The 53473-nt window shown below is 40.5% G+C and carries 40 protein-coding genes and 2 tRNA genes; 20 read left to right on the top strand and 22 right to left on the bottom strand.

Annotated elements, in window-relative coordinates; genetic code table 11:
* Window positions 1-125: 125 nt before the first annotated feature.
* From Q4591_RS16455 to Q4591_RS16410, 10 genes are all read right to left on the bottom strand, one after another.
* A tRNA-Lys gene (locus Q4591_RS16455) sits at window positions 126-201 on the bottom strand.
* Between the two features lie 301 nt (window positions 202-502).
* Window positions 503-1228: a tol-pal system protein YbgF gene (gene ybgF, locus Q4591_RS16450; RefSeq protein WP_102436491.1), complete on the bottom strand. Its 726-nt coding sequence runs from the start codon at window positions 1226-1228 to the stop codon at window positions 503-505.
* A gap of 64 nt (window positions 1229-1292) precedes the next feature.
* Entirely contained in the window at window positions 1293-1841 is a 549-nt protein-coding gene (gene pal / locus Q4591_RS16445) for a peptidoglycan-associated lipoprotein Pal (protein WP_102436493.1), read from the bottom strand.
* A gap of 18 nt (window positions 1842-1859) precedes the next feature.
* Complete coding sequence (gene tolB / locus Q4591_RS16440; RefSeq protein WP_102476132.1) at window positions 1860-3188, bottom strand: Tol-Pal system beta propeller repeat protein TolB; 1329 nt, start codon at window positions 3186-3188, stop codon at window positions 1860-1862.
* Between the two features lie 9 nt (window positions 3189-3197).
* Complete coding sequence (gene tolA / locus Q4591_RS16435; RefSeq protein WP_102436501.1) at window positions 3198-4130, bottom strand: cell envelope integrity protein TolA; 933 nt, start codon at window positions 4128-4130, stop codon at window positions 3198-3200.
* 4 nt (window positions 4131-4134) lie between these two features.
* Window positions 4135-4569, bottom strand: coding sequence for a protein TolR (tolR, locus tag Q4591_RS16430; RefSeq protein WP_102436497.1), 435 nt, complete (start codon window positions 4567-4569; stop codon window positions 4135-4137).
* Window positions 4560-5249 (bottom strand): protein TolQ, encoded by a 690-nt coding sequence (gene tolQ / locus Q4591_RS16425; protein ID WP_076536823.1) that lies wholly within the window; start codon window positions 5247-5249, stop codon window positions 4560-4562. The genes tolR and tolQ overlap by 10 nt, the downstream gene beginning before the upstream one ends.
* The gene (gene ybgC, locus Q4591_RS16420; RefSeq protein WP_102440503.1) at window positions 5239-5640 is read right to left on the bottom strand and encodes a tol-pal system-associated acyl-CoA thioesterase; all 402 of its coding nucleotides are present in this window, start codon (window positions 5638-5640) and stop codon (window positions 5239-5241) included. Before ybgC ends, tolQ begins: the two co-directional genes overlap by 11 nt.
* A 279-nt stretch (window positions 5641-5919) precedes the next feature.
* Window positions 5920-8094 carry a prolyl oligopeptidase family protein gene (locus tag Q4591_RS16415; RefSeq protein ID WP_303461949.1) on the bottom strand — a complete coding sequence of 725 codons (2175 nt, stop codon included), beginning with the start codon at window positions 8092-8094 and terminating at the stop codon, window positions 5920-5922.
* 637 nt (window positions 8095-8731) lie between these two features.
* Entirely contained in the window at window positions 8732-9601 is an 870-nt protein-coding gene (locus Q4591_RS16410; RefSeq protein ID WP_102440501.1) for an OmpA family protein, read from the bottom strand.
* 139 nt (window positions 9602-9740) lie between these two features.
* On the opposite strand from Q4591_RS16410, the gene rnt reads away from it, so the two are divergent.
* The gene (rnt, locus tag Q4591_RS16405; protein ID WP_102440500.1) at window positions 9741-10448 is read left to right on the top strand and encodes a ribonuclease T; all 708 of its coding nucleotides are present in this window, start codon (window positions 9741-9743) and stop codon (window positions 10446-10448) included.
* 124 nt (window positions 10449-10572) lie between these two features.
* Here rnt and Q4591_RS16400 read toward each other — a convergent pair whose 3' ends face one another.
* Window positions 10573-11178 (bottom strand): peroxiredoxin, encoded by a 606-nt coding sequence (locus tag Q4591_RS16400; protein WP_102440499.1) that lies wholly within the window; start codon window positions 11176-11178, stop codon window positions 10573-10575.
* A 409-nt stretch (window positions 11179-11587) separates the two neighbouring features.
* Between Q4591_RS16400 and Q4591_RS16395 the strand changes: the two genes are divergently transcribed.
* Window positions 11588-12907 carry a Na+/H+ antiporter family protein gene (locus tag Q4591_RS16395; protein ID WP_102476130.1) on the top strand — a complete coding sequence of 440 codons (1320 nt, stop codon included), beginning with the start codon at window positions 11588-11590 and terminating at the stop codon, window positions 12905-12907.
* Window positions 12908-12983: 76 nt separating this feature from the next.
* Here Q4591_RS16395 and upp read toward each other — a convergent pair whose 3' ends face one another.
* A complete protein-coding gene (gene upp / locus Q4591_RS16390) occupies window positions 12984-13610 on the bottom strand; it encodes a uracil phosphoribosyltransferase (RefSeq protein WP_076536836.1) in 627 nt (208 codons plus the stop codon).
* Window positions 13611-13851: 241 nt separating this feature from the next.
* Between upp and purM the strand changes: the two genes are divergently transcribed.
* Window positions 13852-14889 carry a phosphoribosylformylglycinamidine cyclo-ligase gene (purM, locus tag Q4591_RS16385; protein WP_102440497.1) on the top strand — a complete coding sequence of 346 codons (1038 nt, stop codon included), beginning with the start codon at window positions 13852-13854 and terminating at the stop codon, window positions 14887-14889.
* Window positions 14890-15534 carry a phosphoribosylglycinamide formyltransferase gene (purN, locus tag Q4591_RS16380; RefSeq protein ID WP_102440496.1) on the top strand — a complete coding sequence of 215 codons (645 nt, stop codon included), beginning with the start codon at window positions 14890-14892 and terminating at the stop codon, window positions 15532-15534.
* A 94-nt stretch (window positions 15535-15628) separates the two neighbouring features.
* Here purN and cysB read toward each other — a convergent pair whose 3' ends face one another.
* On the bottom strand, window positions 15629-16603 hold the full coding sequence (gene cysB, locus Q4591_RS16375) for an HTH-type transcriptional regulator CysB (protein ID WP_102440502.1): 975 nt from the start codon (window positions 16601-16603) through the stop codon (window positions 15629-15631).
* Window positions 16604-16889: 286 nt separating this feature from the next.
* On the opposite strand from cysB, the gene Q4591_RS16370 reads away from it, so the two are divergent.
* Window positions 16890-17675 carry a hypothetical protein gene (locus Q4591_RS16370; protein ID WP_102476128.1) on the top strand — a complete coding sequence of 262 codons (786 nt, stop codon included), beginning with the start codon at window positions 16890-16892 and terminating at the stop codon, window positions 17673-17675.
* A 209-nt stretch (window positions 17676-17884) separates the two neighbouring features.
* Here the strand turns inward: Q4591_RS16370 and topA are convergent, their stop codons facing one another.
* The gene (topA, locus tag Q4591_RS16365) at window positions 17885-20578 is read right to left on the bottom strand and encodes a type I DNA topoisomerase (protein WP_102519959.1); all 2694 of its coding nucleotides are present in this window, start codon (window positions 20576-20578) and stop codon (window positions 17885-17887) included.
* A gap of 346 nt (window positions 20579-20924) precedes the next feature.
* On the opposite strand from topA, the gene astB reads away from it, so the two are divergent.
* A complete protein-coding gene (gene astB, locus Q4591_RS16360) occupies window positions 20925-22259 on the top strand; it encodes an N-succinylarginine dihydrolase (RefSeq protein ID WP_303461946.1) in 1335 nt (444 codons plus the stop codon).
* A 66-nt stretch (window positions 22260-22325) separates the two neighbouring features.
* On the opposite strand, the gene Q4591_RS16355 is transcribed toward astB, so the two are convergent.
* The gene (locus tag Q4591_RS16355) at window positions 22326-25223 is read right to left on the bottom strand and encodes a hypothetical protein (RefSeq protein ID WP_303461944.1); all 2898 of its coding nucleotides are present in this window, start codon (window positions 25221-25223) and stop codon (window positions 22326-22328) included.
* A 222-nt stretch (window positions 25224-25445) separates the two neighbouring features.
* On the opposite strand from Q4591_RS16355, the gene Q4591_RS16350 reads away from it, so the two are divergent.
* The 4 genes from Q4591_RS16350 (at window position 25446) to Q4591_RS16335 (ending at window position 29639) form a co-directional block, all read left to right on the top strand.
* Window positions 25446-26756 (top strand): dicarboxylate/amino acid:cation symporter, encoded by a 1311-nt coding sequence (locus Q4591_RS16350; RefSeq protein ID WP_102439770.1) that lies wholly within the window; start codon window positions 25446-25448, stop codon window positions 26754-26756.
* 96 nt (window positions 26757-26852) lie between these two features.
* Window positions 26853-27527 carry a LysE family transporter gene (locus tag Q4591_RS16345; protein WP_102439769.1) on the top strand — a complete coding sequence of 225 codons (675 nt, stop codon included), beginning with the start codon at window positions 26853-26855 and terminating at the stop codon, window positions 27525-27527.
* Window positions 27528-27621: 94 nt separating this feature from the next.
* A complete protein-coding gene (locus Q4591_RS16340) occupies window positions 27622-28296 on the top strand; it encodes a response regulator (RefSeq protein WP_102439768.1) in 675 nt (224 codons plus the stop codon).
* Window positions 28287-29639, top strand: a complete 1353-nt coding sequence (locus Q4591_RS16335; protein ID WP_303461942.1) for an ATP-binding protein — start codon at window positions 28287-28289, stop codon at window positions 29637-29639. The genes Q4591_RS16340 and Q4591_RS16335 overlap by 10 nt, the downstream gene beginning before the upstream one ends.
* A 3-nt stretch (window positions 29640-29642) precedes the next feature.
* On the opposite strand, the gene Q4591_RS16330 is transcribed toward Q4591_RS16335, so the two are convergent.
* Complete coding sequence (locus Q4591_RS16330) at window positions 29643-30341, bottom strand: 2OG-Fe(II) oxygenase (protein ID WP_102519954.1); 699 nt, start codon at window positions 30339-30341, stop codon at window positions 29643-29645.
* Between the two features lie 123 nt (window positions 30342-30464).
* Between Q4591_RS16330 and Q4591_RS16325 the strand changes: the two genes are divergently transcribed.
* Window positions 30465-31727, top strand: a complete 1263-nt coding sequence (locus Q4591_RS16325; protein ID WP_102439765.1) for a DUF3391 domain-containing protein — start codon at window positions 30465-30467, stop codon at window positions 31725-31727.
* A 101-nt stretch (window positions 31728-31828) separates the two neighbouring features.
* On the opposite strand, the gene corA is transcribed toward Q4591_RS16325, so the two are convergent.
* Both corA and yejK read right to left on the bottom strand, forming a co-directional pair.
* Window positions 31829-32776 carry a magnesium/cobalt transporter CorA gene (gene corA, locus Q4591_RS16320; protein ID WP_102439764.1) on the bottom strand — a complete coding sequence of 316 codons (948 nt, stop codon included), beginning with the start codon at window positions 32774-32776 and terminating at the stop codon, window positions 31829-31831.
* A 200-nt stretch (window positions 32777-32976) separates the two neighbouring features.
* Window positions 32977-34005, bottom strand: coding sequence for a nucleoid-associated protein YejK (yejK, locus tag Q4591_RS16315; protein WP_102439763.1), 1029 nt, complete (start codon window positions 34003-34005; stop codon window positions 32977-32979).
* Between the two features lie 265 nt (window positions 34006-34270).
* Between yejK and Q4591_RS16310 the strand changes: the two genes are divergently transcribed.
* The 4 genes from Q4591_RS16310 (at window position 34271) to Q4591_RS16295 (ending at window position 37323) form a co-directional block, all read left to right on the top strand.
* On the top strand, window positions 34271-34489 hold the full coding sequence (locus tag Q4591_RS16310; RefSeq protein ID WP_076536859.1) for a YejL family protein: 219 nt from the start codon (window positions 34271-34273) through the stop codon (window positions 34487-34489).
* Between the two features lie 76 nt (window positions 34490-34565).
* Entirely contained in the window at window positions 34566-36356 is a 1791-nt protein-coding gene (locus Q4591_RS16305; RefSeq protein WP_303461940.1) for a DUF3413 domain-containing protein, read from the top strand.
* 199 nt (window positions 36357-36555) lie between these two features.
* A tRNA-Pro gene (locus Q4591_RS16300) sits at window positions 36556-36632 on the top strand.
* A gap of 343 nt (window positions 36633-36975) precedes the next feature.
* On the top strand, window positions 36976-37323 hold the full coding sequence (locus Q4591_RS16295) for a hypothetical protein (RefSeq protein ID WP_102439761.1): 348 nt from the start codon (window positions 36976-36978) through the stop codon (window positions 37321-37323).
* A gap of 133 nt (window positions 37324-37456) precedes the next feature.
* Here the strand turns inward: Q4591_RS16295 and msrQ are convergent, their stop codons facing one another.
* Together msrQ and msrP are read right to left on the bottom strand one after the other, a co-directional pair.
* The gene (msrQ, locus tag Q4591_RS16290; RefSeq protein WP_303461938.1) at window positions 37457-38104 is read right to left on the bottom strand and encodes a protein-methionine-sulfoxide reductase heme-binding subunit MsrQ; all 648 of its coding nucleotides are present in this window, start codon (window positions 38102-38104) and stop codon (window positions 37457-37459) included.
* The gene (msrP, locus tag Q4591_RS16285) at window positions 38104-39138 is read right to left on the bottom strand and encodes a protein-methionine-sulfoxide reductase catalytic subunit MsrP (RefSeq protein WP_303461936.1); all 1035 of its coding nucleotides are present in this window, start codon (window positions 39136-39138) and stop codon (window positions 38104-38106) included. Before msrP ends, msrQ begins: the two co-directional genes overlap by 1 nt.
* A gap of 195 nt (window positions 39139-39333) precedes the next feature.
* Between msrP and rmuC the strand changes: the two genes are divergently transcribed.
* The 5 genes from rmuC (at window position 39334) to Q4591_RS16260 (ending at window position 47366) form a co-directional block, all read left to right on the top strand.
* Complete coding sequence (gene rmuC / locus Q4591_RS16280; RefSeq protein WP_102439758.1) at window positions 39334-40815, top strand: DNA recombination protein RmuC; 1482 nt, start codon at window positions 39334-39336, stop codon at window positions 40813-40815.
* A gap of 206 nt (window positions 40816-41021) precedes the next feature.
* Window positions 41022-42956, top strand: a complete 1935-nt coding sequence (locus Q4591_RS16275) for a transglycosylase SLT domain-containing protein (protein WP_303461934.1) — start codon at window positions 41022-41024, stop codon at window positions 42954-42956.
* 299 nt (window positions 42957-43255) lie between these two features.
* Entirely contained in the window at window positions 43256-44167 is a 912-nt protein-coding gene (locus Q4591_RS16270) for a MoxR family ATPase (RefSeq protein WP_102439756.1), read from the top strand.
* A gap of 17 nt (window positions 44168-44184) precedes the next feature.
* Window positions 44185-45285, top strand: coding sequence for a DUF58 domain-containing protein (locus tag Q4591_RS16265; protein ID WP_303461932.1), 1101 nt, complete (start codon window positions 44185-44187; stop codon window positions 45283-45285).
* Window positions 45282-47366 (top strand): DUF3488 and transglutaminase-like domain-containing protein, encoded by a 2085-nt coding sequence (locus Q4591_RS16260; protein WP_303461930.1) that lies wholly within the window; start codon window positions 45282-45284, stop codon window positions 47364-47366. Before Q4591_RS16265 ends, Q4591_RS16260 begins: the two co-directional genes overlap by 4 nt.
* Before the next feature lie 162 nt (window positions 47367-47528).
* On the opposite strand, the gene Q4591_RS16255 is transcribed toward Q4591_RS16260, so the two are convergent.
* Both Q4591_RS16255 and Q4591_RS16250 read right to left on the bottom strand, forming a co-directional pair.
* Window positions 47529-48749: a DcaP family trimeric outer membrane transporter gene (locus Q4591_RS16255; RefSeq protein ID WP_303461928.1), complete on the bottom strand. Its 1221-nt coding sequence runs from the start codon at window positions 48747-48749 to the stop codon at window positions 47529-47531.
* A gap of 1431 nt (window positions 48750-50180) precedes the next feature.
* Complete coding sequence (locus tag Q4591_RS16250; RefSeq protein WP_303461926.1) at window positions 50181-52913, bottom strand: hypothetical protein; 2733 nt, start codon at window positions 52911-52913, stop codon at window positions 50181-50183.
* Between the last annotated feature and the right edge of the window lie 560 nt (window positions 52914-53473).

Below are 53473 nucleotides of genomic sequence, written 5' to 3'. Positions count from 1 at the left end.
AACCTTCGACCAATTGGTTAAAAGCCAACTGCTCTACCAACTGAGCTAACGGCCCATCTGGGTTTTACGTAACGATGGGTTACGTCTGAATTAAAGCCTAACAGGCAATCTCACTTTCAGAGAAGTGGTGGGTCGTGAAGGATTCGAACCTTCGACCAATTGGTTAAAAGCCAACTGCTCTACCAACTGAGCTAACGACCCATCTTGGTTTTATCAACACTAAAGTCTTGATTGGAACAAAAGCCAACTGTCTGTTTTGAACAAGCAACTGAGCTAACGACCCATCTTAAAGCTTTCAGAATAATTGAAGCCTATAAATAGTATTCAATCAATCTGCCATCAAAATAAGTTAATCTAACTCATTCAAATGACCCCAGAACGTCGCTCCGTTCTGAGGGCGCCTATAATACCTTTTTCATTTGCTCATGCAAGCGCAATTTAGCGTTTTTTTGCCGTTTGCACTAAAAACAAACTAAGAGGCTGTTTTTAGGTTAAATTAGGGTTACAACGCAGACAATTGTTGCTGTGCTAAACGTGCCGATGCACTATTTGTGTATTCTTTAAGCACTCGATTGTAAAAAGCAGTTGCGGTAGCTTTATCACCTTCTTTTTCAGCAATCATGCCTAACTTAACTAAACTATCACCACGCTTATTAGAATTAGGATATTTAGTGACCACTGCATCAAAAGCTTGCTTCGCTTCAGTAAAGGTACCTTTATTAAACAACAGTTGCCCTAACCAATAATTTGCATTTGCTGCATAAGTGGAATCAGGGTATTGCTTAATAAAATCACTAAAAGCAGGAATAGCCTCATCGTACTTACGCTCTTTAAGCACTAAATTCACCGCTTGCTCGTAACTTGCAGTTTCACCTAAGCTAGATGGGCCTGCTGAAGCGGCATTATTTTCAGCAACGGTAACCGTAGTCGCCGCGGCACTAGCTGATAAATTAGCAATTTCTTCATACAACTGACGTTGACGCTGTAACATTTGACTAATTTGATAGTCTTGCTGCTCAGTAATGCCTCGCAAATCTAACACTTCACGTTGCAAAGTATCTAAACGCTGCTGCGCTTCAAATTCCGTTTGTTGTTTTGCTTTAATGATACGCTCGAGACGAGATATACGATCGTCATTTGAACCACCAGCAAGATCTTGCACCGGCGCTGGCGCAGCAGTGGCACCAGCAGCAAAAAACATTGCAGCAAATAAAACAGCATGTTTCATCAATAAACTCCTAAACTGGCCAACAAGTGCTGGCCTTCCTATTACGTCAGTTCAACCGCGATGATTAGTAAACTAAAACACCACGACGGTTTTTAGCAAAACCACTCTCGCTTCGAGAGAAATCTAATGGCTTTTCTTCACCATAACTAACAACACTCATTTGACTTGGTTGTACACCCATACTTTGAAGGTATTTCGCAATAGCTTTAGCGCGTCTTTCACCTAAAGCAATATTGTATTCAGGTGTACCACGCTCATCAGCATGACCTTCAATTAATACACGAACATTTGGATGCTCAACTAAGTAATTGCCATGAGCTTGAATAATGGCAGCGTTTTCGCTTTGTACTTCACTGCGGTCAAAATCAAAATAAATGATATTTTGAGCGCGTAATTCTTCTTGCTCTACGCGTTGTTGCTCTTCAGGCGTTAAGATTGGTGCAACGCCTCCTGTTTCAACACCACCAGAACCGTATTCACCGCCAGTAGTTGTGGTTGAGCCACTTGTAGAACCACTTGCATCGGTTTCAGATTCTGAAGTTGTGCTACATGCACCTAATGCCATAACAGGTACAACAACTAACATAGCTTTAAACAACTTATTCAGATTCATTGGAAATCCTTATTAATATTATAAAAATGGTGACCAGGCTGGTGATTTAACTTCACCTTGACCTGCGGGTAATCTTGCTTTAAATCGTCCATCCATAGACACCGCAGCGAGCACTTGCTTGCCTTGGTGTGTAGTACCATAAATAACCATGGTGCCATTTGGTGCAATACTTGGCGACTCATCAAGGGTCGTTGATGTCAGCACTTGCATAAAACGGGTTTGCAAGTCCATTCGTGCAATATTGTATTTTCCGTTAGTACGGTTTACAAAAATCATACTGCGACCATCTGGAGTGATCGTGCCACCTAAGTTCCACTCGCCTTCAAAGGTCATACGTGAAATTTTACCTGTGCTGAGTTTCACTTGGTAAATTTGCGGTTTTCCGCCGCGCTCAGAGGTAAAAATAAGTGACTCTCCATCTGGCATCCACGATGCTTCAGTATCGATAGCATAATGATTAGTAATGCGCTTTATCGCTTTACTGGCAATATCGATTACGTAAATTTCAGGCTGACCATCCTTAGATAGTGTCACAGCAAGCTTTTTACCATCTGGTGAGAAACTCGGTGCGCCATTAATACCCTGATGAGAACTGACTTTAGTACGCTCTTGGGTATAAATATCTTGCACAAAGATTTCCGCTTTACGGTTTTCAAAGCTCACATAAGCTAAACGTCTGCCATCTGGTGACCAACTTGGTGACATTAACGGCTCTGGCGAGCGAAGTAACATTTGCTCGTTATAACCATCATAGTCGGCAATCATCAAATGGTAAGGAGATTTTTCACCTTGTTTAACGACAACATAAGCGACTCGACTTAAAAACGCCCCACGAATACCGGTTAGTTTTTCATAAACAATGTCACTAATGCGGTGACCATATTGTCTAAACTGTGCTTCACTGATAACAGTTTCACGGCTCTCAAGCAGTAGTTCACTGTTTTTCATTGGGCCTTTATCAGTTTGTAGCTGGGCTTTGACTAAATCAATCAGATCAAAACTCACCAAATATTGATTATTGCCATAAGGCTTAATTGAGCCCACTAATAACGCTTCAGATGCCGTTGAATTCCACACTTGAGAGGTAAATTCTTTCACAGTGCTGATATTTGCTTGCGGTAAACTGCGCGCATCAAGCGGACTAAATGTGCCACTGCGAGCTAAGTCACTGGTCACCACATCACTGATACGCTCAGGTGCTGGCCCTGTACCTTGCCATACAAACGGCATAACCGCGATAGGTCTTGCAGCATCAACACCTTCAGTAATAACGATATCTAATGCGGCATTCGCACTGCTACTTACAAGAACTACAAATAGTGTTAACCATTTTGCCAAAATCTTCATGTGACCCCTTTAATTAAATTCCGGTGATACGGTTAAATTAATTTCTTTCATTTTGTTATACACATCAGCTTCAGAAGAAACCGGTAACCGCCCTGCTTTATTTATCGCAGCTTTCGCTGCACGACAAACAACTTGATCGCCACTTAATGTTTGACTCGCGGTAACAAAGCCATCTGGCGCTAATCGAATTAACACGCGGCAACTTTTACCACGCATTGACTCATCAACAACCAAATTACGTTGGATAGTTGATTTAATCATCGCGGTATACTTGTTTACCTCAGATACAACCTGTTTATTACGGGTTGCAGATAAGGCAACTTGCTCAGCAGCCATTGCATCTGCCATTTCTTTTTCCTGGCGAGCACGCTCAGCCTCTTCGGCTTTACGTTTACGTTCAGCTTCTTCTTTACGTTTTCTGTCTTCTTCACGCTTTTTAGCAGCTGCAGCTTCTTCACGCTGGCGCTTTTCTTCAGCTTTTTTCTCTGCAGCTATACGCTGCGCTTCTTGCTGTTTACGAAGTTCAGCGGCCTTTTCTGCTTTGGCTTTTTCTGCAGCTTCTTTTTGCTGCGCAGCCTTAGCGGCATTATTGGCTTTTATGGTTTCTTGCTCTTTTTGCTTACGTTGAATTTCAAGCTGCTTAATACGTTCTTGTTCTTTTCGCACTTCTTCTCTAGCTTTGCGCGCTTGCCTATCGATTTCAGCTTGACGTTGTTTTTCTTTTCGCTCGGCATCGCTTCGTTGTTGTTTAAGTTTTTCAGCATGGTCATTAATACGCTGCTGATCAACCACAACGGCCTGAACGATGGGTTCAGATTGAGTTTGTGGTAAATGTTTAGGTTTATCTTCAAAACTAATGCCTAAAGCAAGCACCACGATTACCCCAATATGAATGCCGGCAGAAATAACAACGGGTAAAGTTAATTCAGATTTAACAGCCACCAAACTACTCCTCAGGCGAATCAGTCATTAAGCCCACCGCAGGCACACCCGCACCTTGTAAGCTGACCATGAGTTGAATCACGTTTTCATATGCTATGCGACGATCGGCTTTTACAACTACAGGTCTTTCTGGCTCAAGCTGGATCATTGCACCCACTTGCACTGAAATTTCATCCAATGAGAGTGGATCGTTATTTGATCCGCTGCCCACATTCAGAAAGTATTCACCAAACTCATCAATTGAGGCAACGATAGGCGGTTTGCTTTCTGCCGATAATGGTTCAGCTTTACCTTGAGGTAGTTCCACCTTTACGCCTTGTGAAACAATTGGCGCTGTCACCATAAAAATAATAAGCAGCACCAACATTACGTCGATATAGGGTACAACATTAATTTCGGCAACTGGACGGCGGCGCTTGCGTTGATACATTACACCGATTCCTTCTCGCTGTAGGCTTGGCGTTGTAATATGTTAGAAAATTCTTCCATAAAGTTAACGTGGGCCATTTCAAGTTTTTCTACTTGTGTCGAGAAACGGTTATAGGCAATAACAGCTGGAATAGCAGCAAATAACCCCATAGCTGTCGCGATCAAAGCTTCAGCAATACCCGGCGCTACCATAGTTAAAGTGGCATTTTCTACTGTGCCCAATGCAATAAATGAATTCATAATGCCCCATACTGTACCGAACAGGCCGATATAAGGGCTGGTTGAACCGATTGTGGCTAATAAAGGTAAATGAGTATCAAGTTTTTCAACTTCACGGGATAAACTGACTCGCATAGCCCTTGATGTGCCGTCCATAACAGCTTCAGGAGACTTACTGTTTGCTGAACTCAAGCGAGAGTACTCTTTAAAGCCTGCGACAAATAATGCTTCAAGGCCTGTCAATGATTCACCACGAATTGACAACTCTTTGTAAAGTTTATTCAAATCCACACCAGACCAAAAAGTATCTTCAAATTTTATTGATTTAGCGCGGGCTGAATTGAGCAATTTACGGCGCTGAATGATTACCGCCCACGAGGCAATAGATAAACATAATAAGGTTAGCATCACTAACTTAACGAGAAGACTTGCCTCTAAAAAAAGACCGATAAAAGAAATTTCAGCTTGCACGATTAAACTCCTGCACAATATTGGATGGAATAGCCCTAGGTCTCATTCGAGATAAAGCAATACAAGCGACAACAATAGTGGCTTCACAATAGCTAACACCATTATCATCTAGCAATCGCTGTTTAAATATCAGCGAAGCTTTTTTTAATTCTGTCAGCTCAGATTCAACAATTAAGTTCTGCTCGAATCTTGCTGCAACTTTAAAGTCTAGCTCAGCATGTTTCACCACAAAAGCAATGTCATTAGCTAACAATTCAGTTTGCTTTATTCCCATAGCTTTTAACCACTCTGTGCGAGCACGTTCGAAAAAGTTTAAATAATTCGAATGATAAACAACACCACCAGCATCGGTGTCTTCATAATAAATAGAAATAGGCCATGTAAACATAATTAGCGATTGTGAATTTTGCGTAATAAAAGATGGCTTACTATACCGAGTACCACCACGCTTGTGAACAAAGCGACCTAGCAAAACGGGGATTATTTTAGGGTTTAAGACTTAATTTGGCATTAAAATATGGCTTTTGCAGAGATATTAGCGGCAAATGAATAAAGTTTAATGTTAGCGCCTTTTGCAGTTACATTTAGGTAACATAAAAATTGAGATTAACATCACGAATAGGCTGTAAATCTAGGCCTTTCAAGATAGTAATCTCAACATAAATTATCACTAATGAATTTTAGCGGGAATGGCTAAACCAAAACTGTGCCACAAGAAACTGTATATATCTGCAGCTTCATCAATTTTCATGGCAGTAGGTTTACCAGAGCCATGACCAGCATTGGACTCAATACGCATAATCACCGGCTTGTTTGCTTGTTGATGTTTTTGCATCATAGCTGCAAATTTAAAGCTATGCAGTGGCACAACGCGGTCATCATGATCTGCTGTCATCACCATAGTGGCAGGATAATTCCCAGGTTTGACATTATGATACGGAGAGTAAGCTAATAATGCAGGGAATTGCTCAGCCACATCCGCGCTGCCATATTCACTGACCCAGGCCCAACCTATGGTGAACTTCTGAAACCGTAGCATATCTAGCACACCGACCGCTGGCAGTACTGCGGCAAATAAATCAGGTCGCTGTGTTAATACCGCGCCCATCAATAAACCACCATTACTGCGACCATAAGCGCCTAACTTTGATTTGTTGGTGTAACCATTATCAATCAGGTATTCCGCAGCAGCATAATAGTCATCAAACACATTCTGCTTTTTATCGAACATGCCTGCTTGATGCCAACTTTCGCCATATTCTGCCCCGCCGCGGATATTAGGAACGGCATATATTCCGCCCATATCAAGCCAAGCAATATTTGCAGGGCTAAAACGTGGTGTCATCGAAATCGAAAAGCCACCATAGGCATAGAGCAGTGTAGGGTTGTCGCCATTAAGGGTTACCCCTTTTTTATAAGACACCATCATTGGAATACGGGTGCCATCTTTACTGGTATAAAACACTTGCTCAGAAACGTAGTCATCGGGATTAAACGAAACTTTAGGCTGATTATATAAACTGGTTTCACCGCTTCTAAAATCAAATTTATAAATCGTTTGCGGTTGCACATAGCTATTGAAGGCAAAATAGAAATAATCTTTACTGCGTTTTCCGTATGGTCCTAAAACACGGCCTTTACCTGGAAGCGCAACATCTTGCCTTTTGGTGCCATTTAAACCGTATATCGATACTTTACCTAATACATCATGTAGATAACTCACTACAAAATGATCATGGACAATCGCAATATCGTTAATGGGATCGCTAGACTCAGGGATAATTGTTTGCCAATGTTTTTTTTCTGGACGATTAATATTTATCTCAATGACTTTTCCATTTGGCGCATCTAAATCTGTCTTAAAATAGAAATGCTCTTCATCATTACCAAGGAAAACATATTGAGCTTCTAAATCGGTGATTAACTCAACCACTTCAGCATCAGCAGATTGCAGTGACTTATAGAAGAACCGATTGCGGCTATCAGTGCCTTGAGAGACAGTTATTAATAAGTAGTCGCCCTTTTCGGTTATTTCAGCCCCAAAGCCCCAATCTTTGTTTTGTGGGCGCTCATAAATAAGTATATCTTCAGCTTGCTGGGTACCAATTTTGTGGTAATACACTTTTTGATTAAAATTGACATCAGCAAGTGCATCGCCACCGGCTGGTGCATCATAGCGAGAATAATAAACACCTTGGTTATTGGCGTCCCACGTGGCGGTTGAAAACTTAATCCACTGCAGTTTATCGGCCAGCGCTGCGCCTGAGGCAATATCAATGAACTGCCACTGCTGCCAGTCAGATCCAGATTTTGAAACGCCGTAGGCCAGTGTTTTACCGTCATTACTGACCGAAACACCAGATAGCGCAACGGTACCGTTTTCAGAAAGTGTATTGGGGTTAAGTAATTCTTTGGTATTGCCAGCTTTATCAGTTACATACAACACAGACTGTGACTGCAACCCGTCATTTTGATAGAAAAAAGTATTTGAGCCATTTTCAAATGGCGCTGACACTTTCTCAAAATTCCATAATGCTGTAATGCGATCAACCACAGCTTGCTTGTTGTTAATGTTATTTAAATACTGGCTACCAAAATCTTGTTGTTGTTTAACCCACTGTTCAGTTTCTGGTGTATTTTGCTCTAAATGTCTGAAAGGATCGGCAACACTCACACCGTGTAGTGTTTCAACCAAATCTTGTTCGACTGTATTTGGATAAGAATATTTAGTGGTACTTGTGACTTGTTCTACCGTAGAGTCTGGTGCGTGTTGACAAGCAGTAAGTGCAGTTCCAAGGACAATGGAGAGTAGTGAACCCTGTAATAAGGGCATTTTTATTATCATTTTAAGCAACCTTCTTTTGCATTGTGGCTTCATGCCTGAAAGTAATATACCTCAAAATATAATTATTGCGAAAATCTGTATTTATTTAGGGATTACAAGACTATTTCATAGGCTTATCACAAGATAATTTCGAATAAAAATAATTAGCCAGGTACTTTAATTGAATAACTTAACAATTGATTATCATCCAATACCGCACACTTTCGACTAAATATGCACGCCAGATGATTATTCATTTACTTATAGCGCTATTACTTCATAAATGGGTGCTTAAACGCTAAAGCTCAACCTAAAGTCACATTAGTTTTTTTAATGCGAAGTCGAAATTTTTCTAGTTTGTCAGCTTAGAGCAAAGTCTCTAATATACGCCTTGTTTTCAGGACATAGCTTATTAAGTTGACATAGCTTACTGAGTTATAGAAAACCAAGAACTTCTAGTTGATGTATCCCAATACCTCAACTTATCCCTGGTTCTTATGCTTGACTTCCTTCCTTGAATTTGTGAATACAAATTGTTTGCCCGCTTACTTTAAGCGGGTATTTTTTTGCCTATTTTTCGAGAATAATACAGAAATAGTAGAGACAAAAAAGGCCTAATCACCCGACTAAGCCAATTAGAAAATTTATCATCTGTAGGTTAAATCGTTTTAGAAATTTTAATCACTACTCGACGGTTACGATCTCTTTCTTCAGAGAGTTGATTCGATGCAACATGGCGTCTTTCACCGTGACCGGTTTTATGGATTCTGCTTTGCTCAATGCCACTGGCAACTAATAAATCAGCCACAGAATCGGCCCGTCTATCCGATACCCTTTGGTTAACCGAACGCCCACCATAACTATCGGTATAAGCGTCAACAAACACTAGCTCAACATCAGAGTCATAAGATAAGTATTCCTGCACTCGGTTTAATTGAAGCTTAGAGAAACGGGTTAATGCGGTGCCGCCTGCTTCATAGTTAAGTACAGTAAATGCGATATCGTCAAAACTATAAGGTAATAGCGTAGCCAAACAAGAACGGAATTGACGATATTCACCACCAAAATTAGCTGCTGATAACCCTACCGCGACTTTATCAGTGCGGTTATACCAATCAGCATAATAAAAAGTCGGCTGCATGCCTTTACTTAATTCAGTCAGCATCGACCAAGCTGCTTTACGTGGCACTTCACCGTTAAACTGCTTATGGTAAGTTAAGGTGGTGATCTCTTTTGCATTAACGCCTGGGCGCCATTGGGGCGCTTTACTTATCAGTTGCGCCTCGGTGATTTGATCGGGTTTATTCCACATATCAAGACTAAAGTTCAAATTTAAGTCTTTACCAGCACGACTAGTGAAAATAGCTTTGCCGTATGCAGGGATGTCATGTTCAAGCCGACACTCTATCGGGCTATTTTCGCTTAGGCGCCACATAGAGTCATCAAGAGACGCAACATATTGTTGTAAATCAGCTTGTGCTGAAGATACAAAACAAAAACTGCTTACTAAAAGTAATTTACGCCACATAAAAACATCCCGATTGCTGATCACATATTTTTTATCGGCAGTATTTAATTTTCCTTTAGCAGAATTATTCGCCGATCAAACATGACACCGAGGCGCAGTTTTAGCATAATAGCCGCCAGAATGAAGAATGAGGTTTTTAATGAGCGATATCTGCGACGCAAACAAATTCAAACACCGCTTTAGAGGTTACTTCCCTGTAGTTATCGATGTCGAGACTGCGGGATTTAATGCTGCAACTGATGCGTTGCTAGAAATAGCTGTCACCACCCTTAAAATGAATGATGATGGCGTAATCGAATTGGATAAAACCATTCACTTTCATATCGAGCCTTTTGAAGGTGCCAATCTTGAACCAGAAGCCTTAGCATTTAATGGGATTGATCCAACCAATCCATTACGTGGTGCTATTGACGAAAAACAAGCATTTCTAGAAATATTCAAGATGGTTAAAAAAGCGCAAAAAGCTGCTGACTGTCATCGCTGTATTATCGTTGCCCATAATGCAGCATTTGATATTGGCTTTGTAAATAAAGCCATTGAGCGAAATGATTTAAAACGGTCGCCATTCCACCCTTTTGCGACCTTTGACACCGCAACTCTTGCAGGTCTTGCTATTGGTCATACGGTATTAGCCAAAGCCTGTAAAATGGCCGGCATTGATTTTGATAATAAAGAAGCGCATTCCGCCTTATATGATACTGAACGTACTGCTGAACTTTTTTGCTATATCGTCAATCGATGGAAAGCGTTAGGTGGCTGGCCTATGCCAGTTGCAGAAGACACTGAAGATTCTTCTGCAGAGCTTGATACCAGTGCTGTGACTGCGATAACACCTACAGCTCAGTAGTCATGCATGTTAGCTGTTTGCAAAAATATAACAGCTTTAAAAAAGAGAAACTGTGGACTAATTAAGTCCCAATAACAAAAAAGCTGCCATTGGGCAGCTTTTTTAGATCTAACTAGCTAATTACTTAAAGCTGGTCAGAATTATCTTTTAAGTAAGAAGCAACACCTTCAGTGGTTGCAGTCATACCCTTGTCGCCTTTTTCCCAACCAGCAGGACAAACTTCACCGTGCTCTTCGTGGAATTGTAATGCATCGATCATACGTAGCATTTCATCAACGTTACGGCCTAGTGGTAGATCGTTAACAACTTGATGGCGGACTTGACCTTCTTTGTCGATTAAGAAAGACGCACGGAAAGCAACACCAGCTTCTGGATGCTCAACATCGTAAGCTTTACAGATTTCATGCTTAACGTCAGCAACTAACGTGTAGTTAACTTCACCAATACCGCCTTTATCTACTGAAGTATTTCTCCAAGCGTTGTGTGAGAACTGAGAGTCAATTGAAACACCAATAACTTCAACACCGCGTTTAGTGAATTCTTCAATACGGTGATCAAATGCGATCAACTCAGAAGGACACACGAAAGTGAAATCAAGTGGGTAAAAGAAAACAACAGCTTGCTTACCTTTAATAGCAGTCGCTAGGTTGAAGCTATCAACGATTTCACCAGTACCAAGAACCGCAGCGGCAGTAAAATCTGGGGCCGGACGGCCTACTAATACGCTCATTTTATATCTCCATCTATGGATTGAAAAAATTTAAAACAATGCCTGTTAATCTGGATGGCATTATACCCGAACTGCAGCAATATGCGAGATAGCTCGCATTAATGCATACCTAAATAGATATATTGTTCTCATATTTGAGCTATACCTTACCCGTTATTGATAAAAGAGATAAGCCCTTTATGCTGAAAAATATTTCAGCTGCTGATAAATGCTCCATATTAAAAAGATTCTGTGACATGAAGAATAAAAATAACATCCTCACAAGCCTTGTTACAAGAATCATAAACCCCAATCACAAGCAGGCAAAACATTTAAACTCGTTAGAGATAAACTGGACATGTATACCTATACAGATAAGAATAAGCTCAGAATAATTATCTAAAACACAACTCAATAAGAATTAATTAATATGAATGCCGTCGTAATTGCTGTCACCTTAATGCTCGCATTAAGTCTTATGCGTGTGAATGTTGTCATCGCGCTCACCATTAGTGCCCTCGCGGCTGGCCTATTTGGTGGATTAGATATACATCAAACCATCACAGCTTTTAATAATGGTCTCGGTGGCGGAGCGCAAATTGCGTTAAGTTATGCACTTTTAGGTGCCTTTGCTGCTGCGCTATCACACTCAGGTTTAACCACGCTCATTTCCCACAACATCATTAAAAAAGTGGGAAAAGAACCAAACAGCACCAATACCTTAGTGGTTCGTTGGTTGATCTTAGCGTCAATATTAATCATGGCCATTAGCTCGCAAAATATTTTGCCTATTCATATCGCCTTTATTCCCATTTTAATTCCGCCACTATTACATGTATTAAGTAAGCTCAACATTGATCGCCGCTTAGTGGCTTGTATCATCACTTTTGGCTTAGTAACCACCTACATGATTTTACCCATTGGTTTTGGTGGTATTTTCTTAAATGACATCTTGTTAGCTAATTTAAACAATAACGGCCTTGGCGCTGTTAAAGAGCAAATTCCAATGGCAATGATGCTACCCGCTCTTGGAATGATCACTGGCTTATTAATAGCGGTATTTATCACTTACCGTAAACCACGTCAGTATGAAATTAAAGATGTCGAGTCCACTGAAAAAACAGTGAGTATCAACAAAAAAACTATCGTTATTTCTTTGTTCGCCATTTTTGCAACCTTAGTGGTGCAGCTACAAACTGATTCAATGATTTTTGGCGCCTTGACGGGCTTTCTCATTTTCCGCTTCTCAGGCATTATCAAAGCGGATGTGAGGCAAGATATGTTTAACCAAGGCGTGCTAATGATGGCCAATATCGGCTTCATCATGATTGCAGCTGCAGGTTTTGCTGCTGTGGTAAAATCAACAGGTGAAGTCAGCACCCTAGTTACTTCATTAGGCGACATCATTGGCGATAATAAAGCGCTTGCCGCACTATTGATGCTTGTTGTCGGCTTATTAATTACCATGGGGATTGGCTCTTCTTTCTCTACCATCCCAATTATTGCTACGATTTATGTTCCATTAGCAATGACATTTGGCTTTTCAGTGGCGGCTACAATCGCCTTGGTGGGCACAGCCGCTGCATTAGGTGATGCGGGCTCTCCTGCATCGGACTCAACCTTAGGCCCAACAGCAGGCTTGAATGCTGATGGCCAGCACGATCATATTCGTGACAGTGTTATCCCAACCTTTATTCATTACAACATTCCGTTAATCGCATTTGGTTGGATTGCTGCGATGGTTTTGTAGTTAATAAAATAAGCAATAAAAAGGGAGCCAATTGGCTCCCTTTTTATTGCTTAACAATGTTAGTAACAGAGGTTAGTTACTTAGTACCAAATATCTTATCACCAGCATCACCTAAACCAGGTAAAATATAACCTTGCTCATTTAGGCAGTCATCAATAGCGGCAGTGTATAATTCAATATCAGGATGGGCAGCTTCTAGTGCTTTAATACCTTCAGGGGCCGCCACAAGCACTAATGCTTTAATAGACACACAGCCACGGCTTTTTAGTAAATCGATAGTCGCAATCATTGAGCCACCAGTAGCAAGCATTGGGTCAACCACAATGGCAACACGCTCATCAACATTACTGACTAACTTGTCAAAATATGGCACTGGCTCAAGTGTTTCTTCATCACGGTAAATACCCACAACTGAAATTTTAGCGCTAGGCATATGCTCTAAGACACCATCCATCATGCCAAGACCAGCACGCAGAATAGGTACCACTGTCACCTTTTTACCTTTTATTTGCTCAATTTCAACAGGGCCGTTCCAGCCAGGGATGGTTACTTTTTCAGTTTCAAAATCAGAAGTGGCTTCATAAGTTAATAAACTACCGACTTCAGTAGCAAGCTCACGAAATCTTTTAGTACTAATATCAGCTTCACGCATTAAACCCACTTTATGGCGGATTAGCGGGTGTTTAACTTCAACGACTTTCATTTTTGCACTCCTATTGATGAGATATTTTTCGCAAATTCTTCAAATCTTAGTTTATTTATCCTCATTAGAAAACATAAAGTTTCATATTTGCAAACAATCTCACGCTAAAACAATAAAACTATTACAGAAAACTGTTTTCATGGGCGCATAAATCCAAATGATGGCTTTCGACGACGATCACAAGCTGTTAGAATATCGCCGCATAAAATCCCATAAAACGATGTACCCTAGAGGATCCTCCGTGACTACTCCTACACCACTTAGTTACAAAGACGCTGGCGTTGATATCGATGCTGGTAATGCATTAGTAGATAACATTAAAACTGCAGTAAAACGCACTCATCGTCCTGAAGTTATGGGCAATTTAGGTGGTTTTGGCGCGCTATGCGAGCTACCAACTAAATATAAACACCCTGTATTAGTTTCTGGTACTGACGGTGTTGGTACAAAACTGCGTTTAGCCATTGATTACAAAAAGCATGACACTGTCGGTGTTGATTTAGTTGCTATGTGTGTTAATGACCTAATCGTATCTGGTGCAGAGCCTTTATTCTTCCTTGATTACTACGCAACAGGCAAGCTTGATGTCGAAACAGCAACTTCAGTTGTTAATGGCATTGCAGAAGGCTGTTTTCAGTCTGGTTGTGCCTTAATTGGCGGCGAAACCGCTGAGATGCCAGGCATGTACGAAGGTGAAGATTACGACTTAGCAGGCTTTTGTGTAGGTGTTGCTGAAAAAGAAAACCTTATCGATGGTACTAAAGTAAAATCTGGCGATGCGTTAATTGCACTAGGTTCTACTGGTCCTCATTCAAATGGTTATTCTTTAATTCGTAAAGTACTTGAAGTAAGCAAAGCGGATCCTAAGCAAGATTTAGCCGGTAAGCCGCTAATCGATCATCTGTTAGAACCAACAAGAATTTATGTTAAGCCGCTTTTAAAGCTGCTTGAACAAACAGAAGTGCATGCCATGGCTCATATCACTGGCGGTGGCTTCTGGGAAAATATTCCTCGTGTACTGCCAAACGATTGCAAAGCAGTTGTCAAAGGTGATTCTTGGCAGTGGCCTGTGGTTTTCGATTGGTTAATGGAAAACGGCAACATTGAACAATTTGAAATGTACCGCACCTTTAACTGCGGTGTAGGCATGATAATCGCCTTACCAGCAGAGCAAGTTGATGCCGCATTAACCTTGCTACAAGCTGAAGGTGAAAACGCTTGGTTAATCGGTGAAATTGCTACTCGCCAAGGTGACGAAGAGCAAGTGGAGATTAACTAGATGACTGATTGCTGTCGTGTTCTAGTACTCATCTCTGGTAATGGTAGTAATTTACAAGCCATTATTGATGGTTGCGATGACAATGTCAGTGCTGAGGTAGTCGGCGTAATTAGTAACAAGCCTGATGCCTATGGATTAATCCGTGCGCATCAGAGTGAAATTGATACTAGCTGCGTTATTGCACGCAAAGATGAAACTCGAGTCCAATATGATCAACGCCTGAAGCAAGCCATCGAGAAATATCAACCTGACTTAATTGTACTTGCTGGCTTTATGCGGATTTTATCTGATGAATTTGTTAGCCAATATCTGGGAAAGATGATCAACATCCATCCCTCTTTATTGCCTAAATACACTGGATTAAATACCCATCAAAGAGCCATAGATGCCAAAGATGCTGAACATGGCGCCAGTGTGCACTTTGTTATTCCGCAGCTTGACGCTGGGCCTGTGATTTTGCAGGCTAAAGTACCGGTTTATGAAGAAGATGATGTTGATACGCTTGCAGCACGTGTACATGAACAAGAGCATGCTATTTACCCACTGGTCGTTAAGTGGTTCAGCTTACAGCGTTTAAAAATGGTGGATAACATCGCCTATTTAGATGATAAAGCGATTGGTGTGCATGGTTACGCACCAGACTAAATCACGTTAACTTGCTATCAGCTTCAAATAAAAAATCTCGCATTCGCGAGATTTTTTTGTTTGAACACAGCTTATGCCCCCTTCAAGTTCAAAACTAGCGAACAGGTAACGTCATGCCTGCAAACATTTCATCAATCAATTGCTGATCACGTAACGCAACCGCTTTTTCTACCACATCACGGGTGAGATGCGGGGCGAAGTTATACATAAAGTCATACATGTAACTTCTTAAAAAGCTGCCACGTCTAAAGCCTATTTTAGTGGTGCTGTGGGCAAATAAATGACTTGCGTCAATGGCAACCAAGTCTTTATCAATAATTGGGTCAATGGCCATAGAAGCAATAACACCCACACCTAGGCCTAATCTGACATAGGTTTTTAGCACGTCAGCGCTCGTAGCACTAAATACCACTCTGGGCTCAAGTTCGGCTTTATTAAATGATTTTTCTATTTCTGAGGCTTTATCAAAGCCAAACACATAAGTCACTAACGGAAATTCAGCTAAATCTTCAATGGTTAATGTTTTACGATTGGCCAACGGATGATCTTTGGTCACCACCACAGAACGGTTCCAATGGTAACAAGGCAACATAATTAAGTCTGAATACAGATGCATAGCTTCAGTTGCAATGGCAAAGTCGGCATCACCGCGAGCAGCTTGTTCACTAATTTGCGATGGCGTACCTTGGTGCATATGTAAGTTAACTTTCGGATAGCGCTTAATAAAAGGCTTAATCACTTGCGGTAAAGCGTAACGGGCCTGAGTATCTGTCGTTGCGATATTCAGCTCGCCTTGGTTAGGCTGGGTATATTCTTCTGATACTTTTTTAATGCTTTCAACTTTACCCAAAATGTCATTAGAAATATCAATGACCATTTGGCCTGCTGGGGTCACATGTGTAAGATGTTTACCACTGCGACCAAAGATTTGGATCCCTAACTCATCTTCTAGCATCCGTACTTGTTTGCTGATCCCCGGCTGAGAAGTATAAAGGTCTTCAGCGGTAGCCGAGACATTTAAATTATGTTTTACCACTTCGGCAATATATCTTAGTTGCTGTAATTTCATGTTACGACCTTCACCCTTGCCAATCACATATTATTTTAACCTTATAGCTAAATGTTATAGAACATCTAAAATATTAATGCAAACAGTAATAACAACATTGAGAGTTTTGCATGTTATTGCTCTGTAATGCTAATCTTGACCACTGTGTCACTATTTCCACAATTTTTCGTCACAATGTAAGACTTTTTTACGACACACACTTTTTCATAAGCTAGAATACCAGCTTAGATATTTATAAAAGTGGCAGTTAAGCCACTGTCCAATTTTATTATTGAATGGAAACCACATGACCTTTACTTTGGTACTGATCCTTATAGGTGCACTTTTTCTCCTCATCATTGGTATCAGTCTGATACAACAACAAAAAGAGCGTGCTGAAGCCGAACGCCGAATGGAATTAAAACGTCAGCGAGCCATCATAGATGAAACTGAGTCAGTACTTTCCAGCACCGGCTTAGCTTCTTTTCCTAGCAGTATTATTTTGGTGTTATATAAACGCATCAATGAAGCCCTACAGGTGTCGGTGTCCTATTTAGTAAATCAGCCTCAGCAGGCGGATTACCAACGCAGACAAATTGATATTCAAGCGCAAATAACCAATTTAAATAACAATGCAATGCAAGCCTTAGCCATAGAAAACTTTCGTTTACCTGACAATGACAAGCAAATTCTAGAATTAGTACAAATGCTTAAAAAATTAAAAGCCATTGTTCGGGCAGAAAATAATAAAGGTAAAATAGAACCGCAGGTGTTTGCTGAAGCAGAAAGTCGTATCGACAGTTACCAGTTACGCATCAATGTTGAATCCATGCTTTCAAGAGCAAGAGCGTCTAATTCGCTAAAACAATTTGGCTCTTCTAAGCAAATGGTGTCGAAGGCGCTAGCCACACTGCAAGCGATTAAAGCGAAAACCCCGGATGACCCATTTATTTCCCGCAAAGTTGACGAAGCAAAGGAGTTACTCAGTGAGATTAACTCACAGCAAAAACAAGTGATCCCAGATGCAGTAAAACCGAATAAAAATGAAGGTGATGATATTGATATGTTGTTTCAACCTAAAAAGAAGTGGTAACGGGTTAACTTATTTAATTTACAGATTTTAAAGCCTCTTCGGAGGTTTTTTTATTGAGTGAAATATAATCGCCCCCCAATAATCAAAACAGCAATGCTAATTATCCTATAGCTATTTATTTAGATGATTAAAAAATATGAAAATTGAGCAATAAAAATGGGACCCTATGGTCCCATTTTTTCAATCGCTAATTTGTTAGAGAAAGAAGATTAATCTTCCTTTTTCTTTACTGTTTTTTTCGCTGCTGGCTTTTTGGCCGCCGCTTTCTTAGCTGGCTTTTTCTTAGTTGATTCGCTCACCCATTTGCCACCAATGAATTTTGATGACCAACCAGTGGCTTTTCCGTCAACTTCAGTAGCAACATATTGCTCTTTGGTTTTACGACTAAATTTAACTGCGGCTTTATTACCATCATCATCGGTAACTGGCGCATCGGCAAGGTACTGATATTTTGGCCAAAGTTGCTCACGATAATGAACCAGTTCTTCAACCAAAGGCGCTCGTGTTTCACGAGATTTAGGGAACGTACTTGCTGCAAGGAAAATACCTGCCGCGCCGTCACGCAATACAAAATGTGCATCAGACTTAGTACATTTCAAATCAGGTAAGAAGATAGGATCTTCTTTAGGTGGCGCCGCTTCGCCGCTTTTTAGTAACTTGCGGGTATTTTTACATTCGGTGTTGGTACAACCAAAGTATTTACCAAAGCGGCCATTTTTAAGTTCCATATCATTGCCGCACTTATCGCATTCAATGATTGGTCCTTCATAACCTTTAATCTTAAATTGACCAGCTTCGATTTCGTAACCTTCACAGGTTGGGTTATTACCACAAACATGTAATTTACGTTCTTCATCGATGAGATAACTGTCCATTGCGGTGCCACATTTACCACAACGATGTTTAGCACGCAGTGCATCAGTTTCAGCATCTTCATTGTCGCTGACAGCTTCTTCACCTGGTGTTAAGTTCATGGTGGTTTTACAGCGCTCTTTTGGCGGTAAAGCATAACCAGAACAGCCTAAGAACACACCGGTGGTGCCGGTACGAATACCCATTGGGCGACCACAGGTTGGACACTTAATGTCTTCAGCCAGCACCATCTCATTAAGACGCATGCCGCCTTCTTCCGGATCTAACTCTGCATGTTTAAGTTGCTTAGTTAAATCGCCATAGAAACCATCAAGGACTTTTTTCCACTCAAGTTTACCTTGAGCGACATCATCAAGGGTTTGCTCCATGCTAGCTGTAAAGTCAAAGTTCATAATGTCACTGAAGCTTTCAACTAAACGGTCACTAACAATTTCACCCATCTTTTCAGCGAAGAATCGACGGTTTTCTACTTTTACATAACCGCGGTCTTGAATAGTTGAAATAATCGTTGCATAGGTTGATGGACGACCGATACCGCGCTTTTCAAGCTCTTTAACTAATGACGCTTCACTAAAACGTGCAGGCGGCTTAGTAAAATGTTGTTTAGGTAACAATTCATTTAGATCTAACACATCGCCTTTATTAACCACAGGCAAAGTCTTGTCTTCTTCGTTCTTCTTACCCATTGGCGGTTGCACTTTAGTCCAACCGTCAAAGCGCAGTGTACGACCACTGGCTTTAAGTTCGTAATCACCTGCAGTCACAGTCAAACGAGTCGCATCATATTTAGCTGGATTCATTTGACATGCAACGAATTGGCGCCAAATAAGCTCATAAAGGCGCTGAGCGTCTCTTTCCATGTCAGTCATTGTAGCTGATAGGATTTTAACGTTAGACGGTCTGATAGCCTCATGCGCCTCTTGAGCGCCCTCTTTACTACCATATCGAATTGGGTTTTCTGGTAAATAGTCGTTGCCGTACTCAGAAGCGATCATTTCCCGTACACCATCTACCGCTTCTTGACTTAAATTAGTCGAGTCGGTACGCATATAGGTAATATGCCCTGCTTCATAAAGACGCTGCGCCATCATCATGGTCTTTTTAACACCAAAACCAAGACGAGTACTCGCTGCTTGTTGTAATGTTGAGGTGATATAAGGCGCTGATGGTTTACTTGATGTCGCTTTATCATCACGACCGGTAACCACAAACTTTGAATCTTTTAACGCATCTAACGCTACTTGAGCTTGAGCTTCATTAATTGGACTAAAGGCCGCCGACTGATATTTTGCCACTTGCATTTTTAGCTTTTGAGCTTGCGAAGTTGCTAAATCAGCATGCACATCCCAAAATTCTTCAGGGACAAATGCCTTAATCTCACCTTCACGCTCAACTACCAGTCTAACGGCTACCGATTGAACACGGCCTGCAGATAAACCGCGAGCTACTTTTTTCCAAAGTAATGGCGACACCATGAAACCCACAACTCGGTCTAAAAAGCGACGCGCTTGTTGTGCGTTAACCATGTTGGTATCAAGTACAGATGGTTTGCTAAATGCATCTTGAATGGCTGTTTTGGTAATTTCGTTGAACACAACGCGCTGATAACGAGATTCGTCACCACCAATAATTTCCTGCAAATGCCATGCAATTGCCTCACCCTCTCTATCCAAATCGGTTGCGAGATAGATGTGGTCAGCAGTTTCAGCTAATGCTTGCAGTTCTTTAACGACTTTTTCTTTACCTGGTAGGATTTGATACTTAGCCGCCCAGCCTTTTTCTGGGTTAATCCCCATACGGGCAACTAAAGCACGTTTATCCCGCGCGAGTTTGTATTTAGCTTTTTCTTCAGGCGCCATTTTTCTAACTTCAGCCGGCGTTTTAGTCGCTACCGTGCTGTCTGGCGATGATGATGTAGGCAAATCACGGATGTGACCTACACTCGATTTAACGATGAATTCTTTACCAAGGTACTTATTAATAGTCTTGGCTTTGGCCGGCGATTCGACAATAACTAGTGATTTACCCATAGTTTAATTTGCGCCAAAAAGTCTCTAACAGATATAAATTGGTTCCATATATAGAGTGTTGAGACGAATGTTTCAAGTAAATACCTCTAATATGTGTCCAGCGAGCCATTTTTTAATCAATTATAAAAAAGGAGAAAAAATAATATTGCGTTAATAAAAAGTAATATTTCATTATTTAGGGTCTAGCAAGTAAAACTTGTGCATGTTTAGTCACTTTTTCAATATTTGCGACCCGAGTCACCGCTTGTTAACCCTTATATCATCAGTATACTGACGGTAATTTCACAAAATTAAATCGTAAAAAACCTATTTAAATAACAATAAGAATGACTATTAAGGAAAATAAATGAAGCACTTTGAAGCGAACTTCGATGGTCTAGTCGGGCCAACGCACAACTATGCAGGGCTATCTTTTGGTAACGTTGCTTCATACAGTAACGCGGCCCAAGCATCAAACCCTAAGGCTGCCGCTAAGCAAGGGCTTCAAAAAGCAAAGTCACTCGCAGATCTTGGCATGATTCAAGGTGTATTAGCCCCTCAAGAGCGTCCAGACCTTTATTCGCTACGCCGTATGGGTTTTGCTGGCTCTGACGCTGAAGTGTTAACACAAGCCGCCAAGCAAGCTCCTGCATTACTCAATGCCTGCTGTAGTGCTTCATCTATGTGGACCGCTAATGCTGCAACTGTGTCACCCAGTGCTGACAGTCGAGATGGCAAGGTTCATTTTACGCCAGCAAATTTGGTAGATAAGTTACACCGTAGTATAGAACCGATAACTACGGCGAATATTTTAAAGGCCACATTTAAAGACGAACGTTTTTTTAAACATCATCAACATTTACCAGAACATGCAAGCTTTGGCGATGAAGGCGCAGCTAATCACACCCGTTTGTGTGGTGATTATGGTCATGCAGGCGTTGAGCTTTTTGCCTATGGTCAAGAAGCCACTAATCCTAATACAGTTAGACCCAAGAAATTTCCTGCCAGACAAACATTAGAGGCATCGCAAGCGGTAGCGCGGTTACATCAAATCGATGACGAAAGCTGCGTTTTCATACAGCAAAACCCTGATGTGATTGACCAGGGGGTTTTCCATAATGATGTTATTTCTGTCGGTAACCAAAATGTGCTGTTCTATCATGAACAAGCATTTTTAAATACTGATGCAAAATTCGAAGAAATTCGCCATAAGATGAATACAGAAGTGCACTTTATCAAAGTTGCCACCTCGCAAGTGTCCATCAATGACGCCGTTAAAAGCTATTTGTTTAACACGCAAATTATCACCTTGCCAAACGGTGAAATGGCGATAATCGCCCCAACAAATTGCCAAGAAAACCCGGCAGTCCATGCTTATTTAAATGAGCTTGTGACTTTAGGAACGCCGATAAAACACGTTAAATATTTTGATGTAAAACAAAGTATGCAAAATGGCGGCGGCCCTGCTTGTTTGCGTTTACGTGTTGCCATGAGTGAATTAGAAATCTCCGCAGTCAATCAAAACACCTTGATGAATGACGCTTTATTTAGCCGCTTAAATCTATGGGTAGACAAGCATTACCGTGACAGCTTAGTTGTGGCTGATTTAGCGGATCCGCAGTTAATTATAGAATCGCGCACTGCATTGGATGAGTTAACTCAGATATTAAAGCTTGGCAGTGTTTATCAATTTCAGAAGTAGCTTTGAAATAATATTAAAAACAAAAGGGCGCCTGAGCGCCCTTTTTCAATTATTAACTCTATTTATTTATAGAATACTAATTGGGATAGTAATAACTTCTGTAACTGTTCCACCTGGAGTTTCTACTTTAACAGAGAACACTCCATTATTCGGCTCATCTTCACCTTTCAATAACACTGCAAATGAACGGCCACCATTATGATTAGAACTTGGCCAAATATATTGAGAGGTACTAGTTACTGAACCTGCAGATGCCGCAAATGTCACAATACTACCAGCGGGTAACTGCTGATTATGTAAATCAGAAAGTGTGAAATAGACTGCTGCAGAGCCTTTGCCAATAATTTGAATTGGGAAACTAACTAAATCCCCAGTTAAATCATAATAAGCAGCAAAGTGTCTTCTGCCTAATACTGCAGGATCACCCGCATCATCAACACCAATCACTTCATCCTCAACAACAATCTCAGTCGGTAGTGTTGCCACTGCAGTGCTACCCGACATCACCATTACAATACTGCGGCGAACAAATAATGATTTTTCTTCATTGATACCGTCAGCACAACCATCATGAGCCGGTTCAGAACAAAGTACGCCATTGTATAAGCCATCAGCTTTGTCAAAAACAGTATTAACATTGAAGTCGATTAACTCTTCAAGAGAGCCACCATCAAGTCCTTTTAAAGCATCCTCTGCTTGAGGGTTAAAAACAGTATCCTCATTGTAGTCATTAAAGGCATCGTCTAAATCAAACTTTTGACCTGTAACATCTTTACCATTTAAAAACTCATTGTATTCATCTGCATCAAAACGGCCATTACCATTTAAGTCTGGGAAAGACTCTTCACCAATTGCCGTTGCTGTAATCGTTGCACGTCCACCATATGGCTGACCATAATAATTACCATAAACGATGTTTGCTTCTGCACAAGTAGGATCTTCTGTTTTATCAGCTAATTTATAACATTTAAGTGATGCTTGAGGACTGATAGTTTGATTCCCTAAAGCATCGGTAAATGTATTACCTTCTGGTCGAGGAAGTTGCGACGTCCATATGACTGAACATACGCCATTCAATGTTTGACATGCATCTTCAATCGCACCGCCTTCAGTGGTAAAAGATACTGTCGTCCCATCAGGAACTGGGTTATTAAATGCATCTGCCATGCGTGCAGTAACAACAACTTCGGTTCCTTCTTGATCCCAACCTTCTGCATTATATACTTCAGCAGAAAGCGAGAAACTATCTTGATCAGGAATACCCGTAGATACGATAAGCTGACTTGATTGACTTGAAATGACAGGGCTAGAGCCTTGCACAGTTCCGGTCACACGCACAGATGTCGCTACTGTACCTGTAGTAACAACAGTTTGCACAATACCTTCATTGTTAGTCGTTGCAGTAATCGGGTCGATTGAAATACCACCCGCTATGGTATTCAATGAAAAATCTACTGCTTGGTTAGCAACAACATTACTGTTTTTATCTAACACGCGGAATTTAACTACTGATGATTCGATTCCACCAGTACCCAATATACCTATATTTTCAGGCTGTGCTTCAACAAATACAATACTACCGATATCTGCTTGTAAAATGTTTAAAGTTGCCACCGCAGATAAGCTAATGCCACCCGCGTTTGCAGTGACATTAATTTGATCTTCACCCACACAACCTTGAGCAAGATAGGTTGATGTAGCAACCCCATTTGACGAGGACACTGGTGAGCTAAGTTCGGCTTGAGCTGGAGATTTTGTCGCACAGGTTGAAGAGAAGTTAACATCAATAGGTTGGGTAAATGGATTACCATCTTCATCTTGAATAAGAACAGTTACTGTTGCCGTGCCACCTGCAGTTAATTCTGCAGTACTGACTTGTGCCACACCTTTTTCAAAAGGTGTACCGCTACCCATTTCAACATTGGTTGCACCAACCACAACGATGGTTTCACCTTTTTCACCACTTGATAATGAAGCCGTCACCAATCCTGCACCCAGAGAGCTTCCTGCATAAATATCTACTGATGCTTTCCCTTCATCATTAGTAACAGCCGAAGTAATCGGTAAATCACCAATTTCAGATGAAAAAGAAACGATAGTAGGTTTATTAATGCCAGTAATTGTTGCAACTAAGATGCCTGGAGATAAAGTACTTATAGTATCAACAGCTTCACCGGCAGAATCAAATAATTGTAAGGTTACCTGAGCACCACCACCTGCTTCGCCACCATCACCAAGCATTGTAAAAGCTTTACTGTCTGTTTCACCTGACTCTATTGATGCAGATACTGAACCAGAGCCTGCTATCTCAGCTGAATAAAGTGTTATGGTTGCGATACCATCAGAATCTGTCACTGCTGATGCAGTCGCGTTATCAAACGTACCTAGATTTGAATCATTTAGTGCAAAAGTAACCAATTCACCAGCAAGTACACCATCAATGGAATTTGAAACTAACGCTGTAAGAGTTGAGCCATCAATTGCCGATATAACTTGGTTCGATAAAGCTAACTCTACAGTGGTAATATCAACTCCGCCGCCGCCGTTGCCATCACCGACCATAGTAAAAGCAACAGAATCACTTTCACCACTATCAATAGATGCTGTCACAGTTCCAGAACCGGCAATATCAGCAGAGAAAAGCGTGATTGTTGCCACACCTTCAGAATTAGTCACTGCTGTAGCAGTTTCGTTATTGAAAGTTCCAAGCTCGGCATTATTTAATGCAAAAGTAACCAAAGTACCTGAAACGGCACCAGTGGACGAGTTAATCACAGTTGCTGTTAATTCAGCACCGGCAGTTGCATCTACATCTTGTGTGGAAATAGTTAATCCGACATCTATTGTGACAGGTACTGGATCCGTTCCTCCATTACCATCATCGGTAATGCTTCCCCCACCACTACAAGCAAATAGAAATATTGAACTTAAAAGCGCTAAAAATAGTCTTTGTGCTGACCTCATTGTCAGTCTCCCTGTTACATTAAACTCGTACTTATGAATTATAATAGTTACTTAGTAAGCGATATCAAACAAAAATATTGCAACTTTCTCTTTACTCTACTGTTTTTTTCCACATTTATCCTCAAAAACTTTAACTTTTACCCCGTTTCATAAGATTTCGTTTCCTGATAGGCTTAAAAATGTAAAAAATATACTTATAAAAATGATGGGAAGGATGTAGTTTTGATTAATAAAAGTAAGCTTGGTTTAACAAGCAAAATACTAATAGGTATGGCAGCGGGTATTATTCTTGGATTAATTCTAAGAAATGTGTTCCCCGATAGTTTATTCGTAAAAGATTATATTACTGAAGGTATCTTGCACGTTGTTGGAACCATCTTCATTTCAAGTTTAAAAATGTTAGTGGTTCCGCTAGTGTTCGTATCACTGGTTTGTGGTACCTGTTCATTGAGTGACCCGTCCAAATTAGGCCGACTTGGTGGTAAAACCATTGCGTTTTACATGTTCACCACCGCGATTGCTTTAACGGTCGCAATTTCAATGGCCATTCTCGTTCACCCTGGTAACGCATCACTGGCAACCTCTGCGATGGAGTTCAGCGCTAAAGATGCCCCTAGCCTTGCTGAAGTCGTGATTAATATCGTACCAACAAACCCAATTGAAGCCATGAGCCAAGGCAACATGCTGCAAATCATTATTTTTGCAGTCATCTTTGGTTTTGCAATTTCACACATTGGCGAGCGCGGCGCACGTGTATCGGCATTATTTAATGATTTAAATGAAGTCATCATGCGCGTGGTTACTTTAATCATGCAACTTGCGCCTTATGGTGTATTTGCGCTGATGGCAAAACTAAGCTTAACCCTAGGTTTAGAAACATTCGGTAGCGTAGTTCAATACTTCTTCTTAGTAATTTTTGTATTACTTCTGCAAGCACTGGTTGTTTACCCTACGTTACTCAAGGCATTCTCAGGTTTAAGCCCATTAATGTTCTTACGTAAAATCCGTGATGTGCAATTATTTGCTTTCAGTACTGCAAGTTCAAATGCAACCTTACCTGTTACCATCGAGACGTGTGAACACCGTTTAGGTGCTGACAATAAAGTCGCTTCATTCACCTTACCCCTAGGCGCTACCATCAATATGGATGGCACCGCTATTATGCAAGGTGTGGCAACGGTATTTATTGCCCAAGTATTTGGTATTGAACTGAGCCTAATGGATTATGTAACAGTGGTTGTTACTGCGACATTGGCATCCATTGGTACTGCTGGCGTTCCTGGCGTTGGCTTAATCATGCTCGCCATGGTGCTCAACCAAGTCGGCCTTCCTGTAGAAGGTATTGCATTGATTATCGGTGTTGATCGTCTACTTGATATGATCCGTACCGCGGTTAACGTAACGGGTGACTCAGTCGCAACTATCGTCATTGCCAAATCTGAAGGTGAGTTCAATGAAGCTGTATTCAATGATTCACAAGCGGGTAAAGTAAGTGCGAGCTTTGAAGATCAAGTTAAAAACGTCAAAGCGTAAAATACATTAGCATTAAATATTTAGGCGCCATATTATGGCGCCTTTTTTATTTGTGTTATAACCTAACTAATCAGATGCTTAACTCATGAGATTAAAATGGATTTTACCCTGCTTTCAACCCTTGCCGTTATTCACTCTTTAGCATTAATTAGCCCAGGGCCTGATTTCGCTATTATTGTAAAAACAGCCACACAACAAACTCGCAGCACTGCAATCATGTGCGCGGTAGGAATAAGTGCCGCGATATTGGTGCACAGTTTGCTATCACTTTTAGGGATAAGCATCATGATCCAGCAATCTGCAATGGCTTACATAGTGGTGCAAATTATTGGGGTGAGTTACTTGGCATGGATGGGTTATGGCGCTTTAGCGGCCTCATATCGGGCATATACACAAACTCAAGCATCATCTGATGAAACTGAAATCAATGGCCGTCTCCCTCACCAAGGCACTATGTCTGCTTTAAAAGGCTTTCAAATTGGCCTTTATACTAATTTGCTTAACCCTAAAGCGTTAATATTCTTTATCACCATTTTTACCGTACTGGTGACACCACAGGTCACTATAGAAACGAAATTTGCGTCAGCTAGCTTATTATTTGGCTTATCTATCATTTGGTTTTGCTTTCTCGCCATCATATTAACCAACCCCAACATTCAACACAAAATGGCTAAAGGCAATAATATAATTAATATCATTACCGGTATTATTTTCCTTGGCGTCGCTATTACCATTGCAATGTCATTAATATCCACGCACCTGTTGAACTAGAGGTTAACAATTCAAAATAAAATGCCTCTGTGTCAGCTACAGTTAAGTATTAGGCTGATAATATCTAACGATTAACAATGTAAGAGTATTTCCTATGAGAATTTTGGTAATCGAAGACGATCCGATTTTATCGCACCATCTAAATGTGCAGTTATCTGAATTAGGCAATCAAGTCCAAGTGGCTTTGACGGCTAAAGAAGGCTTTTATCAAGCAACTAACTACCCTATTGATATTGCCATCGTTGACCTTGGCCTGCCCGATAAAGATGGCATGACATTGATTTCTGAAATTCGAAATGCAGGCGTCAAAGCTCCTATTCTCATCTTAACCGCGAGAGTTAACTGGCAAGATAAAGTAGAAGGCCTTAATGCCGGTGCAGATGACTACCTGGTAAAACCATTTCAAAAAGAAGAGTTAGTCGCTCGCCTCGACGCTCTTGTGCGCCGTAGTGCAGGCTTTGTTAAATCGACCATCAGCTCAGGTGCTCTGCAGCTTGATTTAGCCGCTAAACAAGTCTCATTAAATGATGAGCCAATGGAAGTCACCGCCTTTGAATATTTAATTTTGGAATATTTAATGCGTCATTGCCATGAAGTCGTTGCCAAGCAACGCTTACTTGATGTGATTTATGGTGATAAAGAAGGTGACCCTAATACTATCGAGGTAATGGTAAGCCGTATCAGAAAAAAATTGACTAAAGGCGCTATTGAAAACCCCATCGCAACAATACGCGGTCAAGGATATAAATTTAACTTACCATGCAGCTAAGATTTAAACCCAAAAAGCGTCTGCTCACGAGGATGTTAATCACATCCTTAGCGATTATTGCACTTGTTGGTTTTGCCCTAGCTTGGTCATTGACCATTTTACACGCCCAAAATAGCTACAATGTCGAAACTTCGCAACTAATCGCTGAAATGCCTCAAATTGCAGCCGAATTAAGAGAGCACGACTTAATTCCGAAAAATAACAATTGGCTGCAAGAAAATAATAGGCAGAAACGCTATATTATGGCCAGTTGTGGGGATAATTATCGCCAAATTTGGACCTCTACACTGGCAAAAGAAAACGGCATCAATGACATTTGTAGCCGATTTAAAACCATTGCCGATACATCCCCGCCCTATTATCTGACCACGGCAAATAATAAGTCTTATTTTGCCTATCAATTACCGGTTGAATTGAATCAACAGCAATACAACATGATAGTGCTCAAAGATGCAAAAACCGTTGAAAGAGACTTCAAACGCTTTAAACGGTTAACTTATCTGCGACTGGCCGTTGTACTAGGTTTAGCCTTCATACTACTGATCAGTGCAGCCTATTGGGGCATGCACCCAATGATAACCCTTAAACAAGAACTACAAGCAATCACTAAGGGAAAAAAACAAACACTATCAAGTGATTACCCACAAGAATTAAAAGGCGTTACTCAAGCGTTAAATCAATTATTAGTCCAATCTAGCGAACAGCAAACTCGCTATCAAAATGCCATGAATGATTTAGCCCACAGTCTAAAAACCCGCTTAGCTGCGGTTCACGCCATTACTGACGACCAGCAGTTAAGTAAGGCTGATGCGAGCGAAAAAATCATGCAGCAAGTAGGACAAATGGATCAACTCGTAAAATATCAACTCAAAAGAGCCTTAGTGGGCCGACAAGGACTAATACAGGAGCAAACGCCCGTGTTACCCATGGTTGAGCAGTTATCACAAATGTTATTCAAGATTTATCATGAAAAGTCAGTGCAGTTTAGTAGTGATATTAATTCTGATATTAGCTTTCCAGTCAATAAAGGTGATTTGATGGAACTGTGCGGTAATTTAATGGAAAATGCCTTTAGATTGTGTATCAGTCAGGTCAAGGTTACAGCCTTTATTGATGACGATGGCTGCACTGTGTTAATCGTAGAAGATGATGGCCCTGGCGTTGAAGATGCACTCAAAACGCGCATCATTCAGCGTGGTGTGCGCGCTGACACCCAATCCCCCGGTCAAGGCATTGGACTTGCTGTGTGTCATGAAATTGTCAGCAGTTATCACGGCACCTTATCAATTACAGAAAGTCAGTTACAAGGGGCAAAATTCACTATTAAGATCCCCAATCAATGAGCATCACTTCGCTTGCGCGGTATAAAGTTGCTCAGCGCGATTGAACATTATCCATGAGGTGGCAATATATTTATCATCACTGATAGGGATATTGCCCCTATGGGTGTGGGTAAAGCCTGCGGGGGCAATCACCATAGTACCTTTTGTAGGCTTAATGGCTTTATTTTGATAATAAAACTCAGTTTCACCGCCTTGCTCAACATCATTAAGGTAATACATATAAAGTAATACTCTATGCAAGGCTTCATGGGAACCAGACTGCGGAAAGTGTTCTGAATGCCAATGAGGGTAACCACCTAAACTTTGCTGATATTTTTGCACATTAACCGTACCACTGCGGTATAAATATTGCGTTATCGCTTTGGCTTTATTCGCCCCTAGGTCAGAAAAATTATCAGGATTTAGCGTAACAGCTTCACCTTTATCATTGGCGATGGTGACAGATACCGCGCCCATGAGTGCCATAGGGTACTGGCTGAAGTAGTTTGCCGCATGGGTTAATGTTAACTGTAATAACTCATTTTTAAGCTGGGTTAAGTTATTGTGCAAGTCTAAGGTTAAATCTAAACTGCGTTTTTTATCCCTATCGACACCCTGTCCTGTCTTTCCTTCAGTCACTCCAGAGTGATTATCAAAAGCATTTCGTAACCTGTCGCACAAATCATCACTAATAGCATTGGGTATAACGTCAATAAAATCCATAATCTATAGGCACTTTTTAATATTGTAATGATATTATGCTGCCACGGAATGTTTTGCACTGCAAAGTGCATCCACATAACCGCTATAAATAAAACAATAAATCAGGTGATACTCTTTTAATCTATGAACAAAAACATAAAAATTTCAATTAATCAGCTTCAGGTAGGTCATTTCATTCGACTACCTATTTCATGGAAAGATCACCCATTTTTATTTAGTAATTTCAAACTAAAATCCCAGTCACAAATTGAATTACTTAAAAGCCTCAATATTAACGATATTTATTATGACGCCGAGCGCAGTGATTTAGGGTTAATTGACTTAAAACCCTCAGCGAATAAAAACGCTAGTACAGTGGTTGATCCTGAGGAGCTAAAACAGATTAAAGCTAAAATGGAATCTTACAAACAGATTCAAATCGATGCCCAAAAAAAGTTACGCCGCAATTTGAAAAAAACCGAACAGCAATTTGAGCGTTCTATCGCCATGATGCGCTCAAGCGTATCAAAGCTTGGCAGTCGCCCTTTAAATTCGGTCAGTGATGCAAAAGAAATGATCACAGACATGACCAATATGCTATTGAGTTCTGATGATTTGGTGCTGCATTTAATGACTGATGCAAAGCCCAATGATGTCATTTTCCATCATTCACTCAATGTGTCGACAATGTGTATGATGCTGGCTAAAAACTTAAACTGGCCTCGTGATGAAATTGAACTTATAGGCCTTGGTGCGTTATTTCATGATCTGGGGAAACTAAAAATCCCCAGTAATATTTTGAGCAAACAATTGCCGCTAACGACGCCGGAAAAGAACTTATTAAAACAGCATTCTTTGATGAGCCTCAACTTTTTAAAATTAGCTGACAGCTTTCCAGAACAGGCTAAACCCATGATTACTAATCATCATGAGTACCTTGACGGCTCTGGCTACCCCAAAGGCCTAAAAGGCGATCAGTTAGACAAATACTCGCAACTAATAAGTGTTATTAATGAGTACGATAACTTGTGTAACGGTACTAAGTTATCAAAACCTAAAACCCCTTATGCTTCTTTGGGGCTACTTTACAAAAATTATAAAAGTAAACTTAACCCTGAGTACGTTGGTAAGCTCATCAAAACTATCGGTGTTTATCCACCGGGCAGCCTCATCGAGCTTTCAAGTGGTCAATTTGGCATGGTAATGTCAGTAAATTTAAACAAGATATTATTTCCGCAAATTATGCTCTACGACCCTATCGTACCAAAAGAGCAAGCACCAATTATTGATTTAGAAAAAGAAGACATCAGCATTGTGCGCTGTTTGCCAGCTTCTGCATTACCCGAAAAAATCTTCAAGTACCTAAGCCCAAGAGAAAACATAAGTTATGCCATTGGCAATGCATAATCGAATAGCTAAGTTTGCGTTTTAACATCAGCATCGACCCAACAAAAAAAGCCATTAACGGTTGCGTTAATGGCTTTAAAGTCATCAGCTTTATAAAAGCGCTATAGCCAGCCTTTACGTTTAAAGAAGAAATACGTACCTGCGGCGCTCGCGAGCATCATTCCTATGGCCATGGGATAACCAAAACGCCAATCTAGTTCAGGCATATTGGTAAAGTTCATTCCATAACTACTGGCAATAACCGTTGGCGGTAAAAACACTACTGCTGCAACCGAAAATATCTTAATAATTTTAGTCTGTTGTATACCACTAAAGCCCATCGCCGCATCCAGCAAAAAGTTTAACTTATCAAAAATAAATTGGCTGTGGGGCATCAATGACTCAATATCAGATAGCATTTCACGCAAATCTTTAATATTTTCTTCAGATAAATGTTCGCGATAATAACGTTGGATATAACGTAAAGACCGCTGAGTATCGAGCAAACTTAAGCGAATTTTACCATTTGAATCTTCTTGTAAGGTAATGAGTTTAAACACATCATCTAATTCTTGGTCTTCGAACACTTGCTCGCCGACACTTTCAAGCACTGAATATACATCTTCAATTAAATCAGACAGGTAATCGACTTTAAGGGTGAAAAGTTCCAGCATTAACCCCTGAGGAGAGCTGACATCTAAGCGACCTAAGCGTAAGTAGTTACGCAGCAAGCGAATTAAACCGATATCCTCTTCACGTATCGTCAGCAAAAAATCCTTACGTAAATTGAAAGAAACGTTAATGCCTCTAACGTCTGATCCTACACGTTGGGGGAATAATGAATTGATGTGTAAGCCATCTTTACTTTGGAAAAAACGAGCTGATGCTTCAATCTCATTGATGTCTTCTTCTTCGGGTACTTCTTCTACCGAAAACCGACTTAGCCATTCCCTTTCATCATCATTGGGTTTAAACATATCTAACCACAATGTTCGATCGGGAATACTGTCTCGAACATTTAATTCGTGAACAGTTAACTTGCGATTTTCATAAACATAGGCAGTAATCATGTATCCCCCAATGTGGTCGATTTCTCGTCCACTGACAATAGGTTAAGTTTGCTGGCTAGTGTACTAAAAAGAACACACATTGCCATGATAAAAATGTAAAAATAGCCAAATCCCCTAAATAATGTGCTGAAATCGTTAAATCTTTAAATTAAGTGCAAAAAAAAGTGCCCATTTGGACACTTTAATTGTAAATCGTTGCTTTATTCACCTTTTAGGCGACGGTCTAATTGATCTTTTAAATTTGCAGGCACGCCTTTAATCAAAATCGTGTCCGAAATAGGATCATAGATAACTCGCTCACCTAAATGGCCGCCATCAAAACTTAATGTTACCCCGCCACCGGTACCTGAAAACTTCTTCAAGGTACGTAAACTGGCCTTATCTGCTGGAAACTCTTCATCAAGTTCATAAGATCCACCGCAGGCAAAGTCATAAAACGAATCCATACCAGAGTCGGCAAGTTCATCCGCTAAATCTTTGACTTCAATATCAGCGCCTTCATCAGCTCTTTCTGAACAATACTCGAATACCTTGTCGCGGCACTGTTGACGTTCATCTTTGGTTAATTCGCTGCTAGCTACGAAATCTTCAACTGCATGCATAAGGGTTTTATTTTGCGCTTTCGTATTTACCCCTTCAACACAGCCCATAAAATCAAGGAAGAAGTCTGCCACTTTTCGGCCCGCGCGGCCTCTGACAAATGAAATATATTTACGTGAAGCTTTGTCTGCTTGCCATTCGGTTAAATCAATTCTGGCGGCAAGTTGGACATTAGTTAAATCAAGATGATTATTTTGCGACAACTCCATATCATCAAGTACCGTCATTGAAGGCTTGGCATTAAGCAAGGCGACAAACAAATAATCGCTAGTCATGTTGGTATAGCAAGACATTAATAAAAAACCGCCTTGGCTAAAATCATATTTAGCGAGTTCTTCTTGTAAAAGCTTACTGGCAGCACTGCTAAACTCAACAAAGCCTAATTCACCACTGCGGTATTCACTTAATGCATCAGAAAAAGCGGGGTTTGCTTCGCCATCTTCGCCGTGGGTTCCAAAAAAGCCAAAACCTTTACCCGCTTTACCGGTATAGGTTTGGTGTAATTCTTCTAACATCGCTTCTACGGCGCTGCTATTTAATAGTGGCTGAGGTCTTAAACGACAACTTAGTTGCCCCTGACTATCTTGAGAAATTTCATGGATAATTGCTTGTTCGATATTAATGCTCATAAGCCCTAACTGATCTTTGTGATGGAAGCGAAATAGCGGTAGATATCATAACAGACCGTGTTCAAAAATCTAAAAATAAAACCGTCAAATTACGTCAAATGCATCTCCTGAGATCCAAGGGTTAAACTGATGTTCTGTCCGCTTTAGAAAACACCAGCTATAAACCCCATAATCACTAACACCCAGCAACAGAAACTTGCAGCGTATCAGCTTTAAATCCGATATAATCACGTGCTAATTCATTACTTTTTGAACGATTTCGAATATGGCTATCCAATCTAAATACACCAACACCCAAGTTGAAGCATTAATTTCTGAGCTATTAGCAGTGCTGAATAAGCATCAAGCGCCTACAGATTTAAGCTTGATGGTGCTAGGTAACTGCGTTTCTCACTTATTGGAAAACAAGGTACCCAGTGAATCTCGTCAAGCAGTAGCAGAGCAATTCGCTAAAGCCTTGGCTCAATCTGTAAAAACCAGTTAAGTATCATTAAAAGGCATTTAAATTAATCAATTATCCTGTTATTTTTGATTAATACGAATTAGGAAAACGATACCGCATGGTTGAGCGCAAAAAACAAATGACCCGTGACAAAGTGTCACGTCTTGTTAACTGGGGCCACTGGTTTGCCTTCTTTAATGGCTTGTTAGCCATTATTGTGGGAACGCGATACCTCAGTAGTGTGGGTTACCCTGAAACCCTCATAGGTTGGGGTTACTTAGCCATTAGCAGTATTGGTCATTTTAGCTTTTTGGCTTTTATTGTTTACGTCGTTTTTCTTTTTCCTGCCACATTATTACTACCTTATTCAAAAATCCTACGGGGTTATGCTGCCTTAATCGCAACCCTCGGCTTATGTATTTTACTTTATGACACCGTAATATTTGATGATTATGGTATTCACTTAAGTCCATTCGCTTTTGACTTAGCCTGGTCAGATCTCAATGCCCTATTAGGTAACACCTCTTATATTGCTACTCCTATCGGCATTATTTTAATTGAGCTCACAGCCGCGAATTTTCTGTGGAAACGAATTGAAAAAATAGAGAAAAAGCAGTTAGGTAATAAAGTCATAGCCTTTATCGGTATTTGTTTTGTCAGTAGTCATGTTATCCATATTTGGGCAGATGCTAATGATGTCACTCAAATTACCCGTTTTGATGACACCATGCCATTGTCTTATCCGGCAACGGCACGTTCATTTATGGAAAGTCATGGTATTGAAGGCACCACTGCGCCAGATAAGACCTATCAAACAAAATCAAAACAACTGAATTACCCAATAGCTGCGCTGCAATGCAAAGCGCAAAAACAACAAAATATCCTAATCGTCTCGGTTGACGGTTTAAGAGCTGATATGGTGAACTCGGCAACAATGCCGTTTTTCAGCCAGTATCAGCTGCAAAATAAGCAATTCACTGAACACTTTAGTGGTGGCAACCAATTTAATACCGGTATGTTTGCCTTACTTTATGGCTTACAAGGGAGCTATAGTGATAAAAAAGCGTTCGAGCATACTGCGCCAGTATTAACCCAAGTATTGTCAGAACAAGGCTATCATCAAGCGGTATTTATGCCCCAAGACAATGCCGACGAATTAGCCAACCATGCCATTTTTGACGGTATGGATATGCACCTAAGCCATAGCGATATTGGCAGCGCGCAAACCGACATCAAAAATACTGAGCTATTTATTCAATGGCAAGCTCAGCAAGCCTCACCGTGGTTTTCATTGGTAAACTTATCTGCCACTAAGCACTATGACACCCCAATTGGCTTTTTAGGCATTGAAACTGTTAAGCCCCATCTAAGCTTAAAACCTGCTGAAAAAGTGCTATATAACCAATACAGGCAGTCGCTATTCTTTATCGATCAGCAAATACAACAACTGCTTACTAACCTTGATGATCAAACCTTAGTCATTGTCACCGGTACCCATGGGCAAATTTTCAGTAGTAATCCTCGTGAAGTTAATCAGGATCTTTCACCTGCTAATGTCAAAGTGCCCTTTGTCATGCATTGGCCTAAAACAACCTCTGATACCGTAAATTATCGTACTAGCCACTATGGCGTAGTACCGACAATCATGGGGCAAGCACTGCATTGTAATAACCCGATCACCGATTACAGCTCTGGATACAACCTATTACAACCCAGTGAGAAGAGCTGGGTCTATATCGGTGATAGCAGCACCTTTGCAATATACCAACAAGATGAGATTACGGTTCTAGGCAGACATGGAAAATATCGAATTTATGATATCGACTACAAAAAACGTCTTAAGCGAAAACTCAGTGCTCCTGAGCTAATCCAGGTCATGCGCGAAGGTCGAAGGCTTTACAATAAATAACCATTGAACCGTGGTTGATGCTATTTAACTCAATCTCGGTTTAATCGTCAGAAAATATTGCCTATTTTCCAAGCAAAAGATAACTAAAGATGTAAAAGCCACAAAGCAAATGCCTGTTTATTAATCATTTAAATTCAATTTTGCATTTTATTGTTGCGGCGCAAATACCTTCTAGGTAATCTAGCTAAAGAATGACGTTCGGGATATGGCCTAGTCCGGTAAGGCGCTTGTCTGGGGGACAAGAGATCACAGGTTCAAATCCTGTTATCCCGACCAATTCTTCTGCTTTAGCGTTACCCCTTCTTTAAGTTTCTCGTTTGCCTAAATAACACATAAAATCAATACTCATTATTAAGCTCAGAGGCTTAAATTACCTTAATAACTTCATCTGTGCTTGCCATACAATGACAATATCACCACATAATCCCAAGCCTAGATTTAATCCTTAAATCTCACTTTCAGCGCTTTCAGCAAGCTTTGTCACCTAAAGAACTATTCTCTATTGAATATGTGATAGAGATTAGAAATTTGCATTAGCAAATCGGTTATATTGCGTCATCTTTCAACACCCTTGCTTAAGAAGCTCATTAAGCAATTGTCAGCTTTTCGGAGAATCCCTATGCGGTGGCGCGTACTATTAATCACCTTAGCGTACATGTTACTTGGCGCACACTTTTTGCGTTACGCTCAAATGCCATTAGCAATAATTTGTGCAGTGATGCCATTACTTTTGGCTTTTAAAAACAACTTTTTAAACCGAATAATCCAAATCGGCTTGGTATTAGGCACTATCGGGGTATGGGGCGTAAGCACTGTTCAATATATTGATCTACGAATAGCCATGGAGCAACCTTGGCTGCGCCTTGCTGCGATTATGACTGGGGTAATGTTATTTAGTCTATTTGCCAGTTACTCGGTCAATGGCTTAGTAAAACAAGCTAGAAGCAAACAAAGCTTATTTAGATAAATGATTTTCAATAAATGCTAGCCATAAAAATACCGACACTTTGCCGGTATTTTTATGTCATCAGCTAAATCTTCAAGCTTATAGCCTTTAAGCTTAAGCGTTCAAAATTCAACTACTCAAAAACCTTAAATATTCAGGTTTGGCTTTTAGCATTCGTATTAATTTTCGGTCTCAATTTTGATTTCGGCATTAACCAGTGACTAATTTGGCGTCTTCTTAGCCATAACAAGCACGCTATCACAGCAATATAAATACTCGGTTCAATAATCTCAGATTTGACCGACCAGTAAAAATGAATCGGCGCCAATATCGCTAACACATAAATCCAATTATGTAATGATTGCCAGCGCCTGCCCATATTGCGCCTGAATGCTTTAAAAGAGGTCACCGCAAGTAATAATGCAATAATAAAACCGCTAAATCCGACTAAAATGTAAGGCCGTTTAATGACTTCTTCAACTAAAAAGCCCCACGCAAACAGCAAATCTAAACTGATAAAGGCGCTAATATGTAGACAAGCATAGGCAAATACATATAAACCCACTAGCCGCCTTATTTGCAATAACAAGCCTTGTTTAGTCAGCTTAGCCAGTGGTGAGATCATTAAGGTCACCACCAAAGCATTTATCGCGCCCATACCGGTAAAATGAATAATATATTGCACCGGATCGCCACCAGCATTATCGGTCAATACCAGCATAATTAAATAAACAACCGGTAAGATAAAACTAAGGTGTAAAAGCCCTTTTAACCACAATAAACCACCCGGGGTTAAGCGCATTAATAATACTTCCTCAAATCAAGATTGTTATATAAACCAGCCACAGACTCACCATAACCATTAAACATTTGTGTTGGAATTCGTTTGGCTGAAAACAAACCGCCTTCACCAATACTGCGCTCAGAGGCCTGCGACCAACGAGGATGATCAACCTGCGGATTCACATTGGCATAAAAACCATATTCGCTTGGTGCTAATTGATTCCAACTGGTAGGTGGCTGTTTATCGGTAACGCGAATTTTAACGATGGACTTAATACTCTTAAAGCCATACTTCCAAGGTAAAACTAACCTCACTGGCGCACCATTTTGCGGCGGCAAGGTTTTACCATATAAGCCTACAGCAAGAAATGGCAATTCATTCATGGCTTCAGCAATGGTTACCCCTTCTACATAAGGGTAATGTATCCCGCCGCCCATTAAACGATTTCGCTGCCCTGGCATTTGGTCAGGGTCAAACAAGGTCTCAAAGGCCACATGAGTTGCCTTATTAGATACCCCTGCCATTTTCAATAACTCAGCCAGTGAAAACCCTACCCAAGGCACCACCATTGACCACGCCTCTACACATCTTAAGCGGTAAATACGTTCTTCAAGGGCGAATTTACTGGTTAAGTCGTTCAAATCTAAGGTTAACGGTTTATCCACTAAGCCTTCAATTTTAAGCTCCCAGGGATTAACTTGAAATGATTGCGCATTTTCAAACGGGTCTTGTTTATTAGTGCCAAATTCATAGAAATTATTGTGACGGGTAATTTTATCTTCTGGGGTTAATTTATCATTGATTTGAAAGCGGCTAGGCTTTGTATAATCAATACCTTGCACCGCAAACGCAGGTTTATCGTCGCTGCCAAATAAATCGAACAAACCCGCCTGCACTTGCCCCGGCAAGCTAGCCCCGAGCGAGCCTAGCCCCAAGGCTTTAACGATATTGCGTCGATCCCGAAACACCGTTTCTGGAGTGACTTGATTGTCTTTTAATGCCCATGATGGTGGGTTGGCAATGCCTTTGAAAAAACCTTTCTTTGACACCATAGGTCACCTCATTCAATTATTATCATTTGATATAAATAGTAGACAGTCTAATACGCGTTAAAATTTCAAAAAGTTTACTATTTTGATGTTTTGAGTTTAATAATTAAGCGCTTAAGTATTAATTAGTCCTTTTGAGCCTTGCAGTGTACTGCCCTGCATGAGAATCTTAAGCATCATTTTTTGCAGGTTTTTTGCATGACATTTCCTACAAGTTTAACTATCCCCGAAATTATCGTTTTAGCCGCCGTCGCTTTTTTATCTCTTCTAATTGGCGCACTACTTAATCAGCGATTAACCCGTCAGCGCTGGGAGCAACACAGACAACGCATTGCTGAAGAAATGAGCCAATTAACTGCTGAATTTGAAATTAAACAGCAATCACTTACAGAGCAAATTGATGACAAACAAGATGCGCTAATGCTCACTCAAAATAAGCTCGAGTCATTGATTGGTCAATTAGCTAAAATGGAAGCCTTTGCCGAAAGAGTGCCATTACTAGAACAACAGTTAAACGATGGCCAGCGTAAATTCATGGAAACCCAGCTAGCACTGTCTAAATCTAATGCGATTCAACAAAGCATTCAAGCGCAGGCTAATATCGAAAAAACCGCTTTAAATGACAAAATCGCCTTACTAGAATCAGCCGAAGAAAGACTAAAACTGCAATTTGAAAATCTGGCGAATCGTATTTTCGAGGAGAAGTCAGAAAACTTTAAAAAGCAAAATGTCAGCCAAATGGATGGCGTGCTTGGGCCATTAAAACAGCAGCTAGAAGGCTTTAGACAACAAGTTAGAGAATCCTATAGCCAGGAGCAAACTGAACGCAGCGCCCTTAAACATCAACTTGATGCACTCAAAGAACTTAATTTGCGAATGAGTCAAGATGCAGTCAATCTTACTAAGGCGCTCAAAGGCGATAACAAGCAGCAAGGTAATTGGGGTGAAGTCATCCTTGAGCGGGTCCTACAAGAAAGTGGTCTACGTGAAGGCCATGAATACCATACTCAGCAAGATTTAAAAGACGATCAAGGTAAGCGCTTTAAACCTGATGTCATCGTTCACCTTCCTGAACAAAAAGATGTGGTGATTGATGCCAAAATGTCATTAATTGCCTACGAGCGCTTCTTTAATAGTGAAGACGAGCTAGTACAGCAACAAGCGATAAAAGAGCTGGCTTTATCTATTCGTCAACACATTAAAGGCCTAAGCCATAAGGACTATCACAAGCTACACGGCCTAAAAAGTCTCGACTATGTATTAATGTTTATTCCAATAGAACCTGCATTTTTACTGGCTCTGGAGTCAGATCCTAGCTTAGTGAACTTCGCCCTCGATCATAATATTATGTTAGTCAGTCCAACCAACTTATTAGTAGCACTGCGCACCATTAACAATATTTGGCGCTATGAGTACCAAAACCAAAATGCCCAAAGTATCGCAGCCCAAGCAGGTAAAATTTACGATAAATTATGCAGCTATGTTGACGACATGGATAAACTTGGCCGCGCTTTAGACACTGCCGATAAAGCCTACCAGCAAGCAATGAATAAACTGTCCCAAGGTAAAGGTAATTTAATAAGGCAAGCCCATGTTATGCAAAAGTTGGGCGTTGAAACCAGTAAAAACCTTGATCCTCAATTAATAAATAAAGCCTTAGATGACTCTAAAGAGTCATAAGCGGTTTTAATTCAGTTTTTATGAGCAATTTTTATGAGCAATTATAGCTAATTGCACTATTCTTTGGCTTGAGGTGGCAACACCTTAAGCAAAAATAGACACTTTGCTAATATTGATAATGCAGCTTAATAGATACTATTTATTAATTAGATTCAAACAGTTTGGTTCGCAAAAGATGTCGTACTGAGGCGGAGATTCTCATTATTATGCGCAACATATTGGTTAGTTTTGTATTTTTTCAAGGGTTATTGTGGCTGTCAGCTAGCGTTAATCTCGCCCATGCTGAAGAATCAAGTTTAAGCCCCCAGCAACAATTGTATCTTGATGCCCGCAAAGCGCTAGATAAACAACAGCTCAACCAATACCAAAAGCTACGTAAGCAGTTGGGTGATTACCCATTAACTGTCTACCTTGATTACCATGAGCAAGTAGCCGACATTATAAAAATGAGTGGAACTCAGGCCCATAAAGCCATCGAGCAGTTTAATACCACTCCGCTTTATAACGGCTTACGTTATCGCTATTTGAAAAATGCTGGCGAAAAAAAGCAGTGGCAAAACTTTTTAGCCATCTCACCTAACGCCCCTAATGATGTCACCTTGCAGTGTTACTATTACCGCGCTCAATTATCTCAAGGCAATAACAACATCGCTTATGACGGCGCTGAAAAACTGTGGCTTTATGGTCGCTCACGCCCCAAGGCTTGTGATGTGTTATTTAGTCAATGGACCAAGGCCGGTAAAAGAACCCAAGCATTAATTTGGTCAAGAATGTTACTTAGTTTTAATGAAAACCAATATGGCTTAACCCAATACCTATCCAGAAAAATCACCAAAAATAAAGCTGAGGCCGATTTACTAATTTCAGTTTATCGCGATCCCAACAGCCTACGTAATACCAAAAAGTTTTCTTCTAAAACGCCCATTGTGGCGGATATTGTTAATGTTGGGCTCAGAAAACTTGCCAGAAAAGACTTAAAACAAGCGGTAAAATTATATAAGAAATATGATAAAGCTAACCGTTTTAATGCCATCAAAGGCCAACAACTTAATCGTTATATTGTCCGCCGAGCATTAATCAGAAAAGAAGCTGATTTACTGGAACACATTGATGCAAGCTTACCGATTTTAGACTCTGATGACTTATTTCAAATTCGTTTGCGCTGGGCAATCGCAGCGCAAGATACAAAAGCAATCAAACACTATCTAACCTTACTCAGTGATGATGTCATTGATGACTCTCGCTGGCAGTATTGGAGCGCACGCATAAATAAAACCACAGATAAAACCCAAGCAGACAAGATAACGAAGCAACTTAGCCAAGCACGTAATTTTTATGGTTTTTACGCCGCCCAATCCATAAAGGCCCCGCTGGCGTTAAATAATGACAAGTTACAGTCATCGCCACTGCTTGCCAAAAAACTTCATGATGACCCAGGGCTTGCCAGAATTATCGAATTGATTGCCATCGATAAAACCCGCGATGCTCGCAGTGAATGGGTTCATTTGCTGCGCCGCCATGATACCGCGATGAAGGCTGAATATGGCCTACTCGCCCTTAAAAATGGCTGGTTTGATTATAGCGTCGAAGCCAGCATACAAGCCAGACAATGGAATAGTTTGCAATTGCGCTTTCCTAACGCCGCCCAAAACGAATTTGAACAAGCCAGTAAAAAATATCAGGTTGAGATAGATGAAATACGCGCAATCTCCCGCCGCGAAAGTGCGTTTTACCCTTATGCCACCTCGGGTGTGGGTGCGCGCGGATTAATGCAACTCATGCCCGCAACAGCAAAAGAAACCGCCCGAAAAAATAAGCTCAAATTTAACAATAAAAATGACCTATATAAGGTAAATTATAATGTTCAACTTGGTAGCGCTTATTACGGCCAATTGCTCAAACAGTTTGATCAAAATCGCGTGCTCGCCACAGCAGCCTATAATGCCGGCCCCCACAGGGTCACCCGTTGGTTAAAAGAGTCTGACGGAAAACTGGATGTCATGAGCTTTATCGAAACCATTCCCTTTAAGGAAACCCGGGAATATGTGCAAGCCGTACTGAGCTATAGAATGATCTATCAGCAACAAGAGGGTCGCGATGCCCCTATGTTCAGCGAAGCCGAACGCAAGTTTGCTTACTGATAGATTTGACGGCGGCAATGTGTTTATTGGTCACTTTGTCATTAACCAATAGCCATTAGCCTTAGCTTAATAGCTTAGCCACTTTAACGCCGCTTAAGACTTACTAAGGCTGTCGTGAGTAGTGTTCGAAACCGATAACTCACTACCACGATAGTTAAACTCATCACAGAGTTTAGCTATCATTTTTTATCACTGAATATCTTCCTTTATTATCTTTGGCAGGTTAACGTAAGCCATTCGATGTACTTGTTAGCAAAATAGCTTAATTAGGCCCTTTTTGTTAACTAACGGAGTGTTTAGTGTCAGCAACAAAACTACAATCGCTGTTAAGCCAATTAGAAACGGTATTATTAGGTAAGCCTGAGCAAATCAAACTGGCGCTAGCCTGCATTCTCGCTAAAGGTCATTTACTGATTGAAGATTTACCTGGCATGGGTAAAACCAGTCTTTCTCAGGCCTTAGCCACCTCACTGGGCATGAGCTATCAACGTATTCAATTTACCAGTGACATGTTACCCGCTGATATTCTAGGGGTATCCATTTACCAGCAACAAAATCAAGTGTTTGAATTTCACCCAGGGCCGATTTTTAATCAAATGTTATTAGCCGATGAAATCAACCGCGCCAGCCCTAAAACCCAAAGTGCCTTACTTGAAGCCATGGCAGAAAGACAAATCACCATTGATGGTGAAACACACACATTGCCACAGCCTTTTTTTGTTATCGCTACCCAAAACCCCATTGAGCAATCAGGGACGTTCCCGCTGCCTGAATCGCAACTTGACCGCTTTATGATGCGCATTTCTATTGGCTACCCAGATGAACATGCTGAGTTAGCCATGCTAAAAGGACTACATCAGCGCAGCGATGCCCCGCCGCTCACACAATGCTTAAGCCCAACCGAGCTAATGAGCTTGCAACAACAAGTACAAAAAGTCAGTGCCTCTGATGCTGTGCTTAAGTATTTGATCAATCTTGCCCAATACTCTCGTCAGCAAATCGATGGCAATGGGCTATCGCCTCGGGCCAGTATTGCACTGCTAGACGCAGCTAAAGCCTGGGCGCTATTAAATCATCGTAATTATGTGGTACCAGAAGATATTCAGGCCGTATTTCATTGCGTAGCAGAGCACCGCATAAGAACCAATAGCCAACTGCAGGGGCAAGCGCTGTCAGATCAAATTCTCGCACGCGTTAACCCAATAAGCTAAGCAGAAATTAATTGCAGATGAATAATTCCAAGGCAGCAAAAAAATGGTATTCACGCTTGATCCCCGCCGCGATTAAGCAGCGCTGGTCAAAGTGGCTAGATAAGCGAATACCGGCGAACAAACAAATTACCTTAAGCCATAAAAGTATTTTTATTTTACCCAGTGGCTTTGGCGTCGCTTGGTTTGTGCTGATAGTGGTGCTGTATTTATTTGGCACCAACTATCAAAACAATTTGGTGATCGGCTTAAGTTTATTGCTGGCCAGTGTGTTCCATAGTTGCATTATTTACAGCTATAAAAATCTTGCAGGTTTAACCTTAACAGCATTAACCCCGCCTGAGACTTATGCCAACCAAAACTTGGCCTTTCCGATTGTATTATCCAGTAAAATCAACAAAGACAACAGCCAAACCAGCCACCAGCAAATTTGCTTGAATCTACCTAATGAGCGCCATAGCCGCATTACCGATGTCGCTGAAGGCGTCGATACCAGCGTCAGCTGTACCGCGCAATCCAGAGGCCTAGTTAACCCCGGTAGAATTCGCGTCTCATCCAGTTTCCCACTGGGGTTATTTAACACTTGGTCCTATGTGGATTTAAATATCCAGCATATTATTTATGCCGCGCCGCTGGCCACCCATGTATCGTTAACCAGTTTAGATAATGACAATCAAACCGAATTTGAACACGGTAAATTACAACCAGGGGTTGATGACTATAAAGGCCTTAAAACCTTCGTTGAAGGTGAGTCACTTAAACAAGTGGCGTGGAAGCAATGGGCACAAGGGCGCGGAATGCTAACAAAAGAATTTGCCCAACCTGAAGGCAAACCGGTGTGGCTAAGTTTAGACGACACCCTCGGTGATAGTCTTGAACAAAAACTCAGTAAGCTGGCGTGGCAAGTCAACGCCTTATCTCAATCGCAGCAAGTTTTTGGCTTGGCATTAAACCAACAAATTATCGAACAAGACAGTGGCGAGTCACACAGAAAACAATGTCAGCAAATGATTGCGCTTTATGGTTCAGTAGCTAAGCCAGCAATTACAACAGAACCAAGAGTTACACCTGAGTCAACGTCAGCATTTACTGATAAACACCCAGTGGGGAACAGAAAATGACCCAAGGCTCAGAGGCGTTAAAACATCAGTTAAATGATCCATTTAATGAGAACATTGGTCGTAATACCCTCTTTTGGTTATTAATTACCAATGTATTGGTGCTATCACCGTTATACCAGCATGCCACCTTATGGAGCATCGGCATTTGCGCCATTTGCTTTGTGTGGCGTGTGGGAATTTACCTTGGCAAGGTAGCGGCGCCTCCTAAAGTATTAGTCACAGGGCTAGCCATTGGCGCCGCTGTCACCTTGGCTTTAGTGTCACAGGAAATTGGTTTACTTAACGCATTAGTCAATTTGCTCCTGCTAGGCTATGCCCTTAAATACATCGAAATGCGCCAAGTGCGCGATGTTAAAGTCGTGGTCTTGGTGGGCTTTTTCTTAATAGGCTTTGCGTTATTAGATCGCCAATCCATACTCGACACTCTACAACTGAGCTTTGTCGCCATCATTAATACCTGTGTGCTGATCAGCATTTATCAGCATTCAAGTCGCAAGGTAAACTTTCGCTTCGGGGTGAAATTATTTGCCCAAAGCCTACCCTTAGCCATACTGCTTTTTGTGGTGTTTCCAAGGCTGCCACCATTGTGGTTAGCCCCCAGCATGAAAAATGCTACTACCGGCCTGTCAGATGAAATTGCATTAGGGGATATCAGTAAGTTAACCCGCTCGCCGAATTTGGCATTTAGAGTCGGTTTTGAAAATGAACTCAATAACACCGATAAGCAGCAACTCATTAGCAATGAGCAACTGTACTGGCGCACACTGGTCATGGAAAACTACGATGGTCAACGCTGGAGTCAGTCGCCTTATCGTAAAAATGAACAACGTAGCGCCTATGGCAATAAACCTAAGCGCGCTAAGCCCAATGCTGCAGGTCTTACTGCGCCATTAATTTATCAAGTGATCACCGAGCCGACCTATCAAAAATGGTTGTTTGGTTTAGATCAGGCTTTTAGTCAATCTGAGCACATTGTCGAGTTATCCGACTTTAGGCTATTCTCACTGCGCAACATTGATCAACGCTTAAGTTACCAAGTGAGCTCTTATCCAAGTAGCGCTCTTGATGCCAAACTCGCGCCAGACATCAGCAAGATAAATTTGGCCATTCCTAATAATAGCAATCCACAAACTCGCCAGTTGGCAGCCCAATTTGCTAAGGATTACCCACAGCCAGCAGCCCGCATCAATGCCATGATGGGTTACTTTGCTGAGCAGGCTTTTTACTACACCTTAAGCCCGCCAAAGCTTGGCCAACAGCAAGTAGATGACTTTTTATTTACTAACCAAGCAGGCTTTTGCTCCCACTACGCTTCAGCGCTAGTATTTCTCGCCCGTTCAAGTGGCATACCTGCCAGAATGGTCACCGGTTACCAAGGCGGCGAATATAACCCCAAAGCCGGTTATTACAGCATCTATCAATACATGGCCCATGCATGGACTGAAGTTTGGCTTGAAGGCCAAGGCTGGGTAAGGTTTGACCCCACCGCCATGATTGCCCCAGAGCGAGTATTAGACGGCTTTGATGCCACGTTTACAGGCCAAGACAGTTACTTACAAGACAGCCTATTTACCAGTTTACAGGTCAAAAATATTCCGTGGTTAAACAATATTCGCCTGCAACTGGCGAGCATCGATTTTTACTGGAGTGTGTGGGTACTGGGTTTTGATGAGCAACGCCAGCAACAAGTATTAGCCAAACTCCTTGGCAATGTCAGCAGCAGTAAAGTGGCTATTATGATGATCATCTGCTTTATCATCATTGCCCTTATCATTGCCTATTTTGCTGGCGTGTTTAAACTGCAGCCCAAACAAGATCCTTGCATCAAACGCTATAACCTTATTTGCGCAAAGCTTGCGAATAAAGGATTTCAACGTGATGCGATGCCACCACAAGCTTATGCCCAGTTTATTCATCAAGCATTTAGTGAGCAGCAACCACAACTGGTGGCTAATTTTGACAAAATGACTGAACACTTTATAGCCTTGCAATATCAACCTTTGAGCGCTAAACAAGTTGTTTTGCACCAAAGGTTGTTTAAACGCTATTTTAGTAAGCTGAAAAGGAATTTAATGAATTAATGTGGTAATCAAAGGCCATTTGATTATTTTTAACATAGTATATAACAAGGCTAGCACTTACTATCGGCCTGTAAACGTACTTAAAATCGAGCCTGACTGCTGTCAGGCTCATGCTATGTCTCTGTTCTCGCTATATCTCTATTCTCACTAATTATAAGTAAACTAAAGCACGTATTTAGCAGAAAACATCACCCGATTAAGTTCGCCTTCAATACCGTTTTCTTTACTGTTTTTAGCGTACATATATTCAACACCCACAGTTAATGGTTTCACTGGTGAATAAAGTAAATTCACATAGCCAGAATATGAGTCTTTATTAACATTTTCGCCCATCAAGCTGACAACATTATCCGCGCTAAACGCTGACGCTGTCACACTGGTACGCCATTGGTCATTCCACCAATGGCGATAAGCAATAAAACCACCATAAGAGGTAATCGCCTCAATATCGCCATCGGCATCGATAACTCCCGCATTGACATAATTGAGCGCCATATATCGGCCAAGACCTTTACCATAAGTCGCAGTAAATTTAATATCATCTGCACCTACGGGTAAAATACCGCTAAAACTAACGCCGTAACCCAAAGCCGTTGCATCAAATTGAGTATCGCTAATGCGAGTTTCAATATTGAGTTGCCTTGCAATACCAGCAACAGACAATTTAGCACCAGCCTCTGTTTTGAAGTTATAGCGTGCAACAACATCAGGTACCATGCCACTACCGCTCAGAATTCGGCTAGGGCTTTGGTAACCATTTAAGGTGGTTTCAGGGTTTTCTACAGATAATTGAAAGCCGCCATTGGTATAGCGTATTTGAGTTTGGCGTACAAATGGGGTGCCTTCTGCAGCGCCAACAAAATCGAGGTTCTCAGGTAAAGCGGCTGGATTTTGAAAAGTGGTCCATGATTGACCAACAGTCCAATTATCAAAACTCACAAATGCATGACGAATACGTGGCGAATAACTGTTGGACACTCGTTCGTTACCGTCAGCATGAGTCATAAAATCCAGTTCGATAAAGCCGGTTAACTTATGGTCATCAATATCAGTAATCGTTTTAAAGTTAAATCGTGTTTCTCTCGCCTGAAAATCGACCACCTGATTTCCGTTACCCTCTACGCCATATATTGTCCCAGGTACATAAAACTGCCTAGAAATAGACCCTGAATCTGGTGCACCATGGCTATAATCACTGAACATGGTGTCGACTTTAATATAACCACCAAATTGTACATCGGTATTTTCAATAACTGCCGCGTTTGCACCAGTCACAGAAAGCGCACTCCCAATCAATACGCCAATTAAATTCAATCCTATTTTGGTATGATTAAATTGACTATTTGCCGAGTTTTTATTGTTTCGAAATAAACGTTTTTTCATCACATCACCATTATTTTTATTGTTAAAAAAACCTTCTCTAATAATTAAGCTTTAAAGAAGGTGCCTCACAGAGAAACTATGTGTAATCAATGATGTGATCATAGAACTGGAATGAATTCCAAAACGAGGATTGCAATAGGGTTTGGAAAAAACAACCAAGCTGTAACCAATAAGTTAAATCTCGGTTCCATAATTGTATTTAAAGTGACAACGGTAGCATTTTGACATTAATGCCAAAATGTGGACTAACGCTTATTAAATAAAGAAGTAAATCTACTGGGGATTGGCTGATAACTTTCAGGCTTTTAGTGAACATTTTATTACGCTTCAATACCAACATTTATCGGTGACACAAATGGTGTTTCATCAACGGTTGCTTAAGCGCTAATTTAGGAAGGTTAAGATGGGTCTGTTTATTTCTAAACTTCGTTTAGATTAATGATTAGATCAAAGTCGTGGTGCTTCGCCCACACCAGAGCCAAGGGGAAAAGCGCTTGTCCCCCTTAACAATCCCTCAGCGCCCCAGACGAAAAATGCTGAAAAACGCATGATTTTCGATGGGGATTAATCCAGCTTTTGACTTCGTTTGTAGATGGCTTCGGTCATTGTCGAAAAAACCTAACGCTTCCGATGGGCCTTCCCTGGCCCAACGAAAGCTAGCTTGGCATCCATGCCAAGCTCACGGCCTTTTCTCGATGCCTCAATTAAAGTTGAGCCAGAGACAAATAGATATTCAACTTTTTTCGCTGTTACTAAACGCAATATATAAAGTTAAATCGAAGATATGAAAATTCCGGTGTAGATGCAGCAGCGAGCTTCCAAAACAGGGACGTTTTGGCAGAGCTTACAAGGACCTTTTGACTTATATAAAGAATGCAGCATCTCGCAGTTGTATCTGCACATTGGCCTGCGGCAGGCAATAAGTTACATTGAAGCTATGTGTTTCCCATAACCTAACCAATACAACGATGGTAACTTGCCTATGTCCCAAAGCTGATAATTGAAAATTAATTATGGGTGTCTTAGTTATTTTTGCTTGTAAATAACCATTGCATTTAGTTTTATATACAGTAACCACTTAACAACTCCCGCTCAGGGTCACCACAAAAATAACCTGGATCTATAAGCTGATCCAGGAACAATTGGGGCCATGTTATTTATAAAAATGGAAACCTAACCCTAGTATTGACTCTTGGAGTGGGCGGCAATGTTATTATTGATTCTATCAGTAAAACAAATATCGATATGAATTTAGAATTGTGAAAATGAAGGGGAAAGTTAACTTAGATTATAACCACCTACTGAAGTAGGTGGTTTAGGGGCTGAAAACAAAAATTACTTTCCCAGTTGTTCATCAGACAAGTTAGCGAGCCTTGATGGTTCGCTTTACTTAAAAGATGAGTGAGCTTTCGGGTTTGTAAATTATAGAGACTATAGCTCAACCATATACATAGCATTTTTTGTCGCGAAGCTAAGGCGCGGTTTTGAGCCATCTTTAGAAGGCATGTATTCAATTGAATTTGTTGTTATTGCACCTAACAACCTTGGTGTTTGCCAAATGATATCTCCTGAATTAACAGAGCGCATTGATAACGTACAATTGGGGTTATTACTTAAACCTGTTTCTCCGCTATCACAACTACTTATTAGTAAATTATCTGAATCCTGAGGTTGTAAGATATTAGTCACCTCACCATCTATGAAAAAGGAATTGATTTGAGTTAGCGAGTTATCAAGTATTAACAGTTCGGTACTATTACCATATGGTGAGCCATGGGAAGATAAACAAGCTATATTAGTCGCTTGATTAATCAGCACTATTTTACTACATAAAAGTGATGCTGTACTTGCCGGTACGAATGCTCCATCTATAAACTTGAATTGTTCTGTTGAATTGAAGAGGTGGTAGTTCGAATCACGTTTTTCTATTGCCACAACTGCAATCAAGGTTCCTTCTTTATTTCTAGAAAAGTCAGCATCTAAAATGGTGGACACTTCTGTAGGTTTATAATCCCAGAGTACAGTTTGATTTACTAAGTCTTCTACATAGAGTTGTTCACTGTTAACAACAATTAAATCATTATAACCATCGTTGTTAATATCAGCATGTTCCATTTCTACTGAGCTTACATATCTTTCAGAGTTTTGGCTAAACGACTTCTCCCAGAGTAAAACTTCGGATGCTAGCTCTTGTGCAAACAGAGTAAAACCTTCTTCATATTTAGTATTAATTATCACTTCATTAACACCGTCTAAATTGGCATCAAAAATGTCAATTGCATGGATGGAACCATTTATTCCGTTCTCTAACTTGTAAAGGTTATTTTTTTCTTTTTGACCATTTTCAGAAACACTGTATAGGTTCCAATTGTGTTGAGGAGAATAAAACAGTGCTTTAAAGCTTCCACCTTCTACGATATTCCCTGCGGTATGGTAGTTTGTACTAGCAGTAGAATAATTTAAGCCCCATACAACTTCTGGGTATGGAGTTAATTTAAATGAGCTAATTGAACTATTACCTGATCTCAAGAGCTCAACTTCACCTGAGTTTTCAGTAACTGCTGAAATAATATTGTTTGTGTGGTTCGATAACTCACTCCATTGAAGCTCTAATTTCTCACTTGAATAGGAGTTCATATTCCCGCCGTAACTTGAACATGGTCCAGTAACAATGCTTTTTAGAGGTGTTACATGCAGACTGCAGATATCTTCTTCTATGGCTAAATGAGTAATAGGTGAGCTTTCTCCATATTTTAGCATTTCAATGGATTGCTCTTGCTTGTTGTATGAAATAATTTCTTCTATTTCATTGCCATCAATATCAGCTAAAGTGAATAATGTATTTTCAGAGTCAGCATGTAACCAATTTAATTTTTTGAGTTCATTATCAAATACTAAGCCATCATCTAACAAAATATGCTTTAAATTCTTGTCGATAATACTACCGATTTGTACCTCGGATGGCTGAGAATTCAGATCATAAAGTGAGCTTATCGAGTTTGATCCTGTATCCCACACCCATAAGTCGTGATTAGGTGTGTTGCCACAATCTTTGCAAGCTATGATTAAAACTATTTCGGCATGACCATCATCATTTAAATCTGCAATTGAAAAGTCGACAAATTTCTTGTCTCTTAGGATATGAGACTCTTCAAATTTTTCTATTTCGACAATGACACTTTTTTTGTTTGTATTTGGGTCGATAGATAAAATTTGGTCACTATTCATTACCACTATATGATTAAGCCGATCACCTTCAAAATCATAGTGACTGAGCTTTAAGGCATCTAGATGATAAGGATAAGACCACTGTTGTGTATACTCTTCACCATTTTTGTCCAATAGTGCAATTTGTTTATTATTCTTAAGTATCAAGATTTGTTTTTTATTTAAAGACAAAAAATTAGCTATTGAAATATCCCTTTCTTTGCCAGAAGTTGATAATTCTGAGTAGACATTTAATGCGGCGTCAGACTTTTGTTTTATTGAGAATTGCTTAGTCACTCCGTAATTAGGAATTGTAAGTGAAAACTTGATTTCTTGTTCTGCTGAAAAGGCAATTGAATGAGCCTCCCAGTTGAGAGTGCCGTCAGCAGAAATTGTCATGCCATTGGGGCCGTAAAGCAGCTCGGGTAGTACACCTAAATCGGGAGTCGTTTCGACTTTAACCCTCATAACTTCACCATAGCTTACTATTTCAGGAAGCTGAGAAAGTGTAATTTCAGGCTCTTTAATAAATGTAACTAACGGAGCACTATGTTCAGCATCTTCATACCACTCCATTTCGAACTCATCATTAAAGTCTACAAAGACGGAAAGGCTATTTCCTGCAAGATCTTGGGTATTGCCCTCGCAATCTGGCAATAAGTTTGAATGGGTAAAATTAATTGTTAAAGGGTGTTTTGTCCCAGAGTTAACTTGAGATTGAAATTGATAAATAGCGGTTGTGACTTGTTGACTAGATATTATTTTCGACGAAAGGTCATCATTGAAAATAAATGTTTCAATACATTCAGTATCTGGAATTTTTAGTAACCATCTGCCTTGTATATGGTTAGTAATAGTCGGAATGGTTGGAGTCGCAGGAGAACTCTCAGAGTCCCCACCCCCTCCGCATGCCACAAGTAAAAATGTGACAAAAATACAGACAGTTCTGATTAACATAATAAAATCCTTTTACTTCAAGTTCATCCATTCGTCATGATGACAAATTATCAGGTGGCAATACTAGCCATTTAACAAAAAAATTACAATGTGCGGCGAAGGGTATTTAATTACAAACAAGTGGGGCCAGCATAAATGGAGTCACAACTAATTTTGCAAGAATAAAGCATGCCACCCATTATTTTGAAGTTATAACATAACGCCTTTCATTTTGAGTTGCCAACACCAACATTCATTTACGAAATATATAGCCACCCATTATTTTTAAGTTTTAACATAACGCTTTTCATTTTGAGTTGCTAACACAAAACAAATACATAACAAATACATAGCCACCCATTATTTTGAAGTTATAACATAACGCCTTTCATTTTGAGTTGCTAACACCAACAATCATTTACTAATGGGATGATTCTTGCCAAAGGACTGAATATTTCATCATTAATCACCAAAATTAACTCATAAACTAAATTCAACACAGCAAAAAAAGCTTGATATCTATCAAGTGGAAAATGCTTTTATTTGAAATTAAGAAATGGTGTATTAAGCGCACAACCAGC

It is taken from the genome of Shewanella sp. 3_MG-2023, from assembly GCF_030548765.1.
GTDB lineage: Bacteria > Pseudomonadota > Gammaproteobacteria > Enterobacterales > Shewanellaceae > Shewanella.
This window is presented reverse-complemented; position numbering and strand designations above follow the sequence as displayed.

What these genes read in the sequence shown, in the direction of transcription:
- ybgF (WP_102436491.1), bottom strand. Translation starts at nt 1,228, where the DNA reads ATGAAACATGCTGTTTTATTTGCTGCAATGTTTTTTGCTGCTGGTGCC.
- pal (WP_102436493.1), bottom strand. Translation starts at nt 1,841, where the DNA reads ATGAATCTGAATAAGTTGTTTAAAGCTATGTTAGTTGTTGTACCTGTT.
- tolB (WP_102476132.1), bottom strand. Translation starts at nt 3,188, where the DNA reads ATGAAGATTTTGGCAAAATGGTTAACACTATTTGTAGTTCTTGTAAGT.
- Q4591_RS16415 (WP_303461949.1), bottom strand. Translation starts at nt 8,094, where the DNA reads ATGATAATAAAAATGCCCTTATTACAGGGTTCACTACTCTCCATTGTC.
- Q4591_RS16410 (WP_102440501.1), bottom strand. Translation starts at nt 9,601, where the DNA reads ATGTGGCGTAAATTACTTTTAGTAAGCAGTTTTTGTTTTGTATCTTCA.
- rnt (WP_102440500.1), top strand. Translation starts at nt 9,741, where the DNA reads ATGAGCGATATCTGCGACGCAAACAAATTCAAACACCGCTTTAGAGGT.
- Q4591_RS16400 (WP_102440499.1), bottom strand. Translation starts at nt 11,178, where the DNA reads ATGAGCGTATTAGTAGGCCGTCCGGCCCCAGATTTTACTGCCGCTGCG.
- Q4591_RS16395 (WP_102476130.1), top strand. Translation starts at nt 11,588, where the DNA reads ATGAATGCCGTCGTAATTGCTGTCACCTTAATGCTCGCATTAAGTCTT.
- upp (WP_076536836.1), bottom strand. Translation starts at nt 13,610, where the DNA reads ATGAAAGTCGTTGAAGTTAAACACCCGCTAATCCGCCATAAAGTGGGT.
- purN (WP_102440496.1), top strand. Translation starts at nt 14,890, where the DNA reads ATGACTGATTGCTGTCGTGTTCTAGTACTCATCTCTGGTAATGGTAGT.
- cysB (WP_102440502.1), bottom strand. Translation starts at nt 16,603, where the DNA reads ATGAAATTACAGCAACTAAGATATATTGCCGAAGTGGTAAAACATAAT.
- Q4591_RS16370 (WP_102476128.1), top strand. Translation starts at nt 16,890, where the DNA reads ATGACCTTTACTTTGGTACTGATCCTTATAGGTGCACTTTTTCTCCTC.
- topA (WP_102519959.1), bottom strand. Translation starts at nt 20,578, where the DNA reads ATGGGTAAATCACTAGTTATTGTCGAATCGCCGGCCAAAGCCAAGACT.
- astB (WP_303461946.1), top strand. Translation starts at nt 20,925, where the DNA reads ATGAAGCACTTTGAAGCGAACTTCGATGGTCTAGTCGGGCCAACGCAC.
- Q4591_RS16355 (WP_303461944.1), bottom strand. Translation starts at nt 25,223, where the DNA reads ATGAGGTCAGCACAAAGACTATTTTTAGCGCTTTTAAGTTCAATATTT.
- Q4591_RS16345 (WP_102439769.1), top strand. Translation starts at nt 26,853, where the DNA reads ATGGATTTTACCCTGCTTTCAACCCTTGCCGTTATTCACTCTTTAGCA.
- Q4591_RS16340 (WP_102439768.1), top strand. Translation starts at nt 27,622, where the DNA reads ATGAGAATTTTGGTAATCGAAGACGATCCGATTTTATCGCACCATCTA.
- Q4591_RS16335 (WP_303461942.1), top strand. Translation starts at nt 28,287, where the DNA reads ATGCAGCTAAGATTTAAACCCAAAAAGCGTCTGCTCACGAGGATGTTA.
- Q4591_RS16330 (WP_102519954.1), bottom strand. Translation starts at nt 30,341, where the DNA reads ATGGATTTTATTGACGTTATACCCAATGCTATTAGTGATGATTTGTGC.
- Q4591_RS16325 (WP_102439765.1), top strand. Translation starts at nt 30,465, where the DNA reads ATGAACAAAAACATAAAAATTTCAATTAATCAGCTTCAGGTAGGTCAT.
- corA (WP_102439764.1), bottom strand. Translation starts at nt 32,776, where the DNA reads ATGATTACTGCCTATGTTTATGAAAATCGCAAGTTAACTGTTCACGAA.
- yejK (WP_102439763.1), bottom strand. Translation starts at nt 34,005, where the DNA reads ATGAGCATTAATATCGAACAAGCAATTATCCATGAAATTTCTCAAGAT.
- Q4591_RS16310 (WP_076536859.1), top strand. Translation starts at nt 34,271, where the DNA reads ATGGCTATCCAATCTAAATACACCAACACCCAAGTTGAAGCATTAATT.
- Q4591_RS16305 (WP_303461940.1), top strand. Translation starts at nt 34,566, where the DNA reads ATGGTTGAGCGCAAAAAACAAATGACCCGTGACAAAGTGTCACGTCTT.
- Q4591_RS16295 (WP_102439761.1), top strand. Translation starts at nt 36,976, where the DNA reads ATGCGGTGGCGCGTACTATTAATCACCTTAGCGTACATGTTACTTGGC.
- msrQ (WP_303461938.1), bottom strand. Translation starts at nt 38,104, where the DNA reads ATGCGCTTAACCCCGGGTGGTTTATTGTGGTTAAAAGGGCTTTTACAC.
- msrP (WP_303461936.1), bottom strand. Translation starts at nt 39,138, where the DNA reads ATGGTGTCAAAGAAAGGTTTTTTCAAAGGCATTGCCAACCCACCATCA.
- rmuC (WP_102439758.1), top strand. Translation starts at nt 39,334, where the DNA reads ATGACATTTCCTACAAGTTTAACTATCCCCGAAATTATCGTTTTAGCC.
- Q4591_RS16275 (WP_303461934.1), top strand. Translation starts at nt 41,022, where the DNA reads ATGCGCAACATATTGGTTAGTTTTGTATTTTTTCAAGGGTTATTGTGG.
- Q4591_RS16265 (WP_303461932.1), top strand. Translation starts at nt 44,185, where the DNA reads ATGAATAATTCCAAGGCAGCAAAAAAATGGTATTCACGCTTGATCCCC.
- Q4591_RS16260 (WP_303461930.1), top strand. Translation starts at nt 45,282, where the DNA reads ATGACCCAAGGCTCAGAGGCGTTAAAACATCAGTTAAATGATCCATTT.
- Q4591_RS16255 (WP_303461928.1), bottom strand. Translation starts at nt 48,749, where the DNA reads ATGAAAAAACGTTTATTTCGAAACAATAAAAACTCGGCAAATAGTCAA.
- Q4591_RS16250 (WP_303461926.1), bottom strand. Translation starts at nt 52,913, where the DNA reads ATGTTAATCAGAACTGTCTGTATTTTTGTCACATTTTTACTTGTGGCA.